Raw genomic sequence first — 57,671 nt, forward strand, 5'->3', positions numbered from 1 at the left:
GCGGACTCCTCGACGGCGGCGCCGAGGTTGTCGACGCCCAGGTAGGCCAGCCAGTACGACGGCACCTCGGCGGGCAGGACGTCGGGCATGGCCATCATCCCGGCCAGCACGTGCCCGTTCTGGGCGAAGGTGGTGTACTCCATGTCCCCCATGGGCCGGGTGTCGGCCGTCCAGCCGAAGACGTCGCCGTAGAACTCCCTGGACCGGAAGGGGTCGCGGGTGATCAGCTCGCTCCAGTTGAGCGTGCCGGGCTCGTTGGCGAGCTGGGCCCCCGGCTTGTCGATCGGCTGCCAGGCGCAGATGTAGGCCCCGGCGGGGTCGAGGTAGCCGGCCATGCGGCCCTCGTCCATGATCTGCGTGGGCTCGGTGACGATGGTGCCGCCGAACTCGCGGACCAGTTCGGTGGTCTTGGCGATGTCGTCGGTGCACACGTAGGTGTTCCAGGCGGCCGGCATGCCCTCCTGGTAGACGGGGCCGATCCCGGCGACGTACTTGCCGTGCAGGTGGAAGACGCCGTAGCCGCCGTAGTCCTCGCTCGCCTCGTCGAAGACGGCCGTCCAGCCGAAGAGCTCGGTGTAGAACTCGGTGGACGCGTCGATGTCAGGGGTGGACAGATCCACCCAACACGGCACACCGGGTGCATAGCTCGTGAATTCGGACATGCGCCACCCTCCTTGCGTTTGAGCTATGGGGACATTTCCACCCTTACATGCACAAACCTCGCCGTCGGGGACCGTGGACGTACCCGGAGCAAGCCTTTACCGGCCCGGTCGCGGACGGAGGCGGGGTGCTCACTCCCTACACTCGAAGGCATGGAAGACGCCGCGGTCGAGGTCCGCGATCTGGTCAAGCGCTACGGCCGGGTCACCGCGGTCGACCACCTCGACCTGCGCTGCCGCCGGGGCGAGGTGACCGCCGTGCTCGGCCCCAACGGCGCCGGGAAGACCTCCACGATCGAGATCTGCGAGGGCTTCCGCACGGCCGACTCCGGTTCGGTGCGGGTCCTCGGGCGCGCGCCCGACGACCCGGAGCTGAAGCCGCGGATCGGGATCATGCTCCAGTCGGGCGGGGTGCCCCAGGCGGCCCGCGCCGGCGAGTGGCTGCGGCTGGTCTCGCGCTTCCACGCCCACCCGCTCGACCCCCAGGCCCTGCTCGACCGGCTGGGGCTGTCCGACCACGCCCGCACCCCCTACCGACGGCTGTCCGGCGGCCAGCAGCAGCGGCTCGGGCTCGCGGCGGCCGTCATCGGCCGTCCCGAACTGGTCTTCCTCGACGAACCCACGGCCGGGCTCGACCCGCAGGCCCGGCACGCCTGCTGGGACATGGTCCGCGAGCTGCGCGCCGCCGGGGTGTCGGTGGTGCTGACCACCCACCACATGGACGAGGCGGAGAAGCTCTCCGACCACGTCGTGATCATCGACCGGGGCCGCGTGGTCGCCGAGGGCTCGCCCGCCGAGCTGACCGGCGCCGAGCGCCAGCTCCGGTTCCGCGCCCGCCCGGGGCTCAACCTCGACGAGGTGCTCAGCGCGCTGCCGCCCGGGAGCGCGGCCAAGGAGTCCCCGGCCGGCCACTACATCATCGAAGGCCAGGTCGACCCGTCGCTGCTGGCCACGGTGACCGCGTGGTGCGCGACCGAGGGCGTGACGACCGAAGACCTCAGCATCGAGCGGCGCACCCTGGAAGACGTCTTCCTGGAGCTGACCGGACGGGAGCTACGTTGACCACCCTCGACCTGTCGCCGGCGCCCGGGGCGGCCCCGCTGGCCCAGATGGTGCTCGCCCAGGCGGGCGCGGAGGTCCGCGCCACGCTGCGCAACGGCGAGCAGCTGCTGCTGACCCTGATCATCCCGATCCTGCTGCTCGTGGGATTCTCCAAGGCGCCGTTCCTCGACGTCGAGGGCCCCCGGGTCGACTTCGTCGCGCCCGGCGTGCTGGCCCTGGCGGTGCTCTCGACGGCGTTCACCGGCCAGGCCATCGCGACCGGCTTCGAGCGGCGCTACGGCGTCCTGAAGCGCCTGGGGGCCACTCCCCTGTCGCGGACCGGCCTGATGCTGGCCAAGACCGCGGCGGTGATCGTGGTCGAGGTGCTGCAGATCGTCGTGCTGGTGCTGGTGGCGCTCGCGCTCGGCTGGGCGCCCCACGGCAACCCGCTCACGGTGGCGCTGCTGGTCGTCCTGGGCACGGCGGCCTTCAGCGGCCTCGGCCTGCTGATGGCCGGCACCCTGCGGGCCGAGGCGACGCTGGCCGGGGCCAACCTGGTCTACCTGCTGCTGCTCGCGCTGGGCGGGGTGGTGCTGCCGGTCTCGGCCTTCCCCGAGAGCATCCGGCCGCTGCTGGAGATCCTGCCCATCACCGCCCTGACCGACGGCGTGCGGTCGGTGCTGACCGGGGTGGGGGGCTTCCCCGTGGGCGCGGCGCTGGTGCTGCTGTCGTGGGCCGTGCTTGCCCTGGCCGCGGCCGCTCGCTGGTTCCGCTGGGAGTAGCTCCCCGGGCCGTCTCACAGGGCGGAATCATGAGCGATCTTGGTGTTTGCCCCTTACAGTGAGATCCGCTGATTTCGGGTGAGGGGGCGACGGTGACCGCTGACGCGGGGGCGTACAAGGGATCGTTCCGGCTCGCCGACGCCGTTCCGCCGCCGCTGCTGGTGATGCTGGGCATCGTGTCGGTGCAGATCGGCGCGGGCCTGGCCAAGAACCTGTTCGCCCAGCTCTCCCCCACCGCCGTGGTCTTCCTGCGGATCGCCGCCGGCACGCTCGTGCTGGTGGCCTTCGTCCGTCCCCGGGTCCGGGGGCTCTCGTGGCGGAGCCTCGGGATCGGGACGGCCTTCGGGGCGATCCTCGCGCTGATGAACCTCTCGTTCTACGAGGCGCTGGCCCGGCTGCCCATCGGCATCGCGGTCGCCATCGAGTTCATGGGGCCGCTGGCGGTGGCCGTGGCGGCGTCCCGCCGGCGGCTCGACCTGCTGTGGGTCGGGCTGGCCGCGACCGGGATCGTGCTGCTCGCCCCCTGGGGTGACGCCGCCAACGCCGACTGGGTCGGCATCGCCTTCGCGGCCGGGGCCGGGGTCTGCTGGGGCGCCTACATCCTGCTGTCGGCGTCGGTGGGGCAGCGGTTCCCCGGCACGTCGGGGCTGGCCTTCGCGATGATCGTGGCGACCCTCGTGATCGCCCCGCCGGGCGTCGTCTCGGGCGGCATGGGGCTGCTCGACCCGACGATCCTGCTGATCGGGCTCGGCGTGGGGCTGCTGTCGTCGGTCATCCCCTACTCGCTGGAGCTCGAGGCGCTGCGCCGGATGCCGAAGCGGGTGTTCGGCATCCTGATGTCGCTCGAACCGGCCGTCGCCGCCCTCGTGGGGCTCGTCGTGCTCGGCGAGATCCTGCACCTGCGCGAGTGGGCCGCCATCGGGTGTGTGGTGGTGGCCTCGGTCGGCGCCGCGCGCTCGGGCTGAGTCACCCGGGCTGAGTCACTCGGGCTTGTTGGCCCAGATGCCGCGGACGTGCTGGATGTGGTGGCCCATGATGTGCTCGGCCGCGGCCCGGTCGCCGTCGATCAGGGCGTCGAGCAGTTCGACGTGCTCGCGCGCCGAGTCGACCAGCTTCCCGGCGTCGGCCAGGCCCTTCAGCCCGTAGAGGCGGGCCCGGCCGCGCAGTTCGCGCACCACCTCGACCAGGTGGGCGTTGCCCGCCAGGCCCAGCAGCTCGACGTGGAAGCGCAGGTCGGCGTTGACGTAGGTGAGCAGGTCGCCGCGTTCGGCCGAGGTGACGATCTCGCGGGCCAGGGGGCGCAGCCGCTCGAAGTCGGCCCCGCGCCCCGACTCGGCCAGCCGGGCGACCGTGGGCACCTCGATGAGGCGGCGGATCTCGGTGATGTCGTCGAGGTCGGAGTCGGACATCTCGGTGACCCGGAACCCCTTGTTGCGCACCGCCTCGACCAGGCCCTCCTTGGCCAGGTCGAGCATCGCCTCGCGGACCGGGGTCGCGGAGACGCCGAACTGGGCCGCGAGCACCGGCGCGGAGTAGACGACCCCCGGCCTCATCTCACCCGCGACCAGCGCGTCTCTGAGGGCTTGCGCGACCTGTTCGCGCAGGCTCTGCCGCTCACCCACGACCGGCAGGCCGAGTCCCTCTGCTCCCGTGCCCATTCCACTCCCATCCGTGACATCGGATCTGGTGATCGTACCGGTTCGGACCGGTACGCGACCGCCTGGTCAGAGCAGGAATCCCGCCGGGAAGGGGTCGCGTGGATCAAGGAAGTACTGCGCGGTGCCGGTGAGCCAGGCGCGGCCGGTGATGTGGGGCACCACGGCCTGGTGCTCCCCCACGGTCGCCTCGGCGACCAGGCGGCCCGTGAAGGTCGTGCCGATGAAGGACTCGTTGGTGAAATCGGCACCGATGGGCAAGTCGCCCCGGGCGTGCAGCTGGGCCATGCGGGCGCTGGTGCCGGTCCCGCACGGGGACCGGTCGAACCAGCCGGGATGGATGGCCATGGCGTGCCGGGAGTGCCGCGCGGTCGAGCCGGGGGCGAGGAACTGCACGTGGTGGCAGCCGCGGATGCCGGGGTCCACGGGGTGGACCGGCTCGCCGCCGTCGTTGATCGCCTCCATGATCGCCAGACCGGCGTCCAGGATCTGCTGCTTGTACGCCCGGTCGAACGGCAGCCCCACCAACTCGATCGGCAGGATCGCGTAGAAGTTGCCCCCGTAGGCCAGGTCGTAGGCGAGCTCGCCGAACCCGTCGACCTTCACGGTCCGGGCCAGGCCCTCGACGTAGGAGGGCACGTTCTCGATCGTGACCGACTCGGCGACGCCGTCGCGGACCGTCACCGACGCGGTGACCAGCCCGGCCGGGGTGTCGAGCCGGATCGTCGTCACCGGCTCGACGACCTCGACCATGCCGGTCTCCACCAGCACGGTCGCCACGCCGATCGTGCCGTGGCCGCACATCGGCAGGCAGCCGGAGACCTCGATGTAGAGCACGCCCCAGTCGGCGTCGGGCCGGGTGGGCGGCTGGAGGATGGCGCCGCTCATGGCGGCGTGCCCTCTGGGCTCGTACATGAGCAGGGTGCGGAGGTGGTCGAGGTGGGCCATGAAGTGCTCGCGGCGCTCGGCCATGGTCGCGCCGGGGATGACCCCGACGCCGCCGGTGATCACCCGGGTGGGCATGCCCTCGGTGTGGGAGTCGACGGCGTGGAAGATCCTTCGGGTGCGCACGTCACATGACCTTCTCTGTGGCGGCGCTGATCTCGGCCGCGACGTCGGCGGGGAGCGGCAGGCGGGGCGGCCGGCACGCGCCGCCGTTGAGGCCGGCCACGTCCATCGACAACTTGATCGCCTGCACGAACTCTACCCGTGCGTCCCATCTGAGCAGGGGGTGCAGATCGCGGTACAGCGGCAGCGCCGTGGTCAGGTCGCCCGCGGCGGCGGCCCGGTAGAGGTCGACGCACTTGCGCGTCACCGAGTTGGGGAACCCGGCGATCCAGCCCTTCGCCCCGGCGGTGAGCAACTCCAGCACCACATCGTCGGAGCCCACGAGCAGGTCGAGCTCGGGCGCGAGCTCCCTGATCATGTACGCCCGCCGCACGTCCCCGGTGAACTCCTTGACCGCCACGATGAGGCCCTCGCCGAACAGCCGGGCCAGCAGCGCCGGGGTCAGGTCGACCTTGGTGTCGATCGGGTTGTTGTAGGCGACGATCGGCAACCCGGCCTTGGCGACGGTCCGGTAGTGCTCGAACACCGCGCCCTCGTCGGCCCGGTAGGCGTTGGGCGGCAGCAGCATCACGCTCGCGCACCCCGCGTCGCGGGCCTGCTCCGCCCAGCTCAGGGCCTCACGGGAGCCGTAGGCGGCCACGCCCGGCATCACCCGCTCGCCGCCGACGGCCTCGACGGCGGTCCGGACCACCCGGGCCCGCTCGTCGGGCGTCAGGGTCTGGTATTCGCCCAGCGAGCCGTTGGGGACCACGCCGTCGCACCCCTCGTCGACCAGCCGGCGGCAGTGGGCGCCGAAGGCGTCGTGGTCGACGGCCAGGTCGCGGGTGAAGGGGAGCGCGGTGGCCACCATGATTCCGTGCCAAGGTCGGATCACGCGTTGTCCTCTCGATCGTGCAGGGTCAGGTCTGCGAGGGTGATCGGCTGGGCGAACGGCCGTTTCTGGGGGGCCGGCTCATGCCCGGTGAGCCTGGCGACGGCGTGGCCGCACATGCGGCCCTGGCACCAGCCCATTCCGGGCCGGGCCAGCAGTTTGAGGGTGCGGGGGTCGTGCGCGCCGAGGTCGCGGGCCTCGTCGATCGCGCGCAGGGTGACCTCCTCGCAGCGGCAGACGACGGTGTCGGGCGTGAGCCAGTCACGCCAGCCGTCGCGGACGGGATAGCTCAGGTCGAGGGCCCGCGCGAAGCGGCGCAGCCGCGCCTTCTCCGCCAGCAGCCGGGGCGGCGGCTCCCCCACCAGGGAGTGGACGGCCAGCGCGCCCTCGACGACGGCGCTCGGCGCGCCCGCGACCCCGGTCACCTCACCGGCGGCCAGCACCCCCTCGACGGAGGTGCGCTGCCGGTCGTCGGTGACGACGTGGTCGCCGGTGAGGGCGCAGCCGAGCTGGAGCGGCAGGTCGACCTGCGGGGTGAAGCCGTAGCCGACGGCGACGGTGTCGCAGTCGACGGTGCGCCAGGCGTAGGGCCGCCAGCCGGGGGTGAGCCGGGCGACGGTGACGCCCTCGACGGAGTCCTCGCCGTGGGCGGCGACCACGGCGTGCCCGGTCCGGTAGGGCACCCGCGCCTCGGCCAGCCGCCGCGCGTAACCCAGCGCCTCGGCGGCCTTCGACGGGATCCGGGCCAGCGCGGCCGCCATCCGGGGCGCGGGCCGGTTGGCCTCCAGGACCTCCTTGACCCGCACCCCCGCCTCCAGCAGCGTGACCGCGACGGGCAGCAGGAACGGCCCGGTCCCGGCCACCACCATCTCCGCGCCGGGCCTGATCCGCTCCCCCTTGACCAGGGCCTGCGCGCCCCCGGCGGTCAGCACCCCGGGAAGATCCCAGCCCGGGAACGGGATGACCTTGTCGTGCGCGCCGGTGGCGACCAGCAGGATCGCGGCGGTCGTGGTCGTCGAGGCGTGGATCTCGAAGCCGCCGGAGGACCTCTCCACCGCCCACACCCGCTGCCCGAGTTTCACGTCGACGCCGGTCAGGCGGGGCTGCGCGGCCCCCCGGAGGAACTGGCCGCCGGTGCGGGCGTAGGCGTCGATCAGGGCGACGCGCAGGCCGCGCTTGGCGGCCACGCGGGCGGCGGTCAGGCCGGCGGGCCCGGCCCCGACGACGGCGAGGTCGTAGCTCACGGGCCCACCTCGTCGCCGGCGCGCGCCACGGTCTGGCAGGCGCGCTGGTCGGGGGCGCCGTTGACGGTGAGCAGGCAGTCGAAGCAGGCGCCGATGGCGCAGAAGAGGCCGCGCGGACGGCCGCCGAACCGGGTGGTGCGCCACGACCGGATCCCGGCGGCGTGCAGGGCCGCCCCGATCGACTGCCCCTCCTCTGCGGCGATCGCCCGTCCTTCGAAGCGGAACTCGATCACGCGAACCTCCCCGGGGCGAAGGGCGCCGGATCGACCGGCGGCCGTCCGCCGGTGACCTGAGCGGTGACCATCTCGGCGGTGGCCGGGGCCAGCCCGATGCCCGCGCCCTCGTGCCCGCAGGCGTGGAAGAGGCCCCCGAGCCGGTGGTCGGGCCCGATGACCGGCAGATGATCGGGCGAGTACGGCCGCAGCCCCGCGTACGCCCGCATGACCTGCGCGGTCCGCAGCACCGGGAACAGCCCGACCGCCTGCTTGGCGAGCTTCGCCAGGACCGTGTAGTCGATGGCGGTGTCGTAGCCGACCCGTTGCCGGGAGGCCCCGATGAGCACGGTGCCCGCCTGGGTCGACTCGATGACGCCGGAGGTCTCCAGCCCCTCGGCGTCGCTGGCGACGTTGGTGACGTAGGCGGCCGTGTAGACCTTGTGCCGCACCGGCGGGACGGCGAACGGCTGGGTGACCAGGATGAAGCCCTTGCGCGGCCGGATCGGCAGGGGCGCCTGCGGGAAGCTCCCGGCCCAGGTGCCGGCGGCGTTGACGACGGCGTCGGCGTACAGGTCGCCCTGGCCCGTGCGCACCCCGGTCACGTGGTCGCCGGAGACGAGAAAACGCTCCACGGCGGTCCGGACCAGCCGCGCCCCGGACGCCCTGAGCAGGCGCGCGGCGGCCAGCATGGGCTGCACCTGCGCGTCCTGCGGGTAGTGGATCCCCCCGGCGAGCCCCTCGGCGAGGTGCGGCTCGAACTCCCGCAGGTCCGCGGCCGGCACGAGGGAGGCGACGACACCGGCCGCACCCGGCGGCGCGCCCGCGTCGGCGTCAGCGGCCGGGACGTGCCGCCGCTGCGTCTCGGCGAAGGTCGTGAGGGCGTCGAGGACCTCCGGGGTCTCGGCCACGACGAGGCCGCCCTTCGGGTCCCACTCGAAGCCGCCGCACTCCTCGTCGAGGTTCCGCCAGAGGTCGTTCGACCGGAGGGCCAGCTCCAGTTCGGGTCCCGGTTCCTTGTCGGACACCAGGATGTTGCCCTCGCCGGCGCCGGTGGTGCCCGACGCCACTCCGCCGCGATCGACTACCGTTACTCGCACACCGGCACGGGTCAGGGCATAGGCGCATGAAGCGCCCACGATCCCGGCTCCGACCACGAGAACGTCCACGGTTTGTACCATGTCACATGACATATCGGCCCGCAAGAGGGACCGGCCCCCACCGCACCTAGCATTGACGCCGTGAAGCGTCTCCTCTCCTCTATCTGGACACCCGCGGCCCGTGACATGCGGGCCTGGGCGCTGGCGGCGGTCGTGGTCAACGCGGGCATCACCGTGACGGGCGCGGCGGTGCGGCTCACGGGCTCGGGCCTCGGCTGCCCGACCTGGCCCCGGTGCACCGCCGACAGTTTCGTCCCGGTCCCCCATCCGGACCACTCGCCGATCAACACCGCGATCGAGTTCGGCAACCGCATGTTCAGCCTCCTTGTGCTGGCGGTCGCCATCGCGGTGTTCCTGGCCGCGTGGAGGCTGAGGCGGCGTTCGCTGATCCCGCTGGCGCTGGTGCAGCCGCTCGGCGTGGTCTTCCAGGCCCTCTGGGGCGGGCTGGTGGTGCGGACCGCCCTCAACCCGGTCACCGTGAGCGTGCACTTCCTGGTGTCGATCGGGATGATCGCGGCGGCGTACATGCTGTTCGCGCGGTCGGCCGAGGGCGACGGGCCCATCGTGCCGGTCGTCCATCCGTGGATCGTCACGCTGGGCCGGGTGCTGACCGGGGCCATGCTCGTGCTGCTGGTCGCGGGCGTCGTCACGACGGGCACCGGCCCCCACTCCGGCGACGAGCGGGCCAGCCGGTTCGACTTCGACATCGAGATCGTGGCCCGCGTCCACGCCGACGTCGTGTGGGTCGTCGTGGGGCTGACCTTCGCCCTGCTGTTCGCCCTCCACCTGACCAAGGCGCCCGAGCGGGCCAGGCGGGCCGCGCTGATCCTGTTCGGCGTGGAGATCGCGCAGGGGATCATCGGGTACGTCCAGTACTTCCTCGCGGTGCCCGCGCTGCTGGTCGGCTTCCACGTGCTGGGGGCGGCCCTCGTGTGGATCGCCACCCTCCACCTCGTGCACACGCTGCGGGAGCGCAGCGAGATCACCGAGTTCGCGAACCACGAGGCGGTCGCCCGCGTCTGACCCTTCGTGAAACGAGCCGTCTTCCGGGGCGCCGTCGCGGCCAGCCTGGCCGCCCTGGCCCCCATGACCTGGGCGTGGTTGTCGAGCGACGGCCACCGCATCGACACCAACGACCCCGGCTGGACCGCCGGGGTCCCGGCCGCGCCGGTCGCGCTGGTGCTGGGCGCCGGGGTGGTCGGCGACTGGCCGACCGCGATGTTGCGCGACCGCCTCGACATCGGCGCGGCGCTCTACCGGGCCGGGAAGGTCCGGGCGCTGCTGCTGTCGGGCACCAACCACGTCAAGGAGTACGACGAGCCCACGGTCATGCGCGACTACCTGCTGGCCAAGGGCGTCCCGGCCGGCGCCCTCGTGCTCGACTACGCGGGCCTGGACACCTGGGACTCCTGCGTCCGCGCCAAGAAGATCTTCGGCGCCTCGCAGGTGACCGTGGTCACCCAGACCTTCCACCTGCCCCGCGCGGTGACGTTGTGCCAGGAGGCCGGCCTGACCACCTTCGGCGTCGGCGACGACTCCCAGCGCAAGTACGCGCTGACCACCTACGTCTACGCCGCCCGCGAGTTCTTCGCGACCGGCAAGGCGTTCCTCGACTCGGTGGTGCTCAAGACCGACCCGAGGTTCCTGGGGCCCTACGAGACCTCGCTCGACACCGCGCTGGCGAAACGTTCATAGATCCGACCTGCGCGGACGTCACCGCGCGTGGCCGGGGAAGGGGGCCGCCGGTTACCATTCCCGGGACCTCGTGACCGCGGAAGCCCGCCACGCCCTGCCGTGGCGGGCTTCGCGCGTCTACCGGCAGGTGCCGGCCGTGACCGTCGGGGTGCCGCCGCCGCTGAAGTTCGACAAGAAGCCGATCACGATGGAGCCGCCCGGCGGGATCGTGGTGTTCCACGCCAACGCCCGGAACGTCAGCGTCGTGCCGCTCTGCGTGTAGGCGGCGTTCCAGGCCGAGGTGACCGTGGTGCCGAAGGCGACGGTCGCGGTGGCCGTCCACGAGGAGATCGGGGTCGAGCCGGTGTTGCGGATGGTCACGCTGCCCTGGAAGCCGCTGTTCCAGGCGCTCGCGATGCCGGCCGTCACGGTGCACTGGCCGGAGGGATTGGGCGTCGGGCTGGGGCTGACCGGCGGGCACGACGGCGCCGGGGTGGGCGCGCCGGGCTCACACCCGCCCGGGAACGACGGGCTGGGGCTGGGGCTCACCGGCGGGCACGAGGGTGCGGGAGTGGGCGCTCCCGGCTCGCATCCCCCGGGGAACGACGGGGTGGGCGAGGGGCTCGCGGTGCCGCCGAAGACCACGTCGGAGCAGCTGTAGAAGGTCTCGGCGCTGTCGCTGCGGGTCCAGACGGCGTAGATGACGTGCCGGCCGGTGCGGACCGGCAGGGTGGCGGTCCAGCGGTAGGCGCCGTTGTCGAGCGCGGGCTGCGGGTCGGCGGTGAAGAAGGGGGTGTCCTCCATCATCGACCAGGTCAGCGGCTGGGTCGGGTCGTAGCCCTGCTTGGTGACGTAGAGGCGGAACGCGCCGGGGTGGGGCACCCAGGCGCCGTAGACGAAGTTGTACCGCGCCCCCGAGGTCAGGTTGGTCGAGGGCCAGTCGGTGCGGGGCCGGTCGTAGGCGGCGTACTTGGGGTTGCCGCCGGAGCAGATCTGCCCGTCGGGGATGTAGCCACGGGTGCGGCCGGCGCCGTCGGAGCGCAGCACGCCGTACCAGTCGTAGAGGGGCTGGGTGCCCCCCTGGGCGACGGCGGCGGCGCAGGCGGCGTTCTTCGGGATGATCTGGCCGCCGGTCAGGCCGTCGACGTAACACGCGTAGGTGCGGCTGGCCGGATTGGTGGTGGCGCCGTGGGCCTGCGCCGACGGCGATGCGACGACCATCGCCACGAGTGCCGCCAAGGCGGCCACCACGGCGATCAGGGGTCGGGTCACGTTGCGGTCCTCTCGATCGGGGGCATGCGACGTACGCCCTCCGGAAAGACGGCCCACCCGGATGCAGGGGGCCCGATGACCTGCGTGACGATCCGGACGATGACACCGGCCCGGCCGGGCCGTCGAGGAGACGGCCCGGCGCACGGCGCTGACCTGGGAAGATCCCTGAACGTTTCAGCCGCAGTAGATGTCGGCGATGGTGGGCGTCTCCTTCGCGTCGCCCTTGAAGCCCGCCACCTCGGTCGCACCGGGCTTGAGCACCTTGTTCCACTTCTCGGCGTGGATCATCACCGAGGGCCCGCTCTGCATCCAGGTGCCGTTCCACGACTGGTTGATCTTCGCCTCCAGCGGGACGTTCCACTGGACGTACCAGTCGTTGATCGGCGCGGTGCCGGTGTTGGTGATCTTGGCCTCACCCTGGAAACCCCCAGGCCAGGTGGTGATCAGTGTCACCTCGGCGGTGCACTTGGCGGCCGCGACGGCGGGTGCGGGCGAGGGGTGGAAGTGGACCGCCTCGGCGGGCGCCCCCACGATCCGCCAGAGGACCAGGGCCGCCCCGGCGACCAGCACGAGAACGGCAAGGGCGGTGAGGGAGTTTCTCTTCAACGGGGGCCCTCCAGGCATGACGGATCGACGGTCGTCACGCGGGTTCGGGCCCGCCGGAATTGAAACACGGCCCCCGGCCGGAGCGCCAGGGGCCGTGTCCATGTCCACTTTGGGCAGATTCAGGACGCGAGCCACAGCCGGCCTTCGGCCGGCCGCGGCTCGCTTGGGTCACTTCACGTCCGCCGCGGAGGACGACCAGTAGAGCGCCTTGGCCACCTGGGCGAACAGGCCCTTGGGGTGGTTGCGGAACATCGGCTCGGTGCCGAACATGACCACCGCCGCGCCGCGTTCGTCCCGGCCGCTGACCACGGCCGCCTGGCCGCGGGCCGCGTCCTGGCCGCCCGTGCCGTTGGCGTTGGCCCGCCAGTGGCCGCTGACCAGCGGGCCGTCGGCCGCGTACGCCTGCTCGACGCGGACCTCCGGGCCGAGGCCGGTGAACCAGCGCGGCGAGTAGACGAACGAGCTCGCCGGGGCGTCGCCGCCGACCGGGCCGCCCGGCGAGGTCACCTTCACCACGCCGTTGGCGTCGCTGCGACCGGCGACCGGGGTCACGGTGAGCAGGCCGGCCGCGCCGTTGAAGGTCGCGCCGGTGCTGCCGCGGGTGACCACGCCGCCCGTCGTCAGGTAGGCGTCGAGCGCCGCCCTGGCCTCGGGGGTGAGCTGGGCGTAGCTGAGGCCGCTGGAGACGAAGAGCACGTCGGTGCCGCTCCAGTCGAACCCGGCGTTCAGCACGGCCGTCGACACCGGCGTGACCTGGAAGCCCAGCTCACGCAGGGTGAACAGCTCGTCGGCCGAGACGGCGGCGGCGATCCGGACCTGGCCGATCTTGGCGCCGGTGGTCGTGGACGCCTGGCCGAAGGACACCCCGTACTTGCGGGCGACCCCCTCGGCCTGGCGGCGGGCCGAGGCCGGGATCACGGCGGTCCCGTCGGCGGCCCAGGTGACCTGGACACCCTGCCCGAGCAGCTCGTTCAGGGCCTGGATCTCGCGGCCGTCGGTGACCCGCAGCGAGAGCGACCGGGACGTCCACGGCACCGAGCCGTCGAGGCCGGCCCGGTCGACCTGCTTCGTGTCGGCCTTGATCGAGGTGACGGAGTCGACCGTGGCGCCCCAGAGCAGGGCGTGGCTCCAGCCGGAGATGTCGTACATGGAGTCGACGCGCGGGGTGATGTCGGCGCCCGGCTCCAGCATCACGTTGGCGATGCCGCGCTTGGGCTGGTGCATGTCGACGACGTAGGAGCCCTCGGCGTACCGCTTGCCGCCGGCCGAGAACGCCTTCTTCGCCTTGTCCACCCGGACGTCGTTGGCGATCAGGTGGTCGACCAGGCGCGCGGCGGCCGTGGCCGAACGCTGCCCGTCGCCCGCCGGGATCACGTAGGCGCGCGGGAAGGTGGTGTTGTAGACGTCCTCGGGGCCGAAGCCCGGCACGATGTCCAGCGGCACCTGCTTGGAGGGCTCGCCGGCGGCGCCCCGGCGGAACACCTCGATCTGGTCGGCGATCAGCTGGTCGTGGCGCTCCTGCACGAAGGTGTACGTCGCCCGCATCACCGCCGCCGCGATGTTGGTGTTGATGGCCGAGCGCCGCCGCAGCTCCTCGACCGGGAGGTTGTTGTAGTCGGCGTTGTTGACCCGCATCGGGAACTCGATGGTGTGCGAGGCCACCGCGCCCTGGAAGGGGGCGTACTGCGGGGTGAAGATCGGGGGCCAGTCGTCCCAGCCCTCGGCGTCGTCGCGGAACGGGATGGTCGGCGGGTTCACGCCGTCCTTCTCGGGCGTGTAGCCGAGGCCGAGCACCGCCTGCTCCATGGCCAGGCCGTTGGCGTAGGTGTTCTTGATGAACACGTCGTACTCGTAGTTGGCGCCGTGGGGCGGGGTCGTCGGCTCGATGAGGGTGCCGTTGACGTAGCCGTGCAGGTCGATCATGGCGACCGGCTGGGTGTCGATCATGACCTGGCGCATCGCCTGGACCTCGGGCTGCGAGGCGGTGATGAAGTCGCGGTTCATGTCGAAGCCGGCGCCGTTGGCGCGGGTGTTGCCGAACCGGCCGTCGGGGTTGGCTGTGACGTTGAAGTAGAGCCGGGTGCGGTTCAGCAGGTCGACGATCTTCTTGTCGCTACTGGTCGCCAATTCCTCGATCACGCGCAGGGCGGCGTCGGTGCCCTCCCACTCGTTGCCGTGGATGTTGTTGTTGACGAAGACCGGCGCCTTGTACTTCCCGGGCAGCTTGCGGTCCTTGGCGGCCTTGGCGGCGTCGTTCTCGATCCGGTCGCGAATGGCGTCCTGCTCGCGGGCCTGCTGCTTGCTCTCGGGCGCGGTGACCGTCACGAGGTAGAGGTCGCGGCCCTGGTGGGACTGGGCGATGACCTCGACGCTGACGCGGTTGCTGCGGGCCTGGAGGGCGTTCAGCTTGCCGGCGATGGCGTGGTAGGGCGTCAGGCCCAGCTTGACGGAGGCGTCGGCCGGGTTCTCGGCGGGAACCGGCAGGCGGGTCTGGCGCGGGTAGCCGCGCTCCTTGTCCTTGAAGTCGCGGAAGAAGGGGAAGTGCTTGAGCCGCTCGGCGGCGGCTGCGGGGGTCGTGTCGCCCGCCGGGGCGCGTAACGTCGCGGCGGCCGGATCGGCGACGCCGGCGGCCTCCTCGTTGCGCTCGGGACCGTTGCCGAAGTCGCGGGTGGTCACCCCGGGCGGCGGGGTCGGCTCGGCGGAGGCCGAACCCGTCGGAGCGAGGAGCGTGGCCGCGACGGCGACGCTCAGGAGAGCGGTGGGGGCACGCAACAGAGAACCTCCGTGATCAGAGTGCGTGCCTCAATTCATAGTGATCATTCGTATGATTACGCAAGATTTGTGATGAAAGCTCTTGTGGCCGGAAGATTTCACGCCCAAGGTGGCGGCACGGCCACGCGCGGCGGCGGCACCGGGAACAGGCCCCGCGAGTGGGCCATCAGGTCGGCCAGCGACCGCTGGGTGACCAGGAAGTCGTCCTCGGAGACCCCTCCGCGCACCGCCCGCTCGTGGAGCAGCCCGAGCTCGGTCGCGGCCAGCTGGTAGTCGCTCATCGCCTGCTGCCCGCGCCGCCCGCCGTGCTGGCGGGCCCACTTGCGGGCCTCGCGCCGGTGCTTCAGCGACGAGAGCATGACGATGTCGGCGGCCGTGATCAGCCCGGTGCGCTCGTAGGGCGGCAGGTAGTGCTGGATCATGCCGACCACCCGCTTCCGGTCGCGCACGATGACCCACAGCTCCACGAAGAGCAGCGCCATCAGGATCAGGTAGGCCACGATCAGCCCGTTGAAGCCGGCGAAGGAGGCGAACCCGTTCCAGAGGCCGTGGAGGATCATCGCGCCGATCCAGCCGAAGACGACCATCCAGACGCCGCGCGCGCCCCGGTTCTGCGGCTGGGCGGCGTAGGCCACCGCGATCCCGATCAGCGAGGTGAACAGCGGGTGGGCGAGCGGCGAGAGCACCCCGCGCAGCACCACCGTGGCGGCCAGGCCCTCGGGGCCGTTCTCGGTCAGCGCCGCCAGGTAGTAGCTGACGTTCTCGGACATCGCGAAGCCCAGGCCCACCATGCTGGCGTAGATGATGCCGTCGGTCGGGCCGTCGAGCTCCTGCCGCCGGTAGCGCAGGAACCCGACCAGCACCAGGCCCTTCATCGACTCCTCGACGAGCGGGGCGCCGAAGGTGGCGACGTAGTTGCGGGCCCCCTCGGGGTCGCCCAGCGCGTTCTCGACGTAAATCAGGTTGAGCGAGTTGAGCAGGCCGGCGAACAGCACCGCGATGCCCGCGCCCCACATGAAGGCGAAGATCAGGTTGCTGCGCGGCTCGGGCTCCATGCGGTCGAGCGCCAGGACCCCCGCCAGCAGCAGCGGAACGGGCGCGATCGCCGCCGCCAGCGCGATGAAGAACTCGACCGGGTCTCCGTTGAGGATGTCAAAGGAGAACGACACGGTCGCGCAGATGCCCGCCACCACGAGCCCGATGATGAGCCCGAAGGACGGGCGCCCCCTCAACACCGATCGTGGATCACGGCTCGCCATTCCGTGAGCGTAACGGAACCTCGACGCGCTGTCCGCTCAGGCGATCAGGGAGTCGATCGCCACGGCCAGGAACAGCAGCGCCAGGTAGATGTTCGACCAGTGGAAGAACCGCATCGGGCGCAGGTCGACGCCGGTCTTGCCCGCCTTCAGGCGGTGGCGCAGGGCGTACACCTCGAACAGGCAGGCGGCGCCCAGCACGGCCGCGACGGCCGGGTAGAACAGGGAGGTCCCGGCCACCGGCCAGAGCAGCAGCGAGCAGACCACGGTCGCCCACGTGTACCAGATGACCTGCTTCACGACCGTGGCCTCGGAGGCCACCGTGGGGAGCATCGGCACCTTGGCGGCGGCGTAGTCCTCGCGGTAGCGCATCGCCAGGGTCCAGGTGTGCGGCGGCGTCCAGAAGAACACCACGCCGAACAGCACGACCGGCGCCCACGACATGCCGCCGGTGATGCCGGCCCAGCCGATCAGCACGGGCATGCACCCGGCGATGCCGCCCCAGACGATGTTCTGCGACGTGCGCCGCTTCAGGAACATCGAATAGACCAGGACGTAGAAGAGGATCGCCCCCAAGGACAGGGCGGCGGCCAGCCAGTTGACGGTCAGGCCGAGGCCCAGCGTGGAAGCCGCGCCCAAAATCACGCCAAAAGTGAGCGCGCCCCTCGGGGACACCGTGTGGCGGGCCAGCGGACGGCGCCGCGTGCGGCGCATCACCTCGTCGATGTCGCGGTCGATGTAGCAGTTCAGCGCGTTGGCGCTGCCCGCCGACAGGGTGCCGAACACCATGGTGTTGATCGCCAGCCACAGATCGGGAAGGCCCTTGGCGGCGAGGAACATGACCGGCAGCGTGGTGATCAGGAGCAGCTCGATGATCCGCGGCTTGGTCAGCGCCACATAGGCCCGGATGACCTCGCCGGCGCCGCGGCGAACCGCGGCGGGGGCCATCGCTTCGTTCTTCATGAGCACCGTCAAGGCGCTTCCAGCACGTGCGGGGTCAACGCGTAACCTCGGGATTAGAGCGGGATCTCCGGGCAGCAGCCGGAACTAGGGAAATCACTGTAGTGGGACGGGCCCGTGGTCCCTGAATCGGGGCTGCTCACCCACCTGCCGTCTCACGGACGGCGGCCTACCGGACGGTACCGGTCGCCACCCGTTAGGGTCCCGTGTGGGCGGGAACGCCCGAACGCGCGAAAGAAAGACTAGAGGGGATCGAGCGAGTGAGCAGTGCTGGTCTTGAGTGGAGCGACCTCGATCGACAGGCCGTCGACGTGGTGCGCGCCCTGGCGATGGACGCTGTTGAGAAGGCGGGCTCGGGACACCCCGGAACGGCGATGAGCCTGGCGCCAGCCGCATACCTGCTGTTCCAGAAGACGATGCGACACGACCCTACCGATTCCCACTGGGTGGGTCGTGACCGATTTGTACTTTCCTGTGGCCATTCCAGCCTTACCCTTTACATTCAGCTCTATCTGTCCGGTTACGGCTTGAGCCTCGAGGACATCAAGGCCCTGCGCACCTGGGACAGCCTGACCCCCGGTCACCCCGAGCACGGCCACACGCTCGGCGTCGAGACCACCACCGGCCCGCTGGGCCAGGGCATCGGCAACGCCGTCGGCATGGCCATGGCCGCCCGCCGCGAGCGCGGCCTCTACGACCCCGACGCCGCCCCCGGCACCTCGCCCTTCGACCACCACATCTGGTGCGTGGCCTCCGAGGGCGACATCGAAGAGGGCATCAGCCACGAGGTCAGCGCCCTGGCCGGCCACCAGCGCCTGGGCAACCTGACCGTGGTCTTCGACTCCAACCACATCTCGATCGAGGACGACACCCAGATCGCCCTCTCCGAGGACGTGGTGGCCCGCTACCGGGCCTACGGCTGGCACACCCAGACCGTCGACTGGACCCAGACCGGCGACTACGTCGAGGACGTCGCCGCCCTCCACGCCGCTCTGGAGGCCGCGCGCGCCGAGACCGACCGGCCGTCGTTCATCCGGCTGCGCACGATCATCGGCTGGCCGGCACCCAACAAGCAGAACACCGGCAAGATCCACGGCTCGGCGCTGGGCGCCGACGAGATCGCCGCCACCAAGAAGATCCTCGGCCTGGACCCGAACGAGTCGTTCGTCGTGCCGGAGGCCGTGCTGGAGCACGCCCGCGGCGTCGTCGCGCGCGGCCGGGCCGCCCACGCCGAATGGGACAAGGGCTACCAGGAGTGGCGCGCCGCCCACCCCGAGCGGGCCGCCCTGCTCGACCGGCTGAGCGCCAAGGAGTTGCCCATCGGCTGGACCGAGGCGCTGCCGACCTTCGAGGCCGGCGGCTCGATGGCCACCCGCAAGGCGTCGGGCGAGGTGCTGAGCGCCCTGGCCCCGGTGCTGCCCGAGTTGTGGGGCGGCTCGGCCGACCTGGCCGAGTCGAACAACACCACCATGAAGGGCGAGCCGTCGTTCATCCCCGAGGAGTTCCAGACCAAGGAGTTCCCCGGCGGGCCCTACGGCCGCACCCTCCACTTCGGCATCCGCGAGCACGGCATGGGCTCCATCCTCAACGGCATCGCCCTGCACGGCGGCACCCGCCCCTACGGCGGCACCTTCCTGGTCTTCAGCGACTACATGCGCCCCGCGGTGCGCCTGGCCGCGCTGATGAAGCTGCCGGTCACCTACGTCTGGACGCACGACTCCATCGGCCTCGGCGAAGACGGCCCGACCCACCAGCCGGTCGAGCACCTGTGGGCGCTGCGCGCGATCCCGGGCCTCGACGTCGTCCGCCCGGCCGACGCCAACGAGACCGCCGCCGTCTGGCGCATCATCATGGAGCACAACGACCGCCCCGCCGCGCTGGCGCTGACCCGGCAGAACCTGCCGGTCTACGCCGGCACCGCCGACGCGAGCAAGGTCGCCAAGGGCGGCTACGTGCTTGAAGACGCCTCCGACGGGCAGCCGAAGGTGGTCATCATCGGCACCGGCTCGGAGGTCGAGATCGCTCTCGGCGCCCGTAAGAGCCTCGAGGAGCAGGGCATCCCGACGCGCGTCGTCTCGATGCCGTGCGTCGAGTGGTTCCACGCGCAGGACGCCGCCTACCGGCAGGAGGTCCTGCCACCGAATGTTCACGCGAGGGTCGCCGTGGAGGCGGGAATCGCGCTGGGCTGGCGTGAGTTCGTAGGAGACGATGGCGTCGTGGTGAGCCTGGAGCACTTCGGCGCCTCGGCCCCCTACAGAACCCTCTACGAGCAGTTCGGCCTCACGGCCGAGCGCGTGGCCGCGGCGGCGAAGGCCTCGCTCGCCAAGACCGGCGCCGACAAGGGCGAGACGACGGGAAACTGAACATGAGTGAGAACCTCTCCAAGCTGACCAAATTCGGCGTGTCCATTTGGCTCGACGACATCAGCCGCGAGCGTCTGCGCACCGGCAACCTCGCGGCCCTGATCCGCGAGAAGAACGTCACCGGTGTCACGTCCAACCCGACGATCTTCGCGTCCGCGCTGAGCAAGGGCGACGCCTACGACACCCAGCTCCACGACCTGGCGGTCCGCAAGGTCTCGGTCGACGAGGCCGTGCGCGCGATCACCACGTTCGACATCCGCTGGGCCGCCGACGTGCTGCGCCCGGTCTTCGACGCCACCTCCGGCGTCGACGGCCGCGTGTCCATCGAGGTCGACCCCCGCCTGGCCCGCGAGACCGAGGCGACCATCGCCGAGGCCCGCGCCCTGTGGTGGCTGGTCGACCGCGAGAACCTGTTCATCAAGATCCCTGCGACCGTCGAGGGCCTGCCCGCGATCACCGCGGCCATCGCCGAGGGCATCAGCGTCAACGTCACGCTGATCTTCTCCCTCGAGCGCTACCGCGCGGTCATGGACGCCTGGCTCGACGGCCTGGAGCAGGCCAAGGCCAAGGGCCTCGACCTGTCGAAGATCGAGTCGGTGGCGTCGTTCTTCGTCAGCCGCGTCGACTCCGAGATCGACGCCCGCCTCGACAAGATCGGCACCCCCGAGGCGCTGGAGCTCAAGGGCAAGGCCGCCGTCGCCAACGCGCGCCTGGCGTACGCCGCCTTCGAGGAGATCGTGAACACCCCGCGCTGGCAGGAGCTGCGCGCGGCCGGGGCGCGTCCCCAGCGCCCGCTGTGGGCCTCCACGGGCACCAAGAACCCCGACTACCCCGACACCCTCTACGTCGACGAGCTCGTCACCGCCGGCACCGTCAACACGATGCCGGAGAAGACGCTGAACGCCGTGGCCGACCACGGGCGTATCTCGGGCGACACGATCCGTCCGTTCTACGAGGCCGCCTGGAACGCCATGGCCGCCCTGAAGAGCATCGGCATCGACTACGACGACGTCGTGAAGGCGCTGGAGGACGAAGGCGTCGACAAGTTCGCCGTCTCGTGGAACGAACTGCTGGAGACCGTCACCACCGAGCTGGGGAAGGCCCGATAACTCATGGCGGTAGAGGTGACCCTGGGTCCCGTGGCTGACGCCGCGGCGGCCGTCAAGGAGAAGCTGGTCGCCGAGGGCGTGCCGGCCGCGCTCGCGGCGGGCGACTCGACCCTCTGGGGGCCCGAGGCGCAGACCGAGGCGGCGATCCGGCTCGGCTGGCTGACCCTGCCCACGACCAGCCGGGAGCTGCTGCCCGAGCTGACCAAGCTGGTGGAGCGGGTGCGGGCCGAAGGGCTCGACCACGTCGTGCTGGCCGGCATGGGCGGCTCGTCGCTGGCGCCGGAGGTCATCTGCGCGACCGAGGACGTGCCGCTGACCGTGCTCGACACCACCGACCCCGGCCAGGTGCTGCGCGCCCTGGGCGACCGGCTGGAGAACACGGTCGTGGTGGTCGCGTCGAAGAGCGGCGGCACCGTCGAGACCGACAGCCACCGCCGGATCTACGAGAAGGCCTTCCGCGACGCCGGCATCGACCCGGCCGACCGGATCGTCGTCGTCACCGACCCGGGTTCACCTCTCGAGAAGTCCGCGACCGAGGCGGGTTACCAGGTCTTCCTGGCCGACCCGAACGTCGGCGGGCGCTACAGCGCGCTCAGCGCGTTCGGCCTGGTGCCGAGCGCGCTGGCCGGCGCCGACGTCGCCCGGCTGCTCGACGACGCCGCCGAGATCGCCCCGCTGCTGGGTCAGAACGAGGGCAACCCGGGTCTCGACCTGGGCGCCCTGCTGGGGGCCCAGGCGCTGGGCGGGCGCGACAAGCTCATCCTGCGCGACGCGCTGACCGACATCGCCGGGCTGCCCGACTGGATCGAGCAGCTCATCGCCGAGTCGACCGGCAAGTCGGGCAAGGGCATCCTGCCCGTCGTCGGCGCCGACTCGGCCGAGGGCCACGACCAGTTCGCGGTCGACATCGGCCCCGAGGGCGACGTCCACGTCGACGGCCCGCTGGGCGCGCAGTTCCTGGTCTGGGAGTACGCCACCGCGATCGCCGGCCGGGTGCTCGAGATCGACCCCTTCAACCAGCCCAACGTGGCCGAGTCGAAGGAGAACACCGGCAAGATCCTCGCGTCCGCCCCGCAGATCGGCGCCCCGGCGCTGGTCGACGGCCCGGTCGAGGTCTACGGCGAGGTCGGCGACTCCCGCAACCTGGCCGACGTGCTGACCCTGCTGCTGCGGGAGGTCCCCTCCGACGGCTACCTGGCGATCATGGCCTACCTCGACCGCGAGGCCGCCTTCGACGCCGCGGTGCTCGGCGGGGCCGACTTCGAGCAGACCACCGAGGCGTGGGCCAGGGCCGACGTCGCGACGCTGCGCAACCTGCTCGACTACCGCACCGAGCGGGCCGTCACCTTCGGGTGGGGCCCCCGGTTCCTGCACTCGACCGGCCAATACCACAAGGGCGGCCCGCAGGTCGGGGTGTTCCTGCAGATCACCGGCGCCAACGGCGACGACGTGGAGGTGCCGGGCAAGCCTTACGGCCTGGCCGAGCTCCAGCTCGCGCAGGCGCTGGGCGACCTCGGGGCGCTCCAGTCGCGGGGCCGTCCGACCGTGCGGCTCCACCTCACCGACCGGCGGGCGGGCGTCGCCCACCTGCTGGCGGTGGCCGAGGAGCTCTGACCCGATGAGAGCGCATGAGATCAAAACGGAGCCGTCGTACGGGAGGGCGCCGAATCATGTCTGAGAACGAGCCCGCCGCGCTCGCGGAGGAGACGCAGGTCGCCACCGCGGCCGTCGCGGCGGTGGCGACCAACGAGGAGACGATCGCCGCCAACCCGCTGCGCGACCCCAGAGACAAGCGGCTGCCCCGCGTGGCGGGGCCGTGTGTCCTGGTGCTGTTCGGCGTGACCGGCGACCTGGCCAAGCGCAAGCTGCTGCCGGCGATCTACGACCTGGGCAACCGCGGCCTGCTGCCGCCGGGCTTCTCCCTGGTCGGCTTCGCCCGCCGCGACTGGGCGCACGAGGACTTCGCCAACGTCACCTACGAGGCCGTCAAGGAGCACGCCCGGACCCCGTTCCGTGAGGAGGTCTGGAAGCAGATCTCCGAGGGCATCCACTTCTGCCCCGGCGAGTTCCACGACGACGGCGCGTTCGACTGCCTGTCGATGATGCTGAAGGAGATCGACGAGACCCGGGGCACGGGCGGCAACTACGCCTTCTACCTGTCGGTCCCGCCGAAGTTCTTCCCGACGGTCGTCGAGCAGCTCAAGCGCACCGGCCTGGCGCAGCACCCCGACGGGTCGTGGCGCCGCGTGGTGATCGAGAAGCCGTTCGGCCACGACCTGGCCAGCGCGCAGGACCTCAACCGCATCACCAGCGCGGTCTTCCCGGAGAGCTCGGTCTTCCGGATCGACCACTACCTGGGCAAGGAGACGGTCCAGAACATCCTGGCCCTGCGCTTCGCCAACAACCTCTACGAGCCCATCTGGAACCGCAGCTTCGTCGACCACGTGCAGATCACGATGGCGGAAGACATCGGCATCGGTTCGCGGGCGGGCTACTACGACGGCATCGGCGCGGCCCGCGACGTCATCCAGAACCACCTGCTCCAGCTCCTGGCGCTGGTCGCGATGGAGGACCCGACGTCCTTCGACGCCAACTCGCTGCGCCGCGAGAAGGAGAAGGTCCTCAAGGCGGTCAGGCTGCCCGACGACCTGGCGACCGGCGCGATCCGGGGGCAGTACACCGCGGGCTGGCAGGGGGGTGACAAGGTCATCGGCTACCTCGAGGAAGACGGCATCCCGAAGGACTCGCTGACCGACACCTACGCCGCCATCAAGCTCGAGGTGGCCAACCGCCGCTGGGCCGGGGTGCCGTTCTACCTGCGCGCGGGCAAGCGCCTGGGCCGCCGGGTGACCGAGGTCGCCGTGGTGTTCCAGCGGGCGCCGCACCTGCCGTTCAGCAAGGACGACACCGAGATCCTGGGCCAGAACGCCCTGGTGATCCGCGTCCAGCCCGACGAGGGCATCACGGTGCGGTTCGGCTCGAAGGTGCCCGGCACGGCCATGGAGGTCCGCGACGTGTCCATGGACTTCGCCTACGGCGAGTCGTTCATGGAGAGCAGCCCCGAGGCATACGAGCGGCTGCTGCTGGACGTCCTGATCGGCGACCCACCGTTGTTCCCGCACCAGCGGGAGGTGGAGCTGTCCTGGCAGATCCTCGACCCGATCGAGGAGTACTGGGCCACCCACGGCCGCCCCGAGGGCTACCCGGCCGGCACGTGGGGCCCCGCGGGCGCCGACGAGATGCTCGCCCGCGACGGACGTGTCTGGAGGCGGCTGTGACCAGTTTCAACCTGACCGCGACCACCGCCTCGAAGATCAGCTCGGCGCTGACCAAGCTCCGCCACCAGATGGGCGCCCCCGCCGTCGGCATGGTGCTCACGCTCGTGGTGGTCTCCGACGAGGCCGGCCAGTACGACGCGGTGCGCGCCGCCACCGACGCGGCGCGCGAGCACCCGTCGCGGATCCTCGTGGTGATCCGGCGCGACGCCCGGGAGAACGACCGGCTCGACGCGGAACTGCGCGTCGGCGAGTCGTCGCCCGGCGAGGTCGTCATCCTGCGTCTCTACGGCGAGCTGACCAGGCACGCCGACTCGGTGCTCAGCCCGCTGCTGCTGACCGACACCCCGGTGGTGGTCTGGTGGCCGGCCGACGGGCCGTCCGCCCCGGCGAAGGACCCGATCGGGCACCTCGCCACCCGGCGGATCGTCGACGCCCGGACCGCCCACGACGGCGCGAAGGTCATCCGGTCGCGCTGGGAGGGGTACGTCCCGGGCGACACCGACCTGGCCTGGACGCGTCTGACGCCGTGGCGTTCGCTTCTGGCGGCGGCGTTCGACCTCCCGGCCGGACCGGTCACCGGCGGCATCGTCGAGGCGACGGCCGGGCACCCCAGCGCCTGCCTGCTGGCGTCGTGGTTGTCCGACAAGCTCGGCACCGACATCGCCGTGGGCGAGTCGGAGGGCCCGGGCCTGACCGCCGTGCGGCTGACGCTGGCCGACGGCGGCGAACTCTCGCTGATCCGCGGCGACGCGCGGCTGGCGACCCTGTCGCGGCCGGGGCAGCCCGACCGCAACGTCGCGCTGGCCCGCCGCACCGAGTCGGAGCTGCTGTCCGAGGAGCTGCGCCGGCTCGACCCCGACGAGATCTACGCGGGCGCGCTGAAGCACCTCGCCGGACAGTGAGATCATCGACCGCCCGTCTCCCCTTCCGGGAGACGGGCGGTTTCTCTTTTATCGGAGGTACGTCATGACCGCAGTCCCCTTCGTCGTGGTCCACCGTGACCCGGGCGTGCTGGCCCAGGCCGTGGCGGCCCGGCTGATCACGAGGCTGACCGACGTGCAGGCCGAACGGGGGACGGCGTCGGTCGTGCTGACCGGCGGGACGCTCGGCATCGCCTCCCTGGCCGCCGTGGCCGCCTCCCCGGCCCGCGACGCGGTCGACTGGCGGGCCGTGGACGTCTGGTGGGGCGACGAGCGGTTCGTCCCGGCCGACTCCCCCGACCGCAACGAGAAGCAGGCCCGCGAGGCCCTGCTCGACGTGCTCGACCTCGACCCGGAGCGGGTCCACCCGATGCCCGCCGCCGACGCGGGCCTGACGGCCGAGGAGGCCGCCGACCGGTACGCCGCCGACCTGGGCTCCGGGGTGGCCTTCGACGTGCTGATGCTGGGCATGGGCCCCGACTCCCACGTGGCCTCGTTGTTCCCCGGGCACCCGGCCCTCCACGTGGCCGACCGCCTGGCCGTGGCCGTGCACGACTCCCCCAAGCCGCCGCCCACGCGGGTGTCGCTGACCTTCCCCGCCATCCAGGCGGCGCGCGAGGTGTGGGTGATCGCGTCGGGCGTGGAGAAGGCGGCCGCCGTGCGGGTCGGCCTGACGTGCGACCAGCTGTCGGCCCCGGCGGCGGGCGCGCGCGGCCAGGAGAGGACGCTGTTCCTGATCGACCGGGCGGCCTCGGCCGAGATCCCGGGGTAAAGCCGGGATTTGCCGACGCGCTGCCGCCGCTTGGCCGGGCCCCGGGCCCGGCCTTGCGGGCGGGCGGCCCGCCCCGGCGCCCGCTGCCCCGGTGTTGTCCCGTCTTTACCGGGGCCGCCCGGCGGCCCCGAACCCCTTGGTGACCTGCGGATAGTGTCGAAAACATGTCCATCGACCTGTCTGAGGACACGATCACCAAAGAGGTGCAGAGCACGTTCGACGGCTGCCCCGACCAGCGCACCCGCGAGTTGTTCGTCGAGCTGGTCCGGCACCTCCACGACTTCGCCCGCGAGACGCGGCTCACCGGTGACGAGTGGTTCACCGCGATGGACTTCCTGGCCCGCGTCGGCACGATCACCACGCCCACCCGCCAGGAGTTCGTCCTGCTCTCCGACATCCTCGGGCTGAGCGTCCTGGTCGACCTGATCAACGAGCACCACGGGCCGCACGCCACCGACAGCACCCTGCTCGGCCCCTTCTTCGTCGAAGGACGGCCGGCGGCGGCCAACGGCGCCGACATCTCCGGCGGGGTGCCGGGCACGCCGATGTTCGTCACCGGCCGGGTCGTCGGGCCCGGCGGCGAGCCCGTCGCGGGCGCGCGGGTGGACACCTGGCACAGCGACGGCGACGGGCACTACGACGTCCAGCAGCAGGAGAAGCTGCACGGCCGGCCGGCCATGCGGGCGCTGCTGACCACCGGTGACGACGGCCGGTTCTGGTACCGGTCGATCGCGCCGCGGTTCTACCCGGTGCCGGTCGACGGGCCGTGCGGGGAGATCATGCGGGCCGCCGACCGGTCGCCGATGCGGCCCGAGCACCTGCACTTCCGGCTGCACGCCGACGGCTACCAGCCGTTGATCACCATGCTGTTCCGGCGCGACGACGACCACCTCGACCACGACGCCGTCTTCGCGGTGAAGCGGTCGCTGGTCGCCGACTTCGTCCGGCACGGGCCCGGCACCGCGCCCGACGGCACCGAGGTCGGCGAGCCGTTCCAGACCGTCGACTGGACCTTCACGCTCAGCAGGAGGCCGTGACATGCGCGCCCTGCGGTTCACCCGCTACGGTTCGCCCGCCGACGTCCTGGAGGTCGTCGACGTCACCGAGCCCGAGCTGGGCGGCGGCGACGCCCTCGTCTCGATCAGGGCCGCCTCGGTCACCCCGTCGGACCTGAAGACCGTCTCCGGCTACATCCCGGGCACCTCGTTGCCGCGGGTGCCCGGCCGCGACTTCGCCGGGGTGGTCGTCGGCGGGCCGCACGACTGGATCGGCGCGGAGGTGTGGGGCACCGGCGGCGACCTGGGCTACACGCGCGACGGGTCGCACGCCGAACTCGTCGTGGTGCCCGTCTCGGCGCTGATCCGCAAGCCCGACCGGCTCACCTTCGCCGAGGCGTCGGTCATCGGGGTCAACTTCGTCGTCGGCTGGCTCGGCGCGGTCGAGACCGCCCAGCTGGAGAAGGGCGAGACGATCGCGATCTTCGGCGTCGACGGCGGCGTCGGCTCGGCGGTGGCGCAGATCGGCCGCGTCCGGGGCGCGCGGGTCATCGGCATCGCCCGCAAACCGCCGCTCGACGACGCGGCGCTCGACCACTTCGTGCTGCTGCACGACGACGTCGCCGGCGAGGTGCGGCGGCTCACCAGGGGCGCGGGGGCCGACGTCGTGTACGACGCCGTCGGCGGCGTCACCACCCCGTCGGCGCTGGCCTGCCTGGCCCACAAGGGCCGGCTCGTCGTCATCGGCTCGACCGGGAGGCGGAGGGTCGAGATCGACCTGCCCGACTTCTACCACCGGGAGGTGCGCATGCTGGGCGTGGACAGCCGGCGGCTCTGCGCCATGCAGTGCGGCAAACGGCTCGCCCTGGTGGCGTCCTACCTGGAGTCGGGCGACTTCCGGCCGCCGCCCATCGCGTTCACCTTCGGCCTGGAACTGGCCGGGGACGCCTACGAGGCGGTCGCCAAGCGGCCTCCCGGCCGTGTGGTCATCTGCCCGTAGTGGCGCGCCGCAGCGCGCCCTCGGCGTCGGCGAGCGCCTGCCGGGCCTTCGCCTCCTCCTTCCTGACCACGTCGTAGCGCTGCCCGGCCGCCGTCGCGCGCCTGCGCGCCTCGGTCAGGGCGCTTTCGGCCTCGGCGACGCCGTCGAGGGCCGCGTCGCGCTCCGCGATGGCCGGTCCCAGCTGGCCGGCCCATTCGGCGTGGCGTTCCCCGGCCGCCGCCACCGCCGCCTCGGCCGCCGCCCGGACCGACGGGTCGGGGGCGGCGGGCTTGCGGCGTGCCGAGGAGGAGGGCGGGACCGCGGTGGGCACGAAGCCGCTGTAGCTCAGGGCCCCCGCCAGCCGCCCCGAGCGGACCTGGGCGGCCGCGTCGGCGTCGACGACGGCGGCGTCGAGGGTCTGCTCCAGCTCGGCCGGCGAGGTCAGCCGGCCGGACGCGATCTTCAGCACCAGGCGGGAGACCGCGGCCACGGCGGCCGAGCGGCGGGGGCCGAGCGCGGCCAGGGCGTCGCCGTCGCCGGAGGCCCAGGCGGCCCGCATCTCCTCCCCCACGGCCAGCAGTTCCCCGATCTCGGCGGGGTGGGAGCGCACCACCTGGTTGACCGCCCACGCCAGCACGGTGGGTTTGCGCAGCTTCCCGAGCTCCTTGTCGCCGGTCTCCTTGACGAGCCGGTTCCGTGCGGCGGTGAACTCCGCCGGGGGCAGGGCGTAAAGCTGGTCGGCAGCCTCTTCACGGTTCACGGAGAGGTCATACCCTGGCCCGCATGACCGAGTTGCGCGGAGACCGGCTGACGCTCCGCCCGATCGCCCCGTCGGACGCCCCGTGGTTGCTGGTCCACTGGAACGAGCCCAGCGTGCGGCGGCATCTGTTCGACGACGCGCTCGTCTCGGCGGAGCTGGTGGCCGAGATCGTGGGCGACAGCCGGGAGGACTTCGCCTCCCACGGCTACGGCCTGTGGGCGATCGTCCGCGACCAGGAGATCGGGGTGTGCGGGCTGCGCACCACCGACGACCACGCGGCCGAGCTCCTTTACAGTGTAGATCCGAAATGGCAGGGGCAGGGGCTGGCGCTGGAGGCGGCCCGCCTGGTCGTGACGTTCGCCTTCGCCAGCCGGGGGGCGCCCGAGGTGGTGGCCGAGACCGACGCCGCCAACACCGCCTCCCAGCGCCTCGCCGAGAAGCTCGGCATGATCCGCACCCGCACCCGCGTGGGCGAGCACGGGCCCGTCCACGTCTACACGCTTCGCGCGCCCGCCGTTTCCGGCGCATAGTGGGGGCAGTCCCCCCACACTCCACACGGAGGAAACCCGTGTTCGAGCGTTTCACCGACCGCAGCCGCCAGGTCGTCGTCCTGGCCAGCCAGGAAGCCCGGGAACTCGGTCACCACCACATCGGCGTCGAGCACATCGTGCTGGGGCTGATCAACGAGGGGCAGAGCCTGGCCGGCCAGGCCCTCGACGAATGCGGCGCGCGGCTCGACGAGATGAGGGCCGTCGTCGGCCGACTCGTCGGCCCGCCCGACCCCGGCTCCCCCATGCCCGGCCACATCCCCTTCACCCCCCGGGCCAAGAAGGTCCTGGAGATGTCGCACCTGGAGGCCCTGCGGCGCTACGACAAGCACATCGGCACCGAGCACCTGCTGCTGAGCGCGCTCAACGAGGGCGAGAACGTGGGCGTGCACGCCCTGCGCGAGTGCGGGGTCGAGCCCGAGGTCCTCCGGCAGGCGCTCCGCGCGCGGATGGACGACCAGGCCGCCAGGGACCGCTCGGTGATGGACCGGCTGACCGCCCCCGGCGACGACGCCATCCGGACGACCCTGCGCCGCCACACCGCCGACCGGCAACTGCTCCGGCAGGTCCTCGACAGCCTCGAAAGCCTGCACCGGCGGCTCGACGCGATGGGCGCGCCGCCCGATCCGGGCAAGTGATCATTCCGGTCCGGGGCCCCTGAGCCGCCCCGGACCGGAATGTTCCGTGTGGCGCGGTCTAGGCCGGGACGACCGGCGCCAGCACACCCACGGCGATCCGCGCCTCGACCACACCGGGGTCATCGGTGTAGCCGAGCGTGGCGCCGAGGGAGATCAGCAGACTCCGCATGCGCGCGTTGTCGGAGAGCAGCGTGGCCCGCACTTCGGCCAGGCCCAGGTCACGGGCCTCCTCCAGGAGCATCCGGGTCAGGGCGGCCCCGAGGCCGCGGCCCTGCCAGCGGTCTTCGACCAGGAGGGTGACCTCGGCGGTGCCGGGTTCGGCGCCGAAGTTCAGGCTGGCCAGCGCGACCACCTGGCCGTCGTACCCGGCCACCAGCGAGTGGCCCTTCGACCGGTCGCAGAGGCGGTCGAAGACCCTCGGGGGCAGGCTCGGGGACGAGGTGAAGTAGCGGAACCTGCGGGTCTCCGGGGAGCAGCGTTCGTGCAGGTCCCGTACGGCCTCGCGGTAGATCGGGGCCAGCGACTTCACCTGCACCTCGGTCCCGTCGGCCAGCGTCAGGTCGCGCTCGGCCGAGACGGGGTCGGCCGGCGGCTGGGCCAGCCGGACCAGCGCGGCGGCGCGGGCCGCCTCGGTCATGGTGAAGGGCAGGCCCGTCCGGCGCAGCCGGATCGACCGGCGCGGCGCCACCGGCACCACCAGCAGGGTCGGGTCGGGCAGCTCGCCCTTGACGGCGCCGAACACCCAGCGGGCGTCGTCGACGCGGAGCAGGTCGCCGAGGATCTCCGGGAGCCGCCACGGCATCGCCCGCAGCCGCGCGGCCAGCAGCAGCACCCGCGTCGGCTCGTCGGTCAGTTCGTGGGCCGTCGCCGGGACCACCCTGACCCGCCGCCCGCCGGCCTCTTCGAGGGCGACCCGCACGTCGTCCGCCGAAGCCGGGATGTCGGCGATGAACTCGTCGACGGTGCCGTCGGAGTCGGGTTGCACGGACAGTCCGAGGATGTTGCCGCCCTTGGCCGCGAGCGCCGACGCCAGTGACGCCAGCCGCCCGGGACGTTCGTCGACCGTCGTCCTGATCCGCAGAAACCCCATAACATCTCTCCCTCCGCTGCGTCCCAGCCTGGGGCACCGTTGTTACGCATTTGCTACACGGCGGTATGCCGACCGTTTCGTCATGACAAATTCTGTTAAGACTTCGCATAACGGGGCTTAATACCGCCTCGGACGACGCGTTCCGTCGTGAGATGCGGCGTCGGTGACGAATAGAGCAGGATTGCCCCTATGAACGCTCCGCTCTCCGATTCCTTCGCCAACGGTGACGTCTCCTACTGGTACCGGGCGCTCGGCGTCCCCGAGCCCGCCCACCGCCTCGACGGCGACCTGCGGGCCGACGTGGCGATCGTCGGCGGCGGCTACACGGGCCTGTGGACGGCCTACTACCTGGTGAAGGCCGACCCCTCGCTGCACGTCGTCGTGCTGGAGAAGGAGTTCGCCGGGTTCGGCGCCTCGGGCCGCAACGGCGGCTGGCTGGCCGGGCTGCTGCCGGGCAGCCCCCGGCGCTACGCCAAGACCCACGGCGCCGAGGCCGCGCGGGCGTTCCAGCGGGAGCTGTTCACCGCCGTCGACGAGGTCATCACCGTCTGCACGGCCGAGGGCATCGACGCCGACGTGGTGAAGGGCGGCGTCCTCAACGTGGCCAGGACCCCGGCCCAGGCGCTGCGCCTGGAGCAGGAGGTCGAGGGGCAGCACGCCTGGGGCTGGGGCCGCGAGGACGTGGCGGTGGTGCCGGTCGACGAGCGCATCCGGGTCGAGGGGGCGCTCACGGCATCCTGGAGCCCCCACTGCGCACGGGTGCAGCCGGCGAAACTGGCCAGAGGGCTGGCGGGGGTCGTCCAGAACCTGGGGGTCGAGCTCTACGAGGGCACCGAGGTGACCGGCATCGCGCCCGGCCGGGTGACGACGGCACGCGGCACGGTCCGCGCGGAGGTGATCCTGCGCTGCACCGAGGGCTTCACCGCGACGCTCAAGGACAACCACCGCGACTGGCTGCCGATGAACAGCTCCATGATCGTCACCGAGCCGCTCCCGCCGAGCTTCTGGGACGAGGTCGGCTGGCAGGGCCACGAGCTCCTCGGCGACTTCGCGCACTACTACATGTACGCCCAGCGCACCGCCGACGACCGCATCGCCTTCGGCGGCCGGGGCCGCCCCTACCTCTACGGCTCCAGGGTGGACGACCGGGGCCACACCCACGGCTGGACCGTCGACGCCCTCTGGCAGCTGCTCCTCGGCTTCTTCCCCGCCGCCCGCTCCACCCGCGTCGCGCACGCCTGGTCGGGGGTGCTGGGCGTGCCGCGCGACTGGTGCGCCACCGTCGGCCTGGACCGTTCGACCGGCCTGGGCTGGGCCGGCGGCTACACCGGCCACGGCGTCACCGCGACCAACGTCGCCGGACGCACCCTGCGCGACCTGGTGCTGGGCCGCGACACCCCGCTGACCGCGCTGCCCTGGGTGGGCCGCAGGGTGCGCAAGTGGGAGCCCGAACCCCTGCGCTGGACGGGAGTGCACACGATGTACCGTCTCTACCGGCTCGCCGACGCCCGGGAGGCCGGGGGCGTGCCCCGCACGTCCGTGCTGGCCAGAATCGCCGACAAGATCACAGGACACTGAATTGACCGAGACCCTGTTCCACGGAGGCCGCGTCTTCACCCCCGGCGGCTTCGCCGAAGCGGCGCTCGTCCGCGACGGAGTCGTCGCCGCCGTGGGAACCCTCGACGACGTCGCGACCGCGAGCGCGGAACCGTTCGACCTGGCCGGCGGCCTGCTGACGCCCGGATTCACCGACAGCCACGTCCACCCGGTCCAGGCCGGCCTCGAACGGGCGCTGTGCGAGTTGTCGGAGGTGTACGGCCTCGACGCCTACCTCGGCGTGGTGGCCGCGTACGCCGCCGCCCATCCCGGCCGCGAGTGGGTGCAGGGCGGCGGCTGGGACATGGCCGCCTTCCCCGGCGGTCTCCCCCGCCGCGAGCAGCTCGACTTCCTCGACCGCCCGGCCTACCTGATCCAGCGCGACCACCACGCCGCCTGGGTCAACACCCGCGCCCTGGAGCGGGCCGGCATCACCAAGGACACCCCCGACCCCGCCGACGGCCGCATCGAACGCGACCCCGACGGCACCCCGACCGGCGTCCTGCACGAGGGCGCGATGGACCTGGTCGGCCTGCTCACCCCCCGCCCCACGGCCGCCGACCAGGAGGCCGCGCTGCTGGACGCCCAGCGGCACCTGTTCTCCCTGGGCATCACCGGCTGGCAGGACGCCATCGTCGGCTCGTACGCGGGCTCCGACGACCAGCTGCCCACCTACCTGTCGGCAGCCGGGAAGGGCCTGCTGACGGCCCGCGTGGTGGCCGCGTTGTGGTGGGACCGCACGAAGGGCGCCGAGCAGATCCCGTCGCTGGTCGAACGCCGCGCCTCGGCCGAGGGCCTCGACCGTTTCCGCGCCACCGCGATCAAGATCATGCAGGACGGCATCGCGGAGAACTACACGGCGGCGGTCATCGAGCCCTACTGCCGCTGCGGCGGCACGGGCCTGTCGTACGTGGACCCCGCCCTGCTCAAGGGCTACGTCAGGGAACTCGACGCCCTGGGCTTCCAGGTGCACTTCCACGCCATCGGCGAGCGTGCGGTCAGGGAGGTGCTCGACTCCCTGGAGGGCACCGACCCGGCCAACCGCCACCACGTCGCCCACCTGCAGATCATCACCCCCGACGACGTGCCCCGGTTCGCCGCACTGGGCGCGGTGGCCAACCTCCAGCCGCTCTGGGCCGCCCACAGCCCCCAGATGGACGAGCTGACCATCCCCTACCTGGGCGAGCCCCGGTCGTCGTGGCAGTATCCGTTCGGCGACCTGGTCGCCTCGGGCGCCCGGCTGGCGGCGGGCTCCGACTGGCCGGTGTCGTCGGCCGACCCCCTCGAAGGCATGCACGTCGCGGTCAACCGGGTCGAGCCGCCCGCCTCCCACCACGCCGGGCACTCCGCGACCCCGTTCCTCCCGGGGCAGGCGCTCGACCTGCGGACGATCATGACGGCGTACACGGAGGGAAGCGCCTGGCTGAACGGGTCGCCGGCGGGCGTCATCGAACCGGGCCGGCCCGCCGACCTGGTCGTGCTCGACCGCGACCCCTTCGCCCAGCCAGCGGCCGAGATCGCCCTCACGAAGGTCCGCGCGACCTTCATCGACGGTCAGCAGGTGTTCGGATGAGTGAGACGCGGCCGTCCGCATCTCACGCCGTGCAGCTGCCCCGATAAACACGAAAAAGCCCCGCTGCCTGCGCAGCGGGGCTTTTTCGCGAGTCCTAGTAGATCGGACGCGAGGAGGAACGCAGCCGCTCCAGCGCCTCCGCGAGGATCTGCGCGCCGTCCTTGTCGCTCCGGCGCTCCTTCACGTAGGCAAGGTGGGTCTTGTAGGGCTCATTGCGCGGCGGAGCAGGCGGGTTGGCCTGGTCCTGACCGGCGGGCAGGCCGCAACGGGGGCAGTCCCAGAACTCCGGGACGGCCGCGTCACTGGCGAAACTGGGACGCGTCTCGTGAAGATTGGCGCACCAGAAGGCGACACGCACTCGGGGGGCCGCCTCGCCGCGCTCGGCCTCGCCCATCGGGCCGGCGCCGACTCGACTGCCACGGATCGCGTTGCCACTACCCACGGATTACTCCTCGCTCGATCGCCCCGCGGGGAACACGGGGAGAGAATGAACCCTATGTGACGCTTGGGGCTGCTACGGCTTGAGCAGCAGGCCGAGCGCGATGATGCAGACGAACCACACGACGCCGGTGATGACCGTCAGACGGTCAAGGTTGCGCTCCACGACGGACGAACCGCCGAACGACGACGCGAAGCCGCCGCCGAACATGTCCGTCAGACCGCCACCCTTGCCCTTGTGGAGCAGAACCAGCAGCACCATGAGGGCGCTCGACAGAATGAGGGCGATGGAGATTCCGATAGTCACGGCAGACCTTTTCCGGATAGCGCCTGAGCGGCATGACGATTCAAACGTGCTCTATGAGGGTACGACCTGGTGTCAAGTCGCACCCCCATAATGACCCAGCTAGGCCGACATCTGCGCTAAAACCGGCAGATCTTCACGAACTCCGCCGGGTCGAGGCTGGCCCCGCCGACAAGAGCCCCGTCGACGTCGGGCTGCGCCATGATCCCCGCGATGTTGTCAGACTTCACCGAGCCTCCGTAAAGGATACGGACGGCGTCGGCGACTTCCGTGTCGTACAGCTCGGCGAGTCGCACGCGAATCGCGCCGCAGACCTCCTGAGCGTCGTCGGGAGTGGCGACCTCGCCGGTGCCGATCGCCCAGACCGGCTCATAAGCGATCACGATCGTCTTCGCCTGCTCGGCCGAGACTCCCTTGAGGGCGCCGTCGACCTGGGCGAGCGTGTGCTCGACCTGGTTGCCCGCCTGGCGGACCGGCAACCCCTCGCCGACGCACAGGATCGGCGTCACCGAATGACGGTAGGCCGCCAGGACCTTGGCGTTGACCAGGGCGTCGTCCTCGGCGTGGTACTGGCGGCGCTCCGAGTGGCCGATCGCCACGAAGGTGCAGCCGAGCTTGCCGAGCATGGCGCCGGAGATCTCCCCGGTGTAGGCGCCGCCGTCGTGGGCGGACAGGTCCTGGCCGCCGTAGACGAGACGGAGCTTGTCACCGTCGACCAGGGTCTGGACGCTGCGCAGGTCGGTGAACGGCGGCAGCACCGCGACCTCGACCTTGTCGAAGTCCTTGTCGGTCAGGGAGAAGGCGAGCTCCTGAGCCAGCTTGATGGCCTCAAGGTGGTTCTTGTTCATCTTCCAGTTGCCGGCGATGAGCGGCTTGCGGCTCACGTCAGTCCTCCAGCGCGATCAGGCCGGGCAGTTCCTTGCCCTCGAGGTATTCGAGGGAGGCTCCGCCACCGGTGGAGATGTGCGAGAAGCCGTCTTCCGGCAGGCCGAGCTTGCGCACCGCCGCGGCGGAGTCGCCGCCGCCGACCACGGTGAACGCCTCGGAGCGCACGAGCGCCTCGGCGACGGCGCGGGTGCCGCCCGAGAACGCCTCGAACTCGAACACGCCCATCGGGCCGTTCCAGAACACGGTCTGGGCGTCGGCCAGCTTCTGGGCGAACAGCTCGCGGGTGCGCGGGCCGATGTCCAGGCCCTCGCGGTCGGCCGGGATGGCGGTGGCGTCGACGACCTCGTACTCGGCGTCCTCGGCGAACTCGGTGGCCGCGAGGATGTCGACCGGCAGGACCAGGTCGACGCCGCGCGAGGCGGCCTCGTTCAGGAAGCCGCGGACGGTGTCGAGCTGCTCCTCCTGCAGGAGGGACTTGCCGACCTCGTAGCCCTGCGCCTTGAGGAACGTGTAGGCCATGCCGCCGCCGATGAGCAGCCGGTCGACCTTGGTCAGCAGGTTCGCGATGACCTTGAGCTTGTCGGAGACCTTCGCGCCGCCCAGCACGACCGCGTAGGGGCGGGCCGGGTCTTCGGTCAGCTTCTTCAGCACCTCGACCTCGGCGGCGATCAGGCCGCCGACCGCGTGGGGAAGCTGCTTGGGCACGTCGTAGACCGACGCGTGCCTGCGGTGGACCGCTCCGAAGCCGTCGCCGACGTAGAGGTCCGCGAGCATGGCCAGGCGGGCCGCGAACTCGGCGCGGGCGGCGTCGTCCTTGGACTCCTCGCCCGGCTCGTAGCGCAGGTTCTCCAGCAGGGCCACCTGGCCCGGCTCCAGCGCCGCGACGGTGGCGCGGGCGGAGTCGCCCACCACGTCGGAGGCGAAGGCGACCGGCTCGCCCAGCAGCTCGGACAGCCGCTTGGCCACGGGGGCCAGCGAGAACTCCGGCTTGACCTGGCCCTTGGGACGGCCCAGGTGAGCGCAGACGATCACCTTGGCGCCCTTGCCGGCCAGCTCCTGAATCGTCGGGAGCGAGGCGCGGATGCGGCCGTCATCGGTGATCACGTCCCCGTCGAGGGGAACGTTCAGGTCGGCGCGCACGAGGACGCGCCGACCCTTCACGTCGAGCTCGTCGAGACCACGCATCAGAGCGAGGCACCCACGTACTCGATGAGGTCCACGAGGCGGTTGCTGTAACCCCACTCGTTGTCGTACCAGCCGATGACCTTCACCTGGTTGCCGAAGACCTTGGTCAGGCCGGCGTCGAAGATGCAGGAGCTCGGGTCGGTGACGATGTCGCTCGAGACGATGTCGTCCTCGGTGTAGGTGAGGTAGCCCTTGAGCGGGCCCTCGGCGGCGGCCTTGAACGCGGCGTTGACCTCTTCGACGGTCACCTCGCGCTTGAGCTCGACCGTGAGGTCGGTGGCCGAGCCCGTGGGGATCGGCACGCGCAGGGCGAAGCCGTCGAGCTTGCCCTTGAGCTCGGGCAGCACCAGGCCGATCGCCTTGGCGGCGCCGGTCGAGGTGGGGACGATGTTCAGCGCGGCGGCGCGGGCGCGACGCAGGTCGCTGTGCGGGCCGTCCTGCAGGTTCTGGTCCTGCGTGTACGCGTGGATCGTCGTCATGAGGCCCTTTTCGATCCCGAAGGAGTCGTTGAGGACCTTGCCGAGCGGGGCCAGGCAGTTGGTGGTGCACGACGCGTTGGAGATGACCGTGTGGTTCGCCGGGTCGTACGAGGTGTGGTTGACACCCATGACGACGGTGACGTCCTCGTTCTTCGCCGGAGCGGAGATGATGACCTTCTTCGCGCCGTTCTCGGCGTGGACCTTGGCCTTGTTGGCGTCGGTGAAGAAGCCGGTCGACTCGACGACGACGTCGACGCCCAGGTCGCCCCACGGAAGGTTGGCCGGGTCGCGCTCGGCGAACGCCTTGATGGCCTTGCCGTCGACGATGATCTCGTCGGCGGTCGCCTTCACCTCGTAGGGGAGGCGGCCCAGGATGCTGTCGTACTTGAGCAGGTGCGCGAGCGTGGCATTGTCCGTGAGGTCGTTGACAGCGACGACCTCGATGTCCTTGCCGCTGGCTGCGGCGGCTCGCCAGAAGTTGCGGCCAATGCGGCCGAAGCCGTTGATGCCTACGCGGATGGTCACGGGGATCCGTTCTCCTCGTCCGTCGTTACGTGACTGAAACCTCGGTGCAGACCCTATCGGACTCAAATTGGTTTAGACCAAGTGGGTCTGCCGCAGGGCGGCATAGCGTAAGAAAGCCGCAAAGCAGGGCGACTTTCTGTAAAAAATTGCGCCGTAACCGGGGCTTCAGCCGCTCAGCATGTCGGCGGTGAGGCTCGCCTCGGTGGTCGGCAGGCCGAGGTCCTGGGCCCGCTTGTCGGCCATGGCGAGCAGGCGCCGGATGCGGCCGGCGATGGCGTCCTTCGTCAGCGGCGGGTCGGCGATCTGGCCGAGCTCCTCCAGCGACGCCTGCTTGTGCTCCACCCGCAGCCGACCGGCGATCACGAGGTGCTCGGGGGCGTCGTCGCCGAGGATCTCCAGGGCCCGCTGCACGCGCGCCCCGGCGGCCACGGCCGCGCGGGCCGAGCGGCGCAGGTTGGCGTCGTCGAAGTTGGCGAGCCGGTTGGCGGTGGCCCGGACCTCGCGCCGCATCCGGCGCTCCTCCCAGGCCAGCACGCTGTCGTGGGCGCCCAGGCGGGTCAGCAGGGCGCTGATGGCGTCGCCGTCGCGGACGACCACGCGGTCGACGCCGCGCACCTCGCGCGCCTTGGCGTGGATCTTGAGCCGGCGGGCCGAACCGACCAGGGCCAGCGCGGCCTCGGGGCCGGGGCAGGTCACCTCGAGCGACATCGACCGGCCCGGCTCGGTCAGCGAGCCGTGGGCCAGGAACGCGCCCCGCCAGGCGGCCTCGGCGTCGCAGGTCGCTCCTGACACGACCTGTCGAGGCAGGCCCCGGACGGGGCGGCCGTGGTTGTCGATCAAACCGGTCTGCCGCGCCAGCGCCTCGCCGTCCTTGTAGACCCGGACGACGTAGCGGGAGCCCTTCCTGAGCCCCGCCGGGGCCAGCACCAGGACCTCGGCCTTGTGGCCGAACACCTCGCCAATGTCCTTGATCAGGCGGCGGGCCGTCACGTTGGTGTCGAGCTCGGCCTCGATCACGATCCGGCCGCCCACCAGATGGAGCCCGCTGGCGAACCTCAGCAGCGTCGACACCTCGGCCTTGCGGCAGCAGGGCTTCAGCACCGGCAGACGGCTCAGCTCGTCTTTTACCACGCCTGTCATGGCCATTAGCGCGTGTCCTCCCCCAAACAGACTATGGCCGTTAGTCTCTCGCACGCTGACTAGGGGGTATCACCGCTTCTCGCGGAAAATCTCGTCCAGGACAGCGGCAAGGCGTGGTGCGTCGTGCCTGGGAGATCCGTCAGAGGCGCCCACATCGGCCAATACCAGACGGCCCCCGAGGGCCACCACGGCCTTCTCCAGTTCGCCCGGTTCGGGAACCACGCCCCGATCTGCGACGACGGCGTCGATCAGCAGCGCCGGCGCGTGGTCGCGGAGCACCTCGAGGTGGTTCTCGGGCGAGAAGCCGTCGGTCTCCCCCGGCTGGGGGGCCAGGTTGAGGATGACCAGCCGCCGGGCGCTGGTGGTGGCCAGCGCCCTGGCCAGCCCGGGCACCTTCAGATGCGGCAGCACGCTGGTGAACCAGGAGCCCGGCCCGAACACCACCCAGTCGGCCTCGTGGATGGCCCTGACCGCCTCGGGAGACACCGGCGGATCGGATGGAACGAGCGAAATCGCCCGCACACGACCGGGCGTGAGCGCGCACGCGACCTGCCCCCGGACGGTCGTGACCGCCCCGTCGAGCTCGACCTCGGCCTGGATGTCGAGCGGCACCGAGGCCATCGGCAGCACCCGGCCGTGGGCGCCGAGGAGGCGGCCGACCCACTCCAGTGCCTTGACAGGGTCGTCAAGGAGCTCCCAGAGCGCCACGATCAGCAGGTTGCCGACCGCGTGTCCCTGCAGGTCGCCCTCGCCGTGAAAGCGGTGCTGGACGACCCGGGACCACGTCTGGCCCCACTCGTCGTCGCCGCAGAGCGCGGCCAGCGCCATACGCAGGTCGCCGGGCGGCAGCACGCCGAGCTCGCGGCGCAGCCGGCCGCTGGAACCGCCGTCGTCGGCGACCGTGACGACCGCGGTGAGGTCGGTGGTCACCCGGCGCAGGGCGGAGAGCGAGGCGTGCAGACCGTGGCCGCCCCCGAGCGCTACGACCCTCGGTCTCCCGGGGTCGCCGTCACTCACTCGCGACCCACATCGCGGTGGCTGACCTGGACGTCCATGCCGCGTTCGCGCAGCCGCGCGCCGAGCTGCTCGGACATGGCCACGCTGCGGTGCTTGCCACCGGTGCAGCCGACGGCGAGGGTGGCGTAGCCCTTGCCCTCGCGGGTGTAACCGGCGGCGACCACGCCGAAGACCTCCTCGTAACCGTCGAGGAACTCCTTGGCGCCGGGCTGGCTGAGCACATATTCCCTCACCGGGACGTCGAGACCGTTCATCGGCCGCAGTTCCGGCACCCAGTGAGGGTTGGGCAGGAAACGGCAGTCGACCACGAGGTCGGCATCGACCGGAAGGCCGTATTTGTAACCGAACGACACCACGTTGACCTTAAGGCCTGGCCGGTCCTCCCCGCCGAAGAACGAGACGATCTTCTTGCGGAGTTCGTGGACGTTGAGCTTGGAGGTGTCGATCACCAGGTCGGCGTTGGCCCGGACCTCGCGCAGGATGCCCCGCTCGCGGTCGATGCCGTCGACCAGGCGGTTCTCGCCCTGGAGCGGGTGGGGCCGGCGCACGTTCTCGAACCGGCGCACCAGCTCGTCGTCGCTGGCCTCCAGGAACACCACCCGGACCTCGACCCCGCGGCCGTCGAGCTCCTCGATCGCCGCGTTGAGGTCGGTGGTGAACGCCAGCGACCGCACGTCGACGACCGCCGCGACGTGGTCGGCGGCCAGCTTGACCCGCCCGGCCTCCTCGGCCAGCGAGAACAGCAGGCCGGGCGGCAGGTTGTCGATGACGAACCAGCCCAGGTCCTCCAGCGCCTTGGCCGCGGTGCTGCGCCCGGCGCCGGACATGCCGGTGACGATGACGAATCCCGGCTCGCCCGTGCCGCCCTTGGTGTCGTCGGTGTCGGTCATGCGTTCTCCCCCTTCAACGCCGCGACGATGGCCTCGGCCGTCGCCGGCCCGATGCCGGGAACCTCGCATATCTCGGCGGCCGTCGCGTCACCTAGGCGTTTCACGGAGCCGAAGTGACGGAGAAGAGCCTGCCGCCGGGCGGGACCGAGACCGGGGACCGCGTCCAGAGCGCTCTCTTTGAGCGATCGGGACCTCTTGGCACGATGGTAGGTGATCGCGAAGCGATGCGCTTCGTCACGGAGCCGCTGCAGAAGGTAGAGGGCCTCGCTCGTGCGCGGCAGGATCACCGGCTGGTCGTCGCCGGGCAGCCAGACCTCTTCGAGCCGCTTGGCCAGGCCGCACACCGCGACGTCGTCGATGCCGAGCTCGTCGAGGGCCCGCTGGGCCGCCGCGGCCTGCGCGGGGCCGCCGTCGACGACGACCAGGTTGGGCGGGTAGGCGAACTTGCGCGGCCGGCCGGTCTCGGGGTCGATCGGCTCGCCGGTCGGCTCGCCGCCGAGCTCGCCGGTGGCGCTGCGTTCTTCGAGGTAGCGGCGGAACCGCCGGGTGATGACCTCGTGGATGGACGCGACGTCGCCCTCGGTGGATTTGATCTGGAACCGCCGGTATTCGCTCTTGCGGGCCATCCCGTCTTCGAAGACGACCATCGAGGCGACCACGTTGGTGCCCTGGATGTGGGAGACGTCGTAGCACTCGACGCGCAGCGGCGCCTGGTCGAGGGCGAGCCCCTCGGCAAGCTCCTGGAGGGCCTTGCTGCGGCTGGTCAGGTCGCTGGAGCGGCGCAGCTTGTGCTGGGTGAGCGCCTCTTTGGCGTTGCGCTCGACGGTCTCCATGAGCGCCTTCTTGTCGCCGCGCTGCGGCACCCGCACCTGGACGCGGGCGCCCTTCGCCTCCGACAGCAGCTCGACCACGGCGTCGAGGTCGGGCGGGTTGGCCGGGACGAGGATCTCGCGCGGGATCTCGGCCTCGGAGTACATCTGGATCAGGAAGTGTTCGACCAGGTCGCCGGACGAGGACTCCTCGACCTTGTCGACGACCCACCCGCGCTGCCCGCGGATGCGCCCGCCGCGCACGTAGAACACCTGGACGGCCGCCTCGAGGTCGTCTTCGGCCAGCGCCACCACGTCGGCGTCGGTGGCGTCGCCGAGCACCACGGCCTGCTTCTCGAGCGCCTTCTGCAGCGCCTGGACGTCGTCGCGCAGCCGCGCCGCCCGCTCGTACTCCTCGACGGCGGCCGCCTCGCGCATCTCCTGCTCGATGCGCCTGATGAAGCGGGTGGTGTTGCCGGCCATGAAGTCGCAGAAGTCCTCGGCCAGCTCGCGGTGCTCCTCGGGGGTGACCCGGCCGACGCAGGGCGCCGAGCACTTGTCGATGTAGCCGAGCAGGCAGGGCCGCCCGATCTGGCCGGCCCGCTTGAACACCCCCGCCGAGCAGGTGCGGACGGGGAAGACCCGCAGCAGCAGGTCGACCGTCTCGCGGATGGCCCAGGCGTGGCTGTAGGGCCCGAAGTAACGGGTGCCCTTGCGCTTGGCGCCGCGCATGACCTGGACGCGGGGGAACTCGTCGGACATCGTCACGGCGAGGTAGGGATAGGACTTGTCGTCGCGGTACTTGACGTTGAAGTGGGGGTCGAACTCCTTGATCCAGGAGTATTCGAGCTGGAGGGCCTCGACCTCGGTGCCGACGACGGTCCAGTCGACGCGCGCGGCGGTGGTCAGCATCGACTGCGTGCGGAAGTGGAGGCTCGCGAAGTCGGCGAAGTAGGAGTTCAGTCGTTGCCGCAGGCTCTTCGCCTTGCCCACGTAGATCACCCGGCCGGAGGGATCCCTGAAACGGTAGACGCCGGGGGACTCGGGGATCGATCCGGGTGCGGGCCGATAGGTTGCCGGATCAGCCACCCTCAAAGACTATCCGTCCCCGCTGACATTCCGATTCCATGATCGAGGACATCATGGGAGCGTCTCCACCATCTGCGGCATCGCCGCCACGAACCCGGCGAGACACCCGATCGCGGTCACCACGGCGTAGGGCCGCCACCCCGTCATCCGCTCCCCCAGGTGCCGCGCCAGCGCCAGATGGCACACCAGCACGACGACGGGCACGAACCGGGCGAACTCATACCGCCCGGCCCACGCGGCCACCCCCACCACGCAGGTCCCGAGGGCCGCGATGATCAGCAGTTCCCTGCCGAGCCTGCGCCGCACGCCGTAGAGGAGGGCGGGCACGCCGAGCAGCGCGAGGCCGTACCGCAGATGGGGATCCTCCAGCAGCGGCGCGTGCACCTCGGAGAACTCCGGTGAATCGCCGAGCACCCCGGTCACGTCGGGATAGGGCCACGCGAGCGCCAGCGCGATCGCCCCCACCCCGGCGGGCACGATCAGCACGAGCCGCCGCCACTCCCACCGCCGCGCCACCAGGATGCCCACCACCCCGAGCAGCGTCGCCACGGCCGCGAACGGATGCACGAGCAGGATCACCGGCGGCAGCAGCACCAGCCCGACCAGCCCCCGCCCGGTCTCCCGGAACCGCACGAACACCGTCCAGGTCAGCACCATCAGCGCCAACGCCGGCGTCGAGGGAAAGGCGAACGAGAACGACAACGAGGTCAGCCCCGGGAACCCGGTCGCCCCGAACCCGCTGACCCCCCACAACACCACCGTGAAGACCGCCGCCAGCCCGGCGACGGAGTCACGAGCCCCGAGCTCCCGCCCGAACCCCCGCAGCGCGACCAGCAGCAACAGGACGTTCAGTAAGCCCGCGGCCCCGAGAACCGTCTCGGGCCCCGCGCCGGACATCCGGGCCAGCATGGCGAGCCCGAGGACATAGGGCGTCGGCGTCCACCCCCCGGCCGGCGGCTCGTCGAGCATCGCCCGCAGGGTGGCGACGTGGAGATCCCAGTCGGCCAGCCAGGCGTGCCGGAAGGCGACGAGCACCCCCCACCCCAGCACCGCCCCCGCGGCCAGGACGAACCACTCCGACCGACCGGCCCGCGCGAACCCCCACACCACTCCATGATCATCAACCGATGGTCAACCGAGCACCCCCGACACCCCAAGCGGCGGCCTTCCCCCCGGACTCGGCACCTGTAACGGGCAGGAGGTTCGTGGAGACATCCCCCATGTGACGGATGGCATGTCGGCCCGGTCCCCCGACGGACGGGAGCAGCGAGGCGTGGAGGCTCAGGAGTCGCCTGCCGTCAGCGGCGAAGAACCGCCGCGGGGACGATCGCAGCGGCTCATCCGCACCCTGCTCCTGTGGATCCCGTTCATTCTCGGCCCGGTGGCGCTGGACCGTGTCCTCGCGTTCACCCTCGACGTGAGCTCGCTGAACACGGCGCAACTCCTCGCTCGCGATCTCCTCATCGTGTTGCCCGTCATTCCCATGCTGCTCGTCGCGCGGCGCGTGTCCTATCGCCGGCGCGACTGCCTCGTCTACGTCCTGGTGCCGCTCGGTATGGTCTTCGCGTTCATCCTGTTCTGGCGGCTGTCCTACCTCCCGTACCGCGACTGGAGCCTGCGGCCGGACGAGGCGGCCGACCGCTCGGGAGGCGGCGCTCGCCCCTGATGCTCAGTCGCGGACACGGCCGTCCGGCACGCCGGTGACCCCCGCCTCGCGAGTTATCCCGCGACACCAGACCGCCGTCGACGGCCCGGCCGCGGGCCATGATCACGCCAGGACGATGCTGTCCCCGCTCACCGTGATCTTCTTCTCCTCCAGCGGCGACGGCGCGGGGCCGCCCGCCACCGACCCGTCGGCGATCTTGAACTTGCTGCCGTGGCACGGGCAGTTGATGGTGCCGCCCGAGATGCTGGCCACCGTGCAGCCCGCGTGGGTGCAGACCGCGGTGAAGCACTTGAAGTTGCCGGGCGTGGGCTGGGTGATGACGACCTTCTCCGCCTCGAAGATCTTGCCGCCGCCCTCGGGGATGTCGGCCGTCTTGGCGAAGGCGTTGGCGGCCTGCGCGGGCGGCTCCTCCTCGGCGGGCGGGTCGGCCGGTTCCTCTTCCGGCTGGTCGGCCGGGGGCGCCTCCGACTCGGCGTCGCCGGCGGGGGGCGGATTGTCGCCCCAGGCCGGCTTCGCCTGGTCGGCGGGCACCGACCCCGGCGGCTCGGCGCTGGTGGCCGTGCCGGAGGAGTAGCCGGTGCACGCCGTCAGGGCGGCGGCCAGCCCGGCGCCGCCCACCGCGAAGACCAGGCCCCGCCGCGTCAGCGCGCTCGTGACCTGTTCCTGCTCAGAGGTGCCGTCAACGTTCATTTCCATCCTCCGCTGGGGGACTTCCCGATCATTGGTAGGTACGGGCCCAACCCCGTCCGCGGTTCAGCCTGGCCTACCGGATCCCACCGGAATATGAAGAAATGCACTTACAGGTCGAGGATCTTTCGCAGGAACACCCCGGTGTGGCTGCCGTCGACCAGCGCGACGTCTTCGGGGGTGCCGGTCGCGACCACCTTGCCGCCGCCCGAACCGCCCTCGGGGCCCATGTCGATCACCCAGTCGGCCGTCTTGATGACGTCGAGGTTGTGCTCGATCACGATGACCGTGTTCCCGGCGTCGACCAGCCGCTCCAGCACGCCCAGCAGCCGCCGGATGTCCTCGAAGTGGAGGCCGGTGGTCGGCTCGTCGAGCACGTAGATCGTGCGGCCCGTCGAGCGCCGCTGGAGCTCGGAGGCGAGCTTCACGCGCTGGGCCTCGCCGCCCGACAGGGTGGTGGCCGGCTGCCCGAGACGGACGTAGCCGAGGCCGACGTCGTTGAGGGTGCGCAGGTGGCGGCTGATGGCGGGGATGGCCTCGAAGAAGTCGAGCGCCTCCTCGATCGGCATGTCGAGGATCTCGGCGATCGTCTTGCCCTTGTAGTGGACCTCCAGCGTCTCCCGGTTGTAGCGGGCGCCGTGGCAGACCTCGCAGGGGACGTAGACGTCGGGCAGGAAGTTCATCTCGATCTTGATGGTGCCGTCGCCCGCGCACGCCTCGCAGCGCCCGCCCTTGACGTTGAAGCTGAACCGGCCCTGCTGGTAGCCCCGGATCTTGGCCTCGGTGGTCTGCGCGAACAGCTTGCGGACGTGGTCGAACACCCCGGTGTAGGTGGCCGGGTTGGAGCGCGGGGTGCGCCCGATCGGCGACTGGTCGACGTGGACGACCTTGTCGAGCTGGTCGACGCCGTTCACCCGCGAGTGCCGCCCCGGCACGGTCTTCGCGCCGTGCAGCTCCTTGGCCAGCGCGTTGTAGAGGATGTCGTTGACCAGCGTCGACTTGCCCGACCCGGACACCCCGGTCACGGCGGTGAAGACGCCGAGCGGGAACTCGACGTCGATGCCGCCGAGGTTGTGCTCCCGGGCGCCCTTGACCACGAGCTGGCGCTTGCGGTCGCGCTTGCGGCGCTTCTTCGGCACCGCGATGGACCGCCGGCCCGACAGGTAGGCGCCGGTCAGCGACTCCTCGCTGGCCAGCAGTTCCTCGACGGTGCCCGAGACGACCACCTGGCCGCCGTGCTCGCCCGCGCCGGGGCCGATGTCGACCACCCAGTCGGCCGCCGCGATGGTGTCTTCGTCGTGCTCGACGACGATCAGGGTGTTGCCCATGTCGCGCAGCCGGATCAGGGTCTCCAGCAGGCGCATGTTGTCACGCTGGTGGAGGCCGATCGAGGGCTCGTCCAAGACGTAGAGGACACCCACCAGACCCGAGCCGATCTGGGTGGCGAGCCTGATGCGCTGGGCCTCGCCGCCGGCCAGGGTGCCGGCGGCCCGGTTGAGGGTCAGGTAGTCGAGGCCGACATCGAGCAGGAAGCCCAGGCGGGCGTTGATCTCCTTGACCACCCGCTCGGCGATGTGCATGTCGCGCTCGGAGAGCTTGAACCCCGACAGGAACTTGGCGCACTCGCCGATCGACAGGGCCGCGACCTCGGCGATCGACGAACCGCCGACGGTCACCGCGAGCGAGACCGGCTTCAGTCGGCGGCCCTTGCAGGCCGGGCACGGGATCTCCCGCATGTAGCCCTCGAACTTCTCCCGCACCGCGTCGCTCTCGGACTCGGCGTGGCGGCGCTGGATCCACGGGATCACGCCGTCGAAGTCGGTGTAGTAGGAGCGCTGGCGGCCGAACCGGTTGCTGTAGCGGATGTGGACCTGCTCGTCGTGGCCGTGGAGCAGGGCGTTCTGCTGGGCCTTGGTCAGCTTCTCCCACGGGGTGTCGAGGTCGAACCCGAGCGCGTTGCCCAGGCCCTCCATCAGCTTCTCGAAGTAGTCGCTGGTGTGGCCGCCCGCCCACGGAGTGAGCGCGCCGTCGCCGAGGGTCTTCTCGGGGTCGGGCACGACCAGCTCGGGGTCGACCTCCATGCGGGTGCCCAGGCCCGTGCACTCGGGGCAGGCGCCGAACGGCGAGTTGAACGAGAACGAGCGGGGCTCCAGCTCCTCGAACGACAGGTCGTCGTAGGGGCAGTAGAGGTGCTCGGAGTAGAAGCGCTCGCGGTTGGGGTCGTCGGCCTCCAGGTCGACGAAGTCGAGGGTGATCGTGCCGCCCGACAGCTGCAGCGCGGTCTCGACCGAGTCGGTCAGGCGGCGGCGGGCCGACTCCTTGACCGCCAGCCGGTCGACGATCACCTCGATGTCGTGCTTCTCGTACTTCTTGAGGGTCGGCGGCTCTTCGAGGCGGATGATCGTGCCGTCGACGCGGGCGCGGGCGTAGCCCTTGGTCTGGAGCTCGCGGAACAACTCGGCGTACTCGCCCTTGCGGCCCCGGATGACCGGCGCGAGCACCTGGAAGCGGGTGCCCTCCTCCAATTCCAGGACGCGGTCGACGATCTGCTGCGGGGTCTGCCGGGCGATCGGCCGGCCGCAGGTCGGGCAGTGGGGCTTGCCGATGCGGGCCCACAGGAGCCGCAGGTAGTCGTACACCTCGGTGATCGTGCCGACGGTCGAGCGGGGGTTGCGGCTGGTCGACTTCTGGTCGATCGAGACCGCGGGCGACAGGCCCTCGATGAAGTCGACGTCGGGCTTGTCCATCTGCCCGAGGAACTGCCGGGCGTAGGCCGACAGCGACTCGACATAGCGCCGCTGGCCCTCGGCGAAGATCGTGTCGAAGGCCAGGCTCGACTTGCCCGAGCCGCTCAGCCCGGTGAAGACGATCAGGGCGTCTCGGGGGAGATCGAGAGAGACGTCCTTCAAATTGTGTTCGCGCGCGCCACGCACGACGAGACGGTCAGCCACAGCGTTCCCGATGGTCGTTGGGGTCTACAGGTGTGCGTCGGGCAGGCTATCCGCCGCCACCGACAAAAACCGGCCGGGCCGGTCTCCCCCTGCTCATCCAGAGTATGCAGGCGGTCAAACCCGTGTCCCGTGGACCAGGATGAAGCCATGTCCCTTCTTGACGACTACCGGGCCGAGCTCCAGGCCGCCGACGCCCGGCTGATCTCGACCGTGGCCGCCCTGTCCGGCGAGGAGATGCGCGCCCCCTCGGCGCTGCCCGGGTGGAGCCGGGGCCACGTGGTCACCCACGTCGCCCGCAACGCCGACTCCCTGGTCAACCTGCTCACCTGGGCCCGCACGGGCGTGGTCACCCCGCAGTACCGCGACGCCGCCGAGCGCGACGCCGGCATCGAGGCGGGCTACGCCAGGCCCGCCGGGGAGCAGCTCGCCGACCTGGAGGAGAGCACCGCCCGCTTCGCGGCGGCCGTGGACGCGGTCCCGCACGACCGCTGGAACACCCTGATCAGCGGCACCCGCCCGCCCGAGCACCCCGCCTGGTACGTCCTGATGCGCCGCCTGCGCGAGGTCGAGATCCACCACGGCGACCTCGGCACGGCCTACACCTGGCGCGACTGGCCCGGCCGCTACGTCGACTGGGAGTGGCGCGACTCCCCCGCGCTGGTGGGCGAGCCGACGTACCGGAGCCTCACCGCGACCGACACCGGCGAGAAGATCGACGGCGCCGACGGCCCCGACCTGCGGGCCACCAAGAGGGAACTGGTCGCCTGGCTGATCGGCCGGCACACCCCCGGCGGTTTCCCGGCTCCCCCGCCCTGGATGGTCCGATCGGCCCCCGACGGCCTAGCGTGATCTCATGACCTATACGGGAGACGTGTCCAAGGGCGGCCCGGCCGACGTCCGGGAGCTGGAGAAGATCACCATCGCCAAGATGGAGGTCGGCGACTTCGGCAACAACGCCTACCTGATCCGCTGCCGCGAGACCGGCGACGGCATGCTGATCGACGCCGCCGCCGAGCCAGGGAGGATCCTGGAGCTGATCGGGCGCCAGCCCATCAGCGTGATCGTGACCACCCACCAGCACGGCGACCACTGGGGCGCCCTGGAGGAGGTCGTCAAGGCGACCGGCGCGACCGTGGTGGCGGGCCGCGAGGACGCCGCCGCGCTGCCGGTCGAGGCCCGGCCCGTCGACGGCGGCGACCGGGTGACCGTGGGCGTGACCGACCTGGAGGTGATCCACCTGCGCGGCCACACGCCCGGCTCGATCGCCCTCTACTACCCGGGCCACGTCTTCACGGGCGACTCGCTGTTCCCGGGCGGCGTGGGCAACACCCAGAAGGACGCCGAGCGGTTCACCCGGCTCTACACCGACGTCGTCGAGCGGATCTTCGACCGGTTCGACGACGACACGTGGGTCTACCCGGGCCACGGGAAGGACACCACGCTCGGGGCCGAACGCCCCGCGCTGCCCGAGTGGAAGGCGCGCGGCTGGTAGTCAGCGCGCGCCCAGCACCTTGGCGATGAGCGTGGCGGCGGCGTCGGGCTCGTCGGCGCTCTCCACCACCTCGCCCCACGACCACCGGTAGAACCAGCCGCCCTGCAGCGAGACGCAGTCGACGGTCTCGTTGAGCAGGGCGGCCTCGGGGTCGCTCACCTTCAGCGACGGCGGATCGAGCCGAAGGGTGACGGCGAAGCCGCGCTGTTCGAGCTCACGCGCCAGCTTGCCGAGGAAGTAGGACCGGGTGAGCTCACGCGGGGCGGTCGCCATACGTTCATTCAACGCCCGGCGAGGACGGCTAACCAGAGCTCGAGAGGCGCTCTTTGCGCTTGGCACGCCGGAACATGAGCACCCGCAGCGGGATCGCCGACACGATCGCGATCTGCATGATCGCGCCGACCTGGATGAGCTGGTCGCCGCCGGGCAGCCCGGCCGCCCAGATCGTGAGGCAGGCGACGTTGATCATCATCCAGCCGAGCACGACCGCCGCCAGGTTGCCCTTGGGCTTGGGGTACTCGATCCGGCTGATCATCAGGTAGGACGTGGCGAAGATGCCGAGGATCGTCCAGATCGTCGGCTGGAACAGCAGCACGATCGACACGATCGTCATGGCGCCCATGGGGATGGGCAGGCCCATGAAGTCGCCGCTCTTGGTCTTCACACAGGCGAACCGGGCCAGCCGGATGACGCCGGCGAGCAGCACCGACGCCGCGGCGGCCAAGACCAGCCACAGTGGCAGCGGGGCGTCGAAACCGCCCCAGATCACGATCATGAACGCCGGCGCGAAGCCGAAGCTGATCACGTCGGCCAGGTTGTCGAGCTCGGCGCCCATCGCCGAGGCCCGGAACCGGCGGGCCACCAGCCCGTCGAACAGGTCACAGGTCGCCCCGACGAGCAGCAGCACGACGGCGGTGCCGAAGAACCGCGGGTCGGGCTCGAACTTGCCGGTCATCCTGAGCTGGTCGATCGCGCTGTACGCCAGCACGACCACCGACAGGAACCCCGACAACGCGTTGCCCAGGGAGAGCAGGTCGGCGGCCGACAGCCGGAACGCCTTGCCGACCGGCCCTATCGGTTCTTCCTCTTCTTCGACGGACCAGCCTCCGGCCCTGATATCAGGCGCGGTCAATGCGGGTCACCCCAGCCACGGTCTTGTCGCCGACGGTCACGGCGGGCTCGACGCCCTCGGGCAGGTAGAGGTCGACCCGGGAGCCCAGCCGGATCAACCCGACGCGGTCGCCCTGGGCGACCTTCGCGCCGGCCTGCAGGTAGGGGACGATTCGGCGCGCGACGGCCCCGGCGATCTGGACCATCTCGATGTCGCCGAGCGCGGTGTCGAAGTGCCACACCACACGTTCGTTCTTGTCGCTGTCCTTGTTGAACGCGGGCACGAAGCCCCCCGCGACGTGCTCGACCGAGACGACGGTCCCGGCGACGGGGGCGCGGTTGACGTGGACGTTCAGCGGGCTCATGAAGATGGCGACGCGGGTGCGGCCGTCGGTCCAGGGGTCGACGCTCTGCACGACGCCGTCGGCGGGCGAGAGCAGCCGCCCGGCGCCGGGCGAACGGTCAGGATCGCGGAAGAACCAGAGCATCCCTCCCGTGAGGGCCGTCAGCGGCACCGCCGCGAGAGCCCACTTGGGAGACCGGGCGGTCAGGACCGCGGTGACGGCCGCCGCGGCCGCTGTCGGAGCCAGCCACGGCGACACACCGCGCGCGAGCCGTACACGCGGGCGAGGACTTTCCATTTCGTTCGACACTAGGAGCCTTTGTACTCTTTTGCGACTAGAGGACGGATTTGCGACTTAAGCAGTTATGTTACCGATGCCACAGTCCCTAACCGTCCTCTTTCGCGTCAAGCGCGGCACCCCGGAGGGGTTTCGAGGCTTTAGTGGTGCTCCGCCTGCTCGGTGGCGGCGTCCTTCTCGACGGCCGGGGTGCGGCGGGACTTGATGATGCTCGCCACCGTCGTGACCACCATCGTGCCGATGATGACGCTCAGCGAGACCTGGATGGGGATCTTCGGCGCCCACTCGACGACGTCGTGCATGGCCTCGAGGATCAGCTTCGCGCCGATGAAGGCGAGGATGAACGCCAGGCCGTAGCTGAGGTAGACCAGGCGCTGCAGCAGACCGCCGAGGAGGAAGTAGAGCTGCCGCAGACCCATCAGGGCGAACGCGTTGGCGGTGAAGACGATGAACGCGTCGGTGGTCAGACCGAAGATCGCGGGGATGGAGTCGAGGGCGAACAGCAGGTCGGTGCTGCCGATGGCGATCATGACGATCAGCATCGGGGTGACCATCTTCTTGCCGTCGACCCGGACGATCATCTTGGAGCCGACGTAGTCGGGGGTGGTCGGGAACGCCCGGCGCGCGTAGCGCAGCAGGATGTTCTCGTCGAAGTCCTCTTCGCTCTTGTTGTGGTCGCGGATCATCGTGTACGCGGTGTAGAGGAGGATCGCGCCGAACACGTAGAAGAGCCAGTGGAAGGAGTTGAGGGCGGCGGCGCCGACGACGATGAAGAAGCCGCGCATGACCAGCGCTATCAGGATGCCGATCGTCAGCACCTTGTGCTGGTAGGCCTTCGGCACCGCGAACCTGGACATGATGATGAAGAACACGAACAGGTTGTCGATGCTCAGGCTGTATTCGGTGATGTAACCGGCGAAGAACTCACCCGACTGCTGAGGACCCGCGAAGATCAGCAGGCCGATCCCGAACAGCACGGCGAGCGCGACGTACAGACCCACCCAGAAGCCCGCCTGACGGAGGGAGAACTCCTTGGGCTCTCCTCTGTCGACGACCCACAGGTCGACGGCGATGACCACGAGCAGGCCGATGATGACGGCAGCCCAACCCCACACGGGAATGTCCAATTCCTTAATCCCTCCGGCGCGCGACGAAACACACTGCCGGAGGTCTCTCCCGCCCCTGGAAAAGCTCCAGACACGGACCGACGGCCCCGGGTGCTGACACCGTGATGACGGGACCGTCGCGAAGGGATACTCCCCCCCAACGCGAACAGTATAGAGACCCGCCCCAAGGGCTACTGAACCCCAGGGGCAGGTTTCCTGAACGAATTATTCCTCTCAACCCGGAACAAGCCCGGGTGATTCCCCGCTCAGCCGTAGTTCTTCAAGGCCGCGTCGACCGCGTCGGCCTCGTCGGGCAGCGCCCTTCCCCGGGCCAGGGCAGCGGCCGACAACTCCTCGGCGAGCTCCGCGTCGAGCAGCAGCCGCACCAGCTCCGCCCACAACCGCCCGTGGTCGCCGGACGGGACCAGCAGCCCCGCCTCTCCCACCATCGAGGGGACGCCGCCCACGGCGAAGCCCACGACGGGCACCCCGGCCCGCAGCGCCTCCTGGACGGTCAGCGGCTGTCCCTCCCACCGGCTCGGCACCACCAGGGCGGTCGCCGCCCGCAGCAGCGCGGCCACGTCGTCGCGCGGGCCGAGCAGGATCACGGGGAGGTTCTCCCGGGTGATGCGCTCCTGGAGCGCGCCGTGCAGCGGCCCCTCGCCCGCGACGCCGAAGACAACGTCCTCCGGATAGGGACCGGCCGCCGCGTCGAGCAGCACCTCCAGCCCCTTCTGCTGGGCCAGCCGCGCCACGGTCAGCAGCACCCTCTTCCCGCCGAACTCGGTGGTGGCGGGCAGGTCGGCCAGCGGCGGCGCGGGCACCACGGCCGGGCCGACCGCCCGCGCGCCGAGCGCCGTCATGCGCTCGCACAGGTCGGGCGAGACCCCCAGGACCACGTCGGCCCGCCGGGCCACCACCCGTTCGAGGGTCGCGTAGACCGCGCCGACCGCGCCCCCGGCGGTGACCGCGTTGTGCAGCGTCACCACGAGCCGGCGCGGCCGGGCCAGCGCGGCCAGGGCGCCGGCCCGCAGCCCGTGGGCGTGCACGACGTCGGCCGGGATCCGGCGCAGCGCCGCCACCGTCCGGGCGTCGTTCACCGGGTGGGGCCGGTCGGAGACCGGGATCTCGGCGAAAGTCTGGGTGAAGCCGAACCGGTCGCGGGTCTCGGCCGGGCCGGCCACGACGACCTCGTGCCCCCGGGCCGCGAAGCCGTCGGCGAGGGTGCGCACGTGGCGGCCCACTCCCCCGGCGCTGGTGCCGAGGGTCAGCAGGATCTTCACCGTCTGATCACTTCCTTGAGGTCGTCGCGGTCGATCGCGGCGGCGACCGCCCCGCCGAATCCGGCCGCCACGATCCCGGCCAGGCCCGCCACCAGCACACTGCCCCACAGGCCGGGGGCGCCGAGCAGCCAGACGACGGCCCACCCGGCCGCCGCCCCCGTCACGCCCCCGGCGACCGCCGCGAGCACGGCCCGGGTGAGCCCCTCCAGCGGGCCGTACGCCCGTCTGACCGCCATCAGCAGCAGGACGCCCGCGGTGGTCATCCCGATCGTGCCGCCCAGGCCGAGGGCGCCGACCGCCCAGTCGTCGGGCAGGGCGAGCACCAGGGCGACCTGGGCGACGATCGCCACGAGCCAGCCGATGACCTGGTCGCGCGCGGCCGGACGGCCGTGGCCGCCCGCGTACAGGACGCGGGACAGGTGGGCCATCAGGCCGTAGCCGACCAGGCCGGGGGCGAAGGCCGCGATGCCGAGCGCCAGCTGATCGGGGGGCACGTCGGACTTGGTCGTCAGGAACACCTCGGCGACCGGGACGGCCACCGCGACCAGCGCGCCCGCCGCCAGGCCGGAGATGAGGACCACCGCCCGGGTGGTGCGGGCGGCCAGTTCGGCGAACGCCCGCCGGTCGCCGGCCTCCCAGCGCGCCGACAACACGGGGAACGCGCTGGTGGCGATGGGGACGGCGAGGACGGCGTACGGGACCAGGTAGACGGCCCACGCGTAGTTGTAGGCGGCCAGCCGCCCCGCGCCGCCCTCGTTGGCCAGCCTGACCACCACGGCCATCGCGGCCTGCTGGGCGAGCAGGGCGCTCAGCCCGGCCGCCGCCAGGCGCTTGACCTGGGGCGCGACCCCGGGCGGGAAACTCAGCGTCGGCCGCCAGCGCAGGCGCAGGCGGGCCACCGGCCCCACCACGGTGAGCACCAGGGCCAGCACGCCGAGGGTGGTGCCGACCGAGAGCACGAGCTCGGCCGCGCGGGGCAGCCCGGCGACGTCGACCGTGCCGCCCAGCGGGACGAACGCCAGGTAGGCCGCGATGACCACGACACTCGACACGAGCGGGGCCAGCGCGGGCCCGGCGAAGCGCCGGTGGGCCTGCAGGACCCCGTAGAGGACGACCGCCAGACCGTACAGGAGAATCTGCGGCGCGAAGACGACGAGCATGTGCGCGGCGAGCACCACGACGTCCCCGGCGTCGCACCCGGCCAGCGCGCCGGGCACGAACAGCCCCACGACGGGGCCGGCGAACAGCGCGGCCAGCACGCTCAGCGGCACCAGCAGCACGACGACCCAGGTCAGCAGCCCCGACGCGATGCGCCCTGCGGTCTCGCGGTCGCCCCGCTCGGCCGCGCCCGCGAGCACCGGCACGACCATGCCCGCCAGCGCGCCGCCGACGACGATCTCGAAGATCAGGTTGGGCACCGCGTTCGCGGTGAAGTAGGCCGTCGACAGGCAGCCCGTGCCCACCGTCTTGGCGAACACCAGCTGCTTGGCGAAGCCGGTGACCCGCGCCGCGATCGTGATGACGCCGATGAGCAGGGCCGCGCCCGCGACCCCCCGGGTGGTCAAGGGGTGGGCCGGGTGACCTCGGCCGGAGGCGGCACCGGGCGTCGCCCGAGCATGTCGAGCCGGTTCAGCACCGGATTACCCGCGATCACCTTGGTGAACGACACCTTCTCCGACGCGGCCGTCAGCGCCGCCACGGTGCCCAGCACGGCCAGCCGCCCCGGCCGCCCCAGCCGCTGCGCGGCGGCCAGCCCCAGCAGCGCGCCGAGCGCGTTGGCCCCGGTGTCGCCGAGCATCGCGCGTTCGGCCAGGTCGTCGGGGAGCAGCGCGGCGGCCGCCCCGAGGGGCACGGCCGCCAGCGGCGACCCGGCGAGCGGCGCCCCCGCCAACAGGCCGACCTTGATCGCCCGGCCGGGCCGCAGGTCGAACAGGTTGGCCAGGTTGGCCGACCCGGCGATCAGCAGGCCGTCGACGGCGATGTCGGCCACGTTCCGGCGGGTCAGCGCGGCGGCGGCCAGGCCGGTCGCGCCGATGCCGAGGATCTTCACCGCGCCGCTGGTGACCTGCCCCTTGCGCAGCGCGGACAGGTGGCCCTTGAAACCCTTGGAGGCGCTGGTGCCGAACACGTCGTCGTAGGCGCCGAGCGCGCCGCAGGCCACGGAGGTCAGCACCCCGGCGGCCTTCACCTTGAGAGGAAGACCGGGCGCGAGCGCCAGCGCGGCCCCCGCCCCCGCCGCGAACGCCGGGCCTTCGAGCAGCGTGACGGGCTCGCCGCGGTGGTTCACGCGGGCCCAGGTCTTCTCGTCGCCGAAGGGCTGCTTCCTGGTGAAGGTCGTGTAGGCGACCCGCGCGGCGGCCGCACCGAGCGCCGCCCCCGCCAGGGCGAGGAGCAGGGGACGTTGAGTCACGGCGGATCCTTCCGGGTCAGCCCGTGGACGAGGCCACGGGAGACGAGGTGGCTGAGGGAGTGGCGGAGGGGGTGACGGACGGCGTGATCGCGGGCACGGCCGGAGCCGGCTCGAACGCGGTCGCGCCGCTGCCGATCCCGTAGGCGCCCGACTGCCCGCCGAGCTGCTCCCGGAGCGCGTCGACCACGACGATCCGGCCCGAGGGCAGGTCGAGGGTGTCGACGCTGGAGACCTGGGAGGTCTCCTCGCCCGAGTCGAGCAGCGCGGCGATGACGCCGCCGGTCGCCGAGGCGGCGGTGGTGCCGGTCATGACGGTACCGAGCCCGGCCTTGTCGAGGGCGCCCGACACCGAAACGATCGCCCCGTTCATGGTCTCGGCGGTCTCGCCCTCGTAGGGCAGCGCGGGCGCGACCACGATCGCCAGGGTCGCCCGGTCGGCCGGCTCGCCGGAGACCGCGATGAAGCCGCCCTCCTGGAAGGCCGACAGCACGGTCGAGGCAGCCGTGTTGACGGTGCCCGCCTGCGGCCGCATGTTCGTCACGAGCGCGGCGGCCAGCACGGTGCCCGCCTTGTCGTAGGGCGTCGCGCCCTCGGGGAAGGCCGCCCCGGCCGGGGCGAGCTGGGTCGCCAGGCCGTCGACGACCCCGGCCTGCTCGGCCTCCAGGAAGCCCTCGGTCAGCGACACCCGGCCCGTGTAGGTCGCCCCCGCCAGTTCGAGCACCTCGCGCAGCGGGTCGCGCAGCGCCGTGGGCGCGCCCGGCGCCTCGACGACCACGACGCGCTCGCCCGCCAGGTCGCGCTCGACCAGTTCGGCGGTGGCGGAGGCGACGAAGGTGTTGTTGCCGTCTTCGCGGGCCTGCTGCGCGGCCATCTCGGCCTGCAGGGTCAGGTTGTTCTTCTTCAGGGTCTCGGCGGTCACCTGCGTCGATTCGATGATCGGATCCTGGATGACGGTGCTGCCGAGCACGATGCCCACGGTCAGCGCCAGGAAGATCGCCACGATGGAGACGAGGTGATAGCGAAAATCGATCACGAGAAGAGTCCGACCACCCAGAATATGAAGCCGTTCCAGACGTCCTGCGCCCCGTCGAGCCAGATCTTGCCGACCGGCGAGACGAACAGCACCACGCCGATCGTCACGATGGTGGTGGCCACGAGAAGGAGCAGCGACGCCGCGGAGATGCGGCTGCGATAGAGCCTGCTGACGCCCTTGGCGTCGATGAGCTTGCTGCCCAGCCGGAGCCGGGTGAGGAAGGTGCTGGCCATGCCCGCCCGCCCCTTGTCGAGGAACTCGACGAGCGTGGCGTGGGTGCCGACCGCGACGATGAGCGACGCGCCCTTCTCGTCGGCCAGCAGCATCGCGATGTCCTCGCTGGTCGCGGCGGCCGGGAAGACCACGGCGTCGCGCCCCAGCTTGCGCACCCGGTCGAGCCCGGGGGCCCGGCCGTCGGGATAGGCGTGGACGACGAGCTCGGCGCCGCCGGTCAGCGCGTCGTCGGACACCGAGTCGAAGTCGCCGACGATGATGTCGGGCCGGTAGCCGGCCTCGCGCAGCGCGTCGGCGCCGCCGTCGACGCCGATCATGACCGGCCGGTATTCGCGGATGTAGGGCCGCAGGGCCGCGATGTCTTCTTTGTAGTGGTAACCGCGGACCACGATCAGGACGTGCCGCCCGTCGAGCTTGGTGCGGATGTCGGGCACGCCCACG

General features: G+C 71.5%; 55 protein-coding genes (2 of these 55 only partly in view). 20 read left to right on the forward strand and 35 right to left on the reverse strand.

From position 1 onward, the window contains the following. Positions 1 to 662, reverse strand: the 5' portion of a protein-coding gene (locus AW271_RS26785) for a VOC family protein (RefSeq protein WP_063818122.1). Its footprint begins 115 nt before the window's first position; the window shows 662 of its 777 coding nt (coding positions 1-662); it begins with the start codon at positions 660 to 662; the stop codon falls past the left edge of the window. A gap of 150 nt (positions 663 to 812) precedes the next feature. Between AW271_RS26785 and AW271_RS41640 the strand changes: the two genes are divergently transcribed. The 3 genes from AW271_RS41640 (at position 813) to AW271_RS26800 (ending at position 3,447) form a co-directional block, all read left to right on the forward strand. Then, entirely contained in the window at positions 813 to 1,721 is a 909-nt protein-coding gene (locus tag AW271_RS41640) for an ABC transporter ATP-binding protein (protein WP_062340366.1), read from the forward strand. Next, complete coding sequence (locus AW271_RS41645; protein WP_439649006.1) at positions 1,718 to 2,482, forward strand: ABC transporter permease; 765 nt, start codon at positions 1,718 to 1,720, stop codon at positions 2,480 to 2,482. The genes AW271_RS41640 and AW271_RS41645 overlap by 4 nt, the downstream gene beginning before the upstream one ends. Before the next feature lie 92 nt (positions 2,483 to 2,574). Beyond that, positions 2,575 to 3,447, forward strand: coding sequence for an EamA family transporter (locus tag AW271_RS26800; RefSeq protein WP_062340367.1), 873 nt, complete (start codon positions 2,575 to 2,577; stop codon positions 3,445 to 3,447). Positions 3,448 to 3,462: 15 nt separating this feature from the next. On the opposite strand, the gene AW271_RS26805 is transcribed toward AW271_RS26800, so the two are convergent. From AW271_RS26805 to AW271_RS41665, 6 genes are all read right to left on the reverse strand, one after another. Beyond that, a complete protein-coding gene (locus AW271_RS26805; protein ID WP_062340368.1) occupies positions 3,463 to 4,140 on the reverse strand; it encodes a GntR family transcriptional regulator in 678 nt (225 codons plus the stop codon). Positions 4,141 to 4,206: 66 nt separating this feature from the next. Continuing rightward, positions 4,207 to 5,208, reverse strand: a complete 1,002-nt coding sequence (locus AW271_RS26810) for a proline racemase family protein (protein WP_062340369.1) — start codon at positions 5,206 to 5,208, stop codon at positions 4,207 to 4,209. A 1-nt stretch (position 5,209) separates the two neighbouring features. Continuing rightward, entirely contained in the window at positions 5,210 to 6,079 is an 870-nt protein-coding gene (locus AW271_RS26815) for a dihydrodipicolinate synthase family protein (protein WP_245653210.1), read from the reverse strand. Then, positions 6,076 to 7,320: an NAD(P)/FAD-dependent oxidoreductase gene (locus tag AW271_RS42950; protein WP_062340371.1), complete on the reverse strand. Its 1,245-nt coding sequence runs from the start codon at positions 7,318 to 7,320 to the stop codon at positions 6,076 to 6,078. The genes AW271_RS26815 and AW271_RS42950 overlap by 4 nt, the downstream gene beginning before the upstream one ends. Beyond that, positions 7,317 to 7,553 carry a (2Fe-2S)-binding protein gene (locus AW271_RS41660; protein ID WP_062340372.1) on the reverse strand — a complete coding sequence of 79 codons (237 nt, stop codon included), beginning with the start codon at positions 7,551 to 7,553 and terminating at the stop codon, positions 7,317 to 7,319. Before AW271_RS41660 ends, AW271_RS42950 begins: the two co-directional genes overlap by 4 nt. After that, positions 7,550 to 8,725: an NAD(P)/FAD-dependent oxidoreductase gene (locus AW271_RS41665; RefSeq protein WP_369408473.1), complete on the reverse strand. Its 1,176-nt coding sequence runs from the start codon at positions 8,723 to 8,725 to the stop codon at positions 7,550 to 7,552. Before AW271_RS41665 ends, AW271_RS41660 begins: the two co-directional genes overlap by 4 nt. 48 nt (positions 8,726 to 8,773) lie before the next feature. Between AW271_RS41665 and AW271_RS26835 the strand changes: the two genes are divergently transcribed. Beyond that, a complete protein-coding gene (locus tag AW271_RS26835; RefSeq protein WP_245653211.1) occupies positions 8,774 to 9,715 on the forward strand; it encodes a COX15/CtaA family protein in 942 nt (313 codons plus the stop codon). 6 nt (positions 9,716 to 9,721) lie between these two features. Then, the gene (locus tag AW271_RS26840) at positions 9,722 to 10,387 is read left to right on the forward strand and encodes a SanA/YdcF family protein (RefSeq protein ID WP_062340375.1); all 666 of its coding nucleotides are present in this window, start codon (positions 9,722 to 9,724) and stop codon (positions 10,385 to 10,387) included. Between the two features lie 117 nt (positions 10,388 to 10,504). Here the strand turns inward: AW271_RS26840 and AW271_RS42955 are convergent, their stop codons facing one another. The 5 genes from AW271_RS42955 to AW271_RS26865 all read right to left on the reverse strand — a co-directional run bounded on the left by AW271_RS42955 (position 10,505) and on the right by AW271_RS26865 (position 17,235). Then, positions 10,505 to 11,638 carry a lytic polysaccharide monooxygenase gene (locus AW271_RS42955; protein ID WP_062340376.1) on the reverse strand — a complete coding sequence of 378 codons (1,134 nt, stop codon included), beginning with the start codon at positions 11,636 to 11,638 and terminating at the stop codon, positions 10,505 to 10,507. Between the two features lie 174 nt (positions 11,639 to 11,812). Beyond that, positions 11,813 to 12,244, reverse strand: coding sequence for a cellulose binding domain-containing protein (locus AW271_RS26850; protein ID WP_169806405.1), 432 nt, complete (start codon positions 12,242 to 12,244; stop codon positions 11,813 to 11,815). A 168-nt stretch (positions 12,245 to 12,412) separates the two neighbouring features. Further along, on the reverse strand, positions 12,413 to 15,016 hold the full coding sequence (locus tag AW271_RS26855) for a M14 family zinc carboxypeptidase (protein WP_083977258.1): 2,604 nt from the start codon (positions 15,014 to 15,016) through the stop codon (positions 12,413 to 12,415). Between the two features lie 98 nt (positions 15,017 to 15,114). Continuing rightward, entirely contained in the window at positions 15,115 to 16,209 is a 1,095-nt protein-coding gene (locus AW271_RS26860; RefSeq protein ID WP_245653212.1) for a PrsW family intramembrane metalloprotease, read from the reverse strand. 102 nt (positions 16,210 to 16,311) lie between these two features. Then, positions 16,312 to 17,235 (reverse strand): heme o synthase, encoded by a 924-nt coding sequence (locus tag AW271_RS26865; protein WP_062340442.1) that lies wholly within the window; start codon positions 17,233 to 17,235, stop codon positions 16,312 to 16,314. Between the two features lie 257 nt (positions 17,236 to 17,492). On the opposite strand from AW271_RS26865, the gene tkt reads away from it, so the two are divergent. From tkt to AW271_RS26905, 8 genes are all read left to right on the forward strand, one after another. After that, the gene (tkt, locus tag AW271_RS26870) at positions 17,493 to 19,595 is read left to right on the forward strand and encodes a transketolase (protein ID WP_083977259.1); all 2,103 of its coding nucleotides are present in this window, start codon (positions 17,493 to 17,495) and stop codon (positions 19,593 to 19,595) included. A gap of 2 nt (positions 19,596 to 19,597) precedes the next feature. Then, positions 19,598 to 20,704, forward strand: coding sequence for a transaldolase (gene tal, locus AW271_RS26875; RefSeq protein ID WP_062340380.1), 1,107 nt, complete (start codon positions 19,598 to 19,600; stop codon positions 20,702 to 20,704). 3 nt (positions 20,705 to 20,707) lie between these two features. Further along, positions 20,708 to 22,318, forward strand: coding sequence for a phosphoglucose isomerase-related protein (locus tag AW271_RS26880; RefSeq protein WP_062340381.1), 1,611 nt, complete (start codon positions 20,708 to 20,710; stop codon positions 22,316 to 22,318). 56 nt (positions 22,319 to 22,374) lie between these two features. Continuing rightward, the gene (zwf, locus tag AW271_RS26885) at positions 22,375 to 23,982 is read left to right on the forward strand and encodes a glucose-6-phosphate dehydrogenase (protein ID WP_083977261.1); all 1,608 of its coding nucleotides are present in this window, start codon (positions 22,375 to 22,377) and stop codon (positions 23,980 to 23,982) included. After that, positions 23,979 to 24,884: a glucose-6-phosphate dehydrogenase assembly protein OpcA gene (locus tag AW271_RS26890; RefSeq protein ID WP_062340382.1), complete on the forward strand. Its 906-nt coding sequence runs from the start codon at positions 23,979 to 23,981 to the stop codon at positions 24,882 to 24,884. Before zwf ends, AW271_RS26890 begins: the two co-directional genes overlap by 4 nt. Before the next feature lie 64 nt (positions 24,885 to 24,948). Further along, a complete protein-coding gene (pgl, locus tag AW271_RS26895) occupies positions 24,949 to 25,674 on the forward strand; it encodes a 6-phosphogluconolactonase (protein ID WP_062340383.1) in 726 nt (241 codons plus the stop codon). A gap of 164 nt (positions 25,675 to 25,838) precedes the next feature. Next, positions 25,839 to 26,711: a dioxygenase family protein gene (locus AW271_RS26900; RefSeq protein ID WP_062340384.1), complete on the forward strand. Its 873-nt coding sequence runs from the start codon at positions 25,839 to 25,841 to the stop codon at positions 26,709 to 26,711. A 1-nt stretch (position 26,712) separates the two neighbouring features. Next, on the forward strand, positions 26,713 to 27,669 hold the full coding sequence (locus AW271_RS26905; protein ID WP_062340385.1) for a quinone oxidoreductase family protein: 957 nt from the start codon (positions 26,713 to 26,715) through the stop codon (positions 27,667 to 27,669). Here the strand turns inward: AW271_RS26905 and AW271_RS26910 are convergent. Then, positions 27,656 to 28,408, reverse strand: a complete 753-nt coding sequence (locus AW271_RS26910) for a hypothetical protein (protein ID WP_062340386.1) — start codon at positions 28,406 to 28,408, stop codon at positions 27,656 to 27,658. The two genes, AW271_RS26905 and AW271_RS26910, sit on opposite strands and share 14 nt — an antisense overlap. A gap of 23 nt (positions 28,409 to 28,431) precedes the next feature. On the opposite strand from AW271_RS26910, the gene AW271_RS26915 reads away from it, so the two are divergent. Beyond that, a complete protein-coding gene (locus AW271_RS26915; RefSeq protein WP_062340387.1) occupies positions 28,432 to 28,938 on the forward strand; it encodes a GNAT family N-acetyltransferase in 507 nt (168 codons plus the stop codon). Between the two features lie 38 nt (positions 28,939 to 28,976). Continuing rightward, positions 28,977 to 29,594, forward strand: a complete 618-nt coding sequence (locus AW271_RS26920) for a Clp protease N-terminal domain-containing protein (RefSeq protein WP_062340388.1) — start codon at positions 28,977 to 28,979, stop codon at positions 29,592 to 29,594. A gap of 58 nt (positions 29,595 to 29,652) precedes the next feature. Here the strand turns inward: AW271_RS26920 and AW271_RS26925 are convergent, their stop codons facing one another. Then, on the reverse strand, positions 29,653 to 30,684 hold the full coding sequence (locus AW271_RS26925) for a GNAT family N-acetyltransferase (protein ID WP_062340389.1): 1,032 nt from the start codon (positions 30,682 to 30,684) through the stop codon (positions 29,653 to 29,655). Between the two features lie 189 nt (positions 30,685 to 30,873). On the opposite strand from AW271_RS26925, the gene AW271_RS26930 reads away from it, so the two are divergent. Beyond that, positions 30,874 to 32,262, forward strand: a complete 1,389-nt coding sequence (locus tag AW271_RS26930; protein ID WP_062340390.1) for an NAD(P)/FAD-dependent oxidoreductase — start codon at positions 30,874 to 30,876, stop codon at positions 32,260 to 32,262. A 1-nt stretch (position 32,263) separates the two neighbouring features. Continuing rightward, a complete protein-coding gene (locus tag AW271_RS26935) occupies positions 32,264 to 33,853 on the forward strand; it encodes an amidohydrolase (RefSeq protein ID WP_062340391.1) in 1,590 nt (529 codons plus the stop codon). A gap of 94 nt (positions 33,854 to 33,947) precedes the next feature. On the opposite strand, the gene AW271_RS26940 is transcribed toward AW271_RS26935, so the two are convergent. The 10 genes from AW271_RS26940 to AW271_RS26985 all read right to left on the reverse strand — a co-directional run bounded on the left by AW271_RS26940 (position 33,948) and on the right by AW271_RS26985 (position 43,727). Further along, positions 33,948 to 34,295: an RNA polymerase-binding protein RbpA gene (locus AW271_RS26940; protein ID WP_081898407.1), complete on the reverse strand. Its 348-nt coding sequence runs from the start codon at positions 34,293 to 34,295 to the stop codon at positions 33,948 to 33,950. A gap of 72 nt (positions 34,296 to 34,367) precedes the next feature. Beyond that, positions 34,368 to 34,598, reverse strand: coding sequence for a preprotein translocase subunit SecG (gene secG / locus AW271_RS26945; protein WP_061300674.1), 231 nt, complete (start codon positions 34,596 to 34,598; stop codon positions 34,368 to 34,370). A gap of 116 nt (positions 34,599 to 34,714) precedes the next feature. Then, complete coding sequence (gene tpiA / locus AW271_RS26950; RefSeq protein WP_083977265.1) at positions 34,715 to 35,479, reverse strand: triose-phosphate isomerase; 765 nt, start codon at positions 35,477 to 35,479, stop codon at positions 34,715 to 34,717. A 1-nt stretch (position 35,480) separates the two neighbouring features. Then, positions 35,481 to 36,668: a phosphoglycerate kinase gene (locus AW271_RS26955; protein ID WP_062340392.1), complete on the reverse strand. Its 1,188-nt coding sequence runs from the start codon at positions 36,666 to 36,668 to the stop codon at positions 35,481 to 35,483. After that, positions 36,668 to 37,672, reverse strand: a complete 1,005-nt coding sequence (gene gap / locus AW271_RS26960) for a type I glyceraldehyde-3-phosphate dehydrogenase (RefSeq protein WP_062340393.1) — start codon at positions 37,670 to 37,672, stop codon at positions 36,668 to 36,670. Before gap ends, AW271_RS26955 begins: the two co-directional genes overlap by 1 nt. Positions 37,673 to 37,837: 165 nt before the next feature. Next, the gene (gene whiA, locus AW271_RS26965) at positions 37,838 to 38,818 is read right to left on the reverse strand and encodes a DNA-binding protein WhiA (protein ID WP_030452232.1); all 981 of its coding nucleotides are present in this window, start codon (positions 38,816 to 38,818) and stop codon (positions 37,838 to 37,840) included. Between the two features lie 63 nt (positions 38,819 to 38,881). Beyond that, a complete protein-coding gene (locus AW271_RS26970; RefSeq protein ID WP_062340394.1) occupies positions 38,882 to 39,829 on the reverse strand; it encodes a gluconeogenesis factor YvcK family protein in 948 nt (315 codons plus the stop codon). Further along, on the reverse strand, positions 39,826 to 40,719 hold the full coding sequence (gene rapZ / locus AW271_RS26975; RefSeq protein WP_062340395.1) for an RNase adapter RapZ: 894 nt from the start codon (positions 40,717 to 40,719) through the stop codon (positions 39,826 to 39,828). The genes AW271_RS26970 and rapZ overlap by 4 nt, the downstream gene beginning before the upstream one ends. After that, positions 40,716 to 42,617 (reverse strand): excinuclease ABC subunit UvrC, encoded by a 1,902-nt coding sequence (gene uvrC, locus AW271_RS26980; RefSeq protein ID WP_062340396.1) that lies wholly within the window; start codon positions 42,615 to 42,617, stop codon positions 40,716 to 40,718. Before uvrC ends, rapZ begins: the two co-directional genes overlap by 4 nt. A 51-nt stretch (positions 42,618 to 42,668) precedes the next feature. After that, complete coding sequence (locus tag AW271_RS26985) at positions 42,669 to 43,727, reverse strand: hypothetical protein (protein ID WP_062340397.1); 1,059 nt, start codon at positions 43,725 to 43,727, stop codon at positions 42,669 to 42,671. Positions 43,728 to 43,890: 163 nt separating this feature from the next. On the opposite strand from AW271_RS26985, the gene AW271_RS26990 reads away from it, so the two are divergent. Continuing rightward, on the forward strand, positions 43,891 to 44,283 hold the full coding sequence (locus AW271_RS26990; RefSeq protein ID WP_157554658.1) for a hypothetical protein: 393 nt from the start codon (positions 43,891 to 43,893) through the stop codon (positions 44,281 to 44,283). A gap of 102 nt (positions 44,284 to 44,385) precedes the next feature. Here the strand turns inward: AW271_RS26990 and AW271_RS26995 are convergent, their stop codons facing one another. Both AW271_RS26995 and uvrA read right to left on the reverse strand, forming a co-directional pair. Continuing rightward, positions 44,386 to 44,973: a Rieske (2Fe-2S) protein gene (locus tag AW271_RS26995; RefSeq protein WP_062340399.1), complete on the reverse strand. Its 588-nt coding sequence runs from the start codon at positions 44,971 to 44,973 to the stop codon at positions 44,386 to 44,388. 107 nt (positions 44,974 to 45,080) lie between these two features. Further along, entirely contained in the window at positions 45,081 to 47,921 is a 2,841-nt protein-coding gene (gene uvrA, locus AW271_RS27000) for an excinuclease ABC subunit UvrA (RefSeq protein ID WP_062340400.1), read from the reverse strand. Positions 47,922 to 48,068: 147 nt separating this feature from the next. Here uvrA and AW271_RS27005 point away from each other — a divergent pair, with 147 nt between their 5' ends. Together AW271_RS27005 and AW271_RS27010 are read left to right on the forward strand one after the other, a co-directional pair. Then, entirely contained in the window at positions 48,069 to 48,770 is a 702-nt protein-coding gene (locus AW271_RS27005) for a maleylpyruvate isomerase N-terminal domain-containing protein (RefSeq protein ID WP_062340401.1), read from the forward strand. Between the two features lie 4 nt (positions 48,771 to 48,774). Beyond that, positions 48,775 to 49,413, forward strand: a complete 639-nt coding sequence (locus AW271_RS27010) for an MBL fold metallo-hydrolase (protein ID WP_062340402.1) — start codon at positions 48,775 to 48,777, stop codon at positions 49,411 to 49,413. Here the strand turns inward: AW271_RS27010 and AW271_RS27015 are convergent, their stop codons facing one another. The 9 genes from AW271_RS27015 to steA form a co-directional block, all read right to left on the reverse strand. Beyond that, on the reverse strand, positions 49,414 to 49,686 hold the full coding sequence (locus AW271_RS27015) for a hypothetical protein (RefSeq protein ID WP_062340403.1): 273 nt from the start codon (positions 49,684 to 49,686) through the stop codon (positions 49,414 to 49,416). 28 nt (positions 49,687 to 49,714) lie between these two features. Beyond that, positions 49,715 to 50,545 carry a CDP-diacylglycerol--serine O-phosphatidyltransferase gene (gene pssA, locus AW271_RS27020; protein WP_062340404.1) on the reverse strand — a complete coding sequence of 277 codons (831 nt, stop codon included), beginning with the start codon at positions 50,543 to 50,545 and terminating at the stop codon, positions 49,715 to 49,717. Beyond that, positions 50,532 to 51,164: a phosphatidylserine decarboxylase gene (locus AW271_RS27025; RefSeq protein WP_062340405.1), complete on the reverse strand. Its 633-nt coding sequence runs from the start codon at positions 51,162 to 51,164 to the stop codon at positions 50,532 to 50,534. The genes pssA and AW271_RS27025 overlap by 14 nt, the downstream gene beginning before the upstream one ends. 140 nt (positions 51,165 to 51,304) lie before the next feature. Beyond that, positions 51,305 to 52,291 carry a TerC family protein gene (locus AW271_RS27030; RefSeq protein ID WP_062340406.1) on the reverse strand — a complete coding sequence of 329 codons (987 nt, stop codon included), beginning with the start codon at positions 52,289 to 52,291 and terminating at the stop codon, positions 51,305 to 51,307. A gap of 245 nt (positions 52,292 to 52,536) precedes the next feature. Next, positions 52,537 to 53,553 (reverse strand): glycosyltransferase family 4 protein, encoded by a 1,017-nt coding sequence (locus tag AW271_RS27035; protein ID WP_062340407.1) that lies wholly within the window; start codon positions 53,551 to 53,553, stop codon positions 52,537 to 52,539. Continuing rightward, positions 53,550 to 55,118, reverse strand: coding sequence for a murein biosynthesis integral membrane protein MurJ (gene murJ, locus AW271_RS27040; RefSeq protein WP_062340408.1), 1,569 nt, complete (start codon positions 55,116 to 55,118; stop codon positions 53,550 to 53,552). Before murJ ends, AW271_RS27035 begins: the two co-directional genes overlap by 4 nt. Further along, on the reverse strand, positions 55,115 to 55,963 hold the full coding sequence (locus AW271_RS27045) for a hypothetical protein (RefSeq protein WP_062340409.1): 849 nt from the start codon (positions 55,961 to 55,963) through the stop codon (positions 55,115 to 55,117). The genes murJ and AW271_RS27045 overlap by 4 nt, the downstream gene beginning before the upstream one ends. 16 nt (positions 55,964 to 55,979) lie before the next feature. Then, positions 55,980 to 56,996, reverse strand: a complete 1,017-nt coding sequence (locus AW271_RS27050; RefSeq protein WP_062340410.1) for a copper transporter — start codon at positions 56,994 to 56,996, stop codon at positions 55,980 to 55,982. Next, on the reverse strand, positions 56,993 to 57,671 hold the 3' portion of the coding sequence (steA, locus tag AW271_RS27055; protein WP_439649008.1) for a putative cytokinetic ring protein SteA. Its footprint extends 527 nt past the window's final position; 679 of the gene's 1,206 nt are visible here — the last part of the coding sequence; its start codon lies off the right edge, out of view — the gene reads right to left on this strand; the stop codon is at positions 56,993 to 56,995. Before steA ends, AW271_RS27050 begins: the two co-directional genes overlap by 4 nt.

Origin of the sequence: Herbidospora sakaeratensis (assembly GCF_001570525.1) — a bacterium.
Taxonomy (GTDB): domain Bacteria; phylum Actinomycetota; class Actinomycetes; order Streptosporangiales; family Streptosporangiaceae; genus Herbidospora; species Herbidospora sakaeratensis.

Bases quoted from the DNA above. Each gene is read 5' to 3' on its own strand.
- AW271_RS41640 (WP_062340366.1), top strand. From the start codon at position 813: ATGGAAGACGCCGCGGTCGAGGTCCGCGATCTGGTCAAGCGCTACGGC.
- AW271_RS26805 (WP_062340368.1), bottom strand. From the start codon at position 4,140: ATGGGCACGGGAGCAGAGGGACTCGGCCTGCCGGTCGTGGGTGAGCGG.
- AW271_RS41665 (WP_369408473.1), bottom strand. From the start codon at position 8,725: ATGTCATGTGACATGGTACAAACCGTGGACGTTCTCGTGGTCGGAGCC.
- AW271_RS26865 (WP_062340442.1), bottom strand. From the start codon at position 17,235: ATGAAGAACGAAGCGATGGCCCCCGCCGCGGTTCGCCGCGGCGCCGGC.
- tal (WP_062340380.1), top strand. From the start codon at position 19,598: ATGAGTGAGAACCTCTCCAAGCTGACCAAATTCGGCGTGTCCATTTGG.
- AW271_RS26880 (WP_062340381.1), top strand. From the start codon at position 20,708: ATGGCGGTAGAGGTGACCCTGGGTCCCGTGGCTGACGCCGCGGCGGCC.
- zwf (WP_083977261.1), top strand. From the start codon at position 22,375: ATGTCTGAGAACGAGCCCGCCGCGCTCGCGGAGGAGACGCAGGTCGCC.
- pgl (WP_062340383.1), top strand. From the start codon at position 24,949: ATGACCGCAGTCCCCTTCGTCGTGGTCCACCGTGACCCGGGCGTGCTG.
- AW271_RS26900 (WP_062340384.1), top strand. From the start codon at position 25,839: ATGTCCATCGACCTGTCTGAGGACACGATCACCAAAGAGGTGCAGAGC.
- AW271_RS26905 (WP_062340385.1), top strand. From the start codon at position 26,713: ATGCGCGCCCTGCGGTTCACCCGCTACGGTTCGCCCGCCGACGTCCTG.
- AW271_RS26915 (WP_062340387.1), top strand. From the start codon at position 28,432: ATGACCGAGTTGCGCGGAGACCGGCTGACGCTCCGCCCGATCGCCCCG.
- AW271_RS26925 (WP_062340389.1), bottom strand. From the start codon at position 30,684: ATGGGGTTTCTGCGGATCAGGACGACGGTCGACGAACGTCCCGGGCGG.
- AW271_RS26930 (WP_062340390.1), top strand. From the start codon at position 30,874: ATGAACGCTCCGCTCTCCGATTCCTTCGCCAACGGTGACGTCTCCTAC.
- AW271_RS26955 (WP_062340392.1), bottom strand. From the start codon at position 36,668: ATGCGTGGTCTCGACGAGCTCGACGTGAAGGGTCGGCGCGTCCTCGTG.
- whiA (WP_030452232.1), bottom strand. From the start codon at position 38,818: ATGGCCATGACAGGCGTGGTAAAAGACGAGCTGAGCCGTCTGCCGGTG.
- rapZ (WP_062340395.1), bottom strand. From the start codon at position 40,719: ATGACCGACACCGACGACACCAAGGGCGGCACGGGCGAGCCGGGATTC.
- AW271_RS26995 (WP_062340399.1), bottom strand. From the start codon at position 44,973: ATGAACGTTGACGGCACCTCTGAGCAGGAACAGGTCACGAGCGCGCTG.
- AW271_RS27005 (WP_062340401.1), top strand. From the start codon at position 48,069: ATGTCCCTTCTTGACGACTACCGGGCCGAGCTCCAGGCCGCCGACGCC.
- AW271_RS27010 (WP_062340402.1), top strand. From the start codon at position 48,775: ATGACCTATACGGGAGACGTGTCCAAGGGCGGCCCGGCCGACGTCCGG.
- AW271_RS27015 (WP_062340403.1), bottom strand. From the start codon at position 49,686: ATGGCGACCGCCCCGCGTGAGCTCACCCGGTCCTACTTCCTCGGCAAG.
- AW271_RS27025 (WP_062340405.1), bottom strand. From the start codon at position 51,164: ATGGAAAGTCCTCGCCCGCGTGTACGGCTCGCGCGCGGTGTGTCGCCG.